We start from the raw sequence: 57,671 nt of genomic DNA, 5'->3' as shown, positions 1-57,671 counted from the left end.
TAATAAAAATTAAAATCGGTTATAAGGAAGAGCTTGTAAATTATAGAGTAGGGAAAAGTTGCATTTTATAAATAACAGCGGAGGGCTATTTCCATAGCCCAAACATTTTTTCAAGTTGTTATGGTATCTTTTTGAAGGGCTTGATCGATAAAAGTTTCATAATTATCAGAAACAATATATTGGGTATTTTCTCCTAGAGCTTTGAAATGTTCGCGACCGCAATGGATTTTTGCTTTTTCCAGATCGCGCAACATGTCTTCAAAAATACTGCCTTTGCTTTCCACAACAAAATACAATTTTTCTTGTCCATCTTGCTCGAATAATACAGCCCAATCGGGGGTATATGATCCAAGAGGTGTATCAATTTTAAACCATTCAGGCAGTTTCGCATAAACTTTAATCTCATCGTTTTTTTCAAACGATTGTGCAAAACTGAACTCAATATCTGAATCATAAATAACATGATCATAAGTTGATTTATCAGTTTTTGTCATATTTTTGTTCAAATAGCCAATGAGTTCTTCACGTTCAAAAAGCTCTTGTGCATAAAAATATTCATCACCAATTTTTTGGTATTTGATACCATCAACTATAAAACGTTGCATTTCACGCTTGATAAGCTTTTTTACCTGGTCAATGAATTTTTGAGGATTATTCTTAAAATCATTCAGTCGTCCGCTCTCAAGTAATATGCTTAGAATGGACCGCCTTTTTAAATTTGTTTCATTTTGAAGATAGCTTAAAATATCTGGAATTTGATAATCGCGCACATCATATATATGCGTGCTTTTCTGATTTTTAGTTACACTGATACCACCTTTGCTCATTTCAGTTTTTGCGCGTGTGTAATTGAACTTTGTTTTGCCGACAATGAGATTATCCCGAAGGCTTTTGGCACACCTTTTAATGAGTTTGTTGGAATTAAATTCTACTCTGTAGACGGTTTTATATTTAATACGATCCCATAATTCTTTGAATTCAGGACGATCAAAAACAGCTTTGTTTAAGCGTACCGTGCGCTTATCTTCGTTGTTTTTAATATTAAGTCCACCTGCAATTTTTTTAAGAATAGCAGCAATTGCCTCTCTTTGCGCTTCAAACTGTTTGGGAAGCGTAATATTATCTTCTTTCAGAGCTTTTTTGAGTTGGTTTGTTATTTTACTGTGTTGATCAATATATTGCTTTTCTAAGAGAGTATTCCAAACGGTTTCAGAGGCTTGTGCACCGAGAAATGCTTGTTCTCCATTTTCTTTCTCAATGACGATATTTGCAAAGCTATGCTTTTCAATAATGCCAAAACGTAGACCTTCTTCTTTTTCTATTTCTTTTTGCAGACCATCGACAAAAGTTTCGTAGGATTCATTTGCCATAACGGTTAGTGTGTTAACCTCAAAACCGTAGACACGCTCTCCATCCTGATTAACAGCAATACGAAGTCCACGCCCAATTTCTTGACGTTTTTTTATGGCAGATTTGGTTTCATTGAGTGTACAAATCTGGAAGACGTTAGGATTATCCCAGCCTTCTTTGAGAGCGGAGTGAGAGAAAATAAACTTTAACTTGGAATCAAAGCTAAGAAGTTTTTCCTTATCCTTCATGATAAGGCTATAAGTGTTTTCATCAGCTTTTGTAAAACCGTTGGTATCTTTAAATCCATTCTTATCACCAGAAAAATAGCCATTATGAACCTGTGTGGGGAGACTATCGATATCCATTTCAGAAAAAAGCGTGTGGTATTTGGGCTTTTTAATTGCTTTTGCATATTCTTCTTCAAAAATAATAGCGTATTTTCCTTTTTGTCCTAGTGCTGTGTAATCCCGATAATTCGCTACTTTATCAATGAAAAAGAGACTAAGAACCTTAATTCCCATTGGGGTGAGTTTTAGCTCTTTATCTAGATGTTCTTCTATCGTTTTGCGGATTTGTAGCCTCTTGTACTCATCCTCATTTACATCACCAATCACATGGTTTAGACGAATGATATCTGGCTTACTGGTGAAGTCGATATATTCATTACCTTCTTCACAATAAATATCATTGACAACGTAACCATCATAAAGAGAGCGTCCCCCTGAAAGCCTAAACAAATCATCTCCTTGTTTTACCCATTTTTCAGTGCGTTTTATCGTGTTTTTTTTCTGAATATCCAATTCAATCTTGGCGCGGTGTCCCTTCTTATTATCAACAGACAGAAGTTTGATATACGCTTTGTTATGCCCATCCTTTACTTCAATAGAGGCGACTTCAATCTGCTTTACAAGCTTTTGTTCATAAGCATCAATAGAATCTAGTTTATACAGCATGTTGTGTTTATCAACATGTGTTGCTGAGTATCTGAATATGCAGAGCGGATTAAGAGATTTGATTGCCTCTCCTGATTTGGCGGTTGTGTCTACACTTTGCGGTTCATCAATAATCACGATTGGTTGAGTGGATTTTATAAAGTCAATTGGTATGCCTTGCATTTTGTCATTCCAGCGATGGATGATATTTGCACTGGTTTCTTTTGAAGGATCTGTAAAACTTTTGCGGAAGGCATCAATATTGATCACCATAATTTGGATATAATCATTGTGTGCAAAACTGCGAACTTGCTCTAATCGATTGGAAGTATAAATAAAGTAGTCAAAAGGGATGTTCTCATATTGCTCTTTAAAATGTACGGTTGTCATTTCGAGAGTTTTAAAGACTCCTTCTTTAATTGCAATGCTGGGAACAACAATAATGAATTTTGAAAAACCATAGTGTTTATTCATTTCAAAAATAGAGCGTAGATATACGTAGGTTTTTCCCGTTCCGGTTTCCATTTCAATGGCAAAGTCAAGGCTTTGTAATTCTTTTGTTTGCTTTAAACCATTAAGGAGCTGAATATTTTGAACGTTTTTTAATATTTCTTCGGACGAAAGACGTAAGCGGTTACCACAACCTATATCGTCTTGCTGTGTTATAAGTGTGCTTCCAATTCATTTTTGGTTAATGAGGGCATGGAAAACAAGGCTTTATCAAGTTCTTGACCTTTAAAAACTCCTACAACAGCTTCCCAAGCGCGACGTTGATGATGTTGATTGGGGTCAAATTTAATTTTCATTGTGGTCTTCTCTACAAGCTTTTAATATCAGTAATGCCATAACGTTTTAGACACATGAGAGCGTTGGTTTTAACATTGTCATCCTTAAAGCTATTATCTTTGAAAACAACACGTGTGGTTTCGGATTGTAGTTTTTCTTTAAGCGAACCAATGCCATTAATGACATTGATGTCAATATCGTCATCTAAGCAGACTATTAAAGTGCCAAGTCCAATGCTATAGATAGTTTTTTCTGCAATGATATGTGTTTTAATGGAAACAGAGAGATCAAGTCCGTATTTGAGAAGAATTTCATAAAGAAGGTCTTCATTGGAACGGTCCCGTTTGAGATGATCAACAGCGTTGAGAAGATCTTTATCAAGTGTATCAAAATCGGCTTCCCAGCGCTTGATATTCGAACTATCAAGCTTGAAAACCTTAAAACCCAAATCCAGACTATCATTGCCCTTGAAATCCAGTTTTTGGCATTGTTCTTCTTTGATTTTTTTCCCAGCGCGGCGAAGGCGCTCTTTGGCTATTTCCGCAATGTTTTTATAGCCAGCTTTAAAAGCTTCCGATTTTGTGTCTGTAAGCTCGGGTAGTTGTACAGAAATGCAACGGCGTTTGCCGCCATCTTCGGCATTCAACTGCATGACCGCATGGGCTGTCGTGCCAGACCCTGAAAAAAAGTCAAGGATGAGGTGATCATTGGTTGCTATGGTTAGAAAATGTTTTATTAATGAAAGCGGTTTAGGAAAATCAAAGTAGCGGGCGTTGAACAAGTTCTCTAACGCCACTCCTGCTTCTTGATTAGTGCCAAATTCGATAGAAAGAAAATCATTGGCTATTTGTCCTTGGCTTTCATGGAGATAAATTTTTCCATAGGGCAGTTCAGTTTTCCCTGTTGCCCAATATATGGCTTGTCTGGAAGAGAGGTTCTGAAAATCTTTTTCATTTATCATCCAAGGCCCTTCTAAAACAGTTCCAGAAGGTGTGGTTATTTTATAAAAATGTCGTCCTCTTGTTTTATCTAACAAAATAGATCGTCTATAGACTCCATGGTTGTCTTTATATCGATATTCTTTTTTTGCTCTCTCTGTTAAGCGCATTTTATTTAATTTTAAGGACTTTAATTCTTTAGAATAAAGGATGATATATTCTTTAACTCGTGCAATATTTCCAATATTGGCTTGGTTGTCGGTTTTTCTCCAAGTAAATTGCGCAATAAAATTTTCTTCACCAAAGATCTCATTACAAAGTTTTTTAAGATTATCTTGTTCATTATCATCAATGGAAATAAAAATAACACCATCGTCACGAAGCAAGTTGCGTGCAAGTTTGAGGCGTGGGTACATCATATTCAGCCAATTGGTATGGTAGCGACCTGCACTGCTGGAATTTGTTCCTATTTTTTTGCCTTCGCCATCCAATTGTCCTGTCATTTCAAGATAATTTTGCACGCCATCTTTAAAGTCATCTTTATAAACAAAGTCATTACCGGTATTATAGGGAGGATCGATATAAATCATTTTGACTTGGCGATGATATGATTTTTGCAAAAGTTTCAAAACTTCAAGATTGTCACCTTCAATGAATAGATTTTGTGTTGTGTCCCAATCCACACTTTCTTGTTTACAAGGGCGGAGTGTTCCTGTACTTGACGTTTGTGCTAGACGACCTGCTGCACGTTTCCCATGCCATGTGAAATTATAATGGTCTTCGTCCTTAACCAAGTAATTTCCTAAAAGCTCTTGTAGTTGGTCAAATTTAATTTTTCCTTCTGAAAATACTTCAGGGAACAGTTGTTTCATCTGTTTAATGTTTTGTTCCACGATATTCATGCTTTTGCCGTCTAGCTTTTTCATATTGCTCACGTACTTTTTATTGCTTTTTAAGGTTGTGCTGGATGCTTTGTGGTTTTTTGCATATTCTTTTATAAAACAATTTGCTTTTATATTTATTAAAAATGCATTCCTATTTTATTTTTTCGTATAATTAGCCAATGAAGTTTTTGCTCTAATGTCGCAATTTGTAAAAGACTATTTTGATATCTCTATAAAAATATTTATAAACAAAATTTTAATGATGCATGATTAAAGAATTTTCTTGTCTTTTGTTTAAAGCATGAGAGTTAACCCATTGTTTATCCATAGATTTTGATTTATTGTTTATTTAATACATTTAATCTAGAATGCAAATTGTGTTCGTATACTCAAACTAAAGTACTGGTATTGAAGTGGTGAGAGTATCGCTTTGTTAAGAATAGATAATTTGGTAGGCTGGTATTTCCGTTATATCAGAGAAGTTTCAACTTATTCTCTTATATTGTGCGTGGATGAAATGTTAATCGCATAATGCTCCCTCTTACATGAGAGGCAAGATTGATATGCTTTCCATATTGAGAAAAGTTGTTGATCGTAGCGGAATATTTTTCTGCGAAATTCGTTTGGCTTAAATGGAAAAAATAGAGCAATAGTCGAATATTCATTATGCTGTAATGTGTATATATAATCAATGGAGTTAATACTTCATTTAAGAAGTTTTTTAAAGAAAAAACATAAAAAAATAGCTTTTTTGCAAAAATTTCTTTTATTTTCAAGCTTGTTTCTCACGATTATAAAAGCTTCACGTGGATTTCGAAAATTCTGGTTGTGTTGAAAAGCATGAAAAATCAAGAAAATTTTGCAAAAAAGCTGCATGTCTGGTGCAGCTTTTTATGTGTTTGCTTTAGAGGTAGAAGTTTTAAAGCATGAAAGTATCCTTACGGCTTCTGTAACCATAATAGCCAAAAACACTGGAAATAATGGCGCCTACCAGACTACCTAAAAAGCCCCACCATCCTATATTGGAGGCTGTTTTTGTGGCTTTAGTTGCAGTGTTTTTGGCGCTCTTAATAGTATCCTCAAGATTGTCCGAGAGTGTTTCTGCCCGTTCTTCAAGCGCTTTTATGGCTTTTTCGGTTTTTTCCTCTGCGCTTTGATAGAGTTGAACGGCACGGTTGGCTGCTGTTTGTGCATCCGCACGGGTCATACCATCGGTCATAAGGGCCTTGATAATATCACTTCGATCAAATTTTGCCGAGAGATCTTCTACACGATCAGACAGGCGCTCACCAAGATTTTTTAAAGTGGTGCGATAGTGAGAAGGATCATTTTTGAAAGCTGTGATTGCAGAACCAATATCGTTGAGTGCTGCTTGATAGGTTTGTTTTAAGCGATTAGGGTTGAGAGCAGGAATGTCGCTTTTATTGAGAAGAGTGCGCAATTCATTCCCAAGTTGGTCAAAATTGATGTCATTGTCACTGTTTTTTTCAAAAAACTTTTTAACACTTTCGCTATTTAATTTTGCAAGTATAGGGGAAATATTGGTTTTGAGGCTGTCTACGGTTTGCTGGACCATGGAGCTGTTTTCTAGAGCCGTTTTAGCTCCTATCTTTGCTGTACTAGAAACCACGTGGATGGCTTGGAGGGTCATCAGTAATGTTATGAGAGCCCAAGTGAGAAGTCCATGAAGCGTCCCTGAGGTTTCAGCAAAACGTCCAGCGACAAAGCCTCCCAAGGCTAGGCTAATCAGTGTAACGATAACAGAACCTACGCCAAAGGAGAGGAAAGAGCCTTCAAATGGGGTTGAAGAGGTGAAATCCATTTGGCTTAAACCTAAAGCTGCTACCAGAAAGGAGAGGCAGATTGAGGTGGCAAGGGCTGTCACCAGTCCTGCAAAGATTGCGGACCATGAAATGGGGGTGTGAAAGAATGGATACTTTTCGTCTAGAGATGTTCCTTCTAGAAAATTCGTATCGAATGGTGTGTCTTCAGGAATGCGAGTTTCCATGTTTTATCTCCTTGAATATGCTGGAGATACAATGTCTTTTTGCCAATTATGTTCCAAATGGTTAAAGAGTCGCTAAAAAGAGATAGGAAAGATCTAAAATTAAGATCGAGATCATCATGATGGGGCATTTTCTTTTAAAACTTTTGTTTAAAGCGCGTTCATAGAGAGTTTTTGTTGATCATAAAAAAGGGTGTGGAAACGACAAGGTACGCTATAGGGCTTTATGAGGTTATTATAATATGGACGCTTTTTTGTTTATATTCTTTCATAAATTTGAATTTTTATCTCATGATTACGTCTTGGTCGATAAACATGTGATAAGCGTTACGAATGGGAATATATTTATGTGTCATAAATAAAAGCACACTTTGTATAGAGAGCTCTTTCTTTGTGTTTTCGCTATTGTATTCTTTTGACAAATGCTTTTCTTTTTGATTGTATCAAAAAGTTTAAAGAGAGACCGTGTTAGGATATAAAATGTTTTGTTCAGCTTTTTTTAAAAATAGTGAAAAATATGGACCGCTTTGTGTTGGTTTTGATCCGAGTCATAAAGTTTTGCAATCATGGAATTTAAGCTGTGATTATAAAGGTCTAAAAGATTTTTGCGATATCCTCTTAACAGCGGTTGTTGGTAAAGTAGGGATGATAAAGCCTCAAGCCGCATTTTTTGAGTTATATGGGGTGGAAGGGCTGCAAGCTCTCAAAGAACTCATTGAAAATGCACAGAAACAAGGTTTGTTGGTTCTCGTTGATACGAAAAGAGGGGATATTGGCTCTACCGCTGAGGCTTACGGTAAAGCTTGGCTTGGTTCAAGCAGTGCATTTAAAGCAGATGCCATAACAGTCAATCCTTTTTTAGGATTTGATGCTCTCATTCCTTTAATAAAGATTGCAGAAGAAACAAAAACAGCTGTTTTTATGGTTGTTCAATCTTCCAATCCAGAGGGGAGGCAAATTCGAAATGCGCGCATTGGTGATCAAACTGTTTCTGTTCATTTGGCACAGCGTATTTTTGAATATAATAGTCAATCTTCAAGTCAATATCACCATGTTGGTCCTATCGGAGCAGTGATTGGAGCAACATTGGGCAATGAAGCAAAAGATACAATCGAACAGTTAGAAAATAACTTATTTCTTGTTCCTGGCATTGGGGCTCAAGGGGGAACGATAACACAATTAACTCAGCAGTTTCCTCAAAGGCTATGGCAGAATATTATTCCTTCCATTTCAAGATCTATTACAGAGGTTGGTCGAAATAGTGTTGATTTAAAAAATGTTATTCATGATTTTGCCGAGCAATCTAAAAATACGCTTTTATCTTAAAGTTTTTTGCTAATTTATCCAAGATAAAAAAGCTCTTATAAAGAAGGGGGGGCTTATAAAATTTTAAGTCAGATACGGATTTCAAGAAGTTATTTTGCTGTCTCTCTAAAATCAAGAGTTGTTTTTGATCTTCTCAAAAAGTGTTCATATATTTCTTATTTTCTGTTGGGATTGGGAGGATTAAATACGGAAAGAAAATGTTTGGAGAGAAATGCAGAAATCTTGAGAATATATGAAAAATTCCTTTAAGGAGGACGAGATAAGGGAAGAAAATGCAAAAAATACCCGAACAGTGCTAAAAGATGAGGCATAAGAGGACTTGGAGAGTGTATTCGTTTGGGGGACGTTTTAGTTTAAGGGCTATAACTCATCTTACAGGATAAACTCTTTTAGAATATTGCTTTATAAGGATATTGCTTTTGTAAAATAAAGGCTTCTAACATGTTATTAAAAGTTTCTAGGTTGGATAAAGTCATTGCAGCGTTGGTTTCTATAAGATAGACACACGTTATCTGTGAATACATATTGTTGTTAGAGAAAAACATGTCATTGAAACAAGAAAAAACCAAAGCACGTTTACCCCGTGGTTTTGTTGATCGTACAAGTGCGCAGTTGTATGCTGCTGAAACCATGATTGCGCAAATTCGTGAAGTTTATGAACTTTACGGTTTCGAAGCACTGGAAACACCGATTTTTGAATATACGGATGTGTTGGGTAAGTTTTTACCCGATGAAGATCGTCCAAATGCGGGAGTTTTTTCGCTACAAGATGATGATGAGCAATGGATGTCTTTGCGCTATGATCTAACGGCTCCTCTTGCTCGTTATTTTTCTGAAAATTTTGAAACGTTACCAAAACCGTATCGCAGTTATCGGTTGGGGTTTGTTTTTCGTAATGAAAAGCCTGGACCAGGGCGATTTCGGCAATTTATGCAGTTTGATGCGGATATTGTTGGAACACCAACTGTTGCCGCTGATGCTGAAATCTGTATGATGGCAGCGGATAGTTTGGAAAAATTAGGCATTCAGCAGCATGATTATGTCATTCGCTTGAATAACCGAAAAATTCTGGAAAGTGTTTTAGAGTTGATTGGTTTAGGGGAAGGGGAGCAGATTGAAAGGCGCTTAACTGTTCTTCGAGCAATGGATAAACTGGATAAATTTGGTCCTGAAGGCGTGCGTTTGCTTCTAGGCAAGGGACGTTTGGATGAAAGTGGTGATTTTACAAAAGGGGCCGAGCTTAAGGATAAAGAGATTGAGTGTATTCTTTCCTTACTGACTGTAAACGCAAAACGGCAGAAGAAACCCTTGATGCTTTCAGACAAGTTGTTGGTCAGAGTGTTCAGGGGCTTGAAGGTGTTCGCGAGCTTGAGGAAATGCACGCAATCTTTGTCGCTAATGGTTATCACAATCGCATTAAAATTGATCCTTCGGTAGTCCGTGGATTGGAATATTATACGGGGCCTGTTTTTGAGGCAGCATTGCTTTTTGATGTTTTCAATGATGATGGGCAAAAAGTTGTTTTTGGCTCTGTTGGTGGTGGTGGGCGCTATGATGGATTGGTTGCACGTTTTCGTGGGGAACGTATTCCGGCAACGGGTTTTTCAATAGGGGTTTCACGTTTGATTGCTGCTTTGCAAAACTTAGGAAAATTGCCCGTAAAAAATACTCTTGGACCCGTTGTGGTGTTGATGATGGATAAAGAACCAGAAGCTGTTGCACGCTATCAAAAAATGGTGATGCAATTGCGAAATGCAGGAATTAGTGCGGAACTCTATTTAGGGGCATCAGGAATTAAAGCGCAGATGAAATATGCAGATCGGCGCAAAGCTCCTTGTGTGGTTATCCAAGGTTCACAAGAACGTGAGAGTGGAAAAATACAGATTAAAGATTTGATTGAAGGCGCGCGTTTGTCTCATGAAATTAAGGATAATCAAACATGGCGTGAAAGCCGCCCCGCGCAAGTGATGATTGATGAAGAGCAATTGGTTCAAACAGTACAGGATATTTTAGCTGCCCAAAAATGATAATGGTAAAAGCTTTGTGAAAGCGATTGTTGGAAAAAACTTGAATATTTCCTCTTCAATTTTCAGAATTTGTATTTTACTTGTTTAGATATTGTTAACATCGCGTTATTTTTTTAAGTTCCTGCGGCATAAAAGCAATTTTTTAAAGATAAAAATGCTTCGTCTTCATTATAAAATGAATGCTTTTGAGAGAACGAGGTAAGCACCTTCGTGAAGTAAAATACTGGACACTGAAGCATTTGAGGTCCTTGACGCAATCCTTTTTAGAAAAATTGATGGCTAATAGTTTATAGAAATATTGATCATTCATACGGATTTAATTTTTGAATTCTTATTTGCTGGTATCATATTTTCTGTTGTTTTATTATCGACAGTCATCAATTTCACATCCGTGAGAGATGAAAGAGATCCCAATAGTTTTATTTGAGAAGTTTTTAGTTTCAAAAACAACAAATAACTTAAATCAGACAATTTTTAAGGGGAAAATATGAGGGGTCATTATAAGAGATTATAATGACATCCATTTGAAATTATTTATTTATTATAACAAATCGATTTTTACGGAGAAATGAAAATGGCTCAATATGATTTTACAGTGTTATATGAAAGAAATCCCTTTATTTTGAAAAAACCTGAAGATATTGGAAAATCATTTAAACTTCCTCCTTCAAACTTCGGATTTGAAAATCTTCCGCAAATTACCTTTTCAGGCGCCTCATCGTGTCGGCGTATGATTTTTGGGCTATCATTTAGTGGTATGAAAGCATTTTTTGTGATGTTGTGGCAAGTAGGAAAAATGTCAGATGAAGATGATGTGGATTTATGGTTTGATCAGGTAACATTGGATCGTGATATTCTTGAGGAATTTTTGACTTGTGATCTTTCAATTCAAGAACCAGAATATCTTAATTTTGAAAGTTTTAAAGAAGGTATCAAAGAATTAGAAACAAATAAAATTGTAGCGAAGGGGACAAAAAAAGATTGTTATTTCATTAATCCAGATATTTTTGGTCTTCCGGAATGTGATGAAGATTTTGGGCTCGATGAAGAGGAAGAGATAGAAGAGGAAGAAATGAAAACACACTTTATGGTAGAATATCCAAATAAACGCTTTCTTTAACCGTTTCTCTCTTAGAAAAAAAAGCGTAGAATAAATGGCTATGAGAACAGCAATGAGTTTGTTTAGGGTATGTGAATTGGAATGTTTACAGGATCTGTTTTGGTTTAATATTCTTCATGAAAGGTTATTTGTGAAGAGCAGTTTTTATGCCATATTTGCTTATTTTTATGAGATATAAGTTAATTTGATCTGTGCGCCTCTTCAAACAAATGTTTGATCTGTATTTTCTTTCTTGATGCTTTTGTGAACCTTGCAGCTATGATGTTTATAACTCTTGTATTTTAGAGCGTTTACGAGACGCATTTTTACTCTTTTTAATTGTTTATTCACATGCCAATCCCACTTGCTAATGAAAATGAGCAAGAAAATAGTTTTAAGGGATTCAATATAAGAAGGGATCAAATGAAACAATCTTATGGTATTCAGCTATTCTTATTCGACATGAAAAATGATAAATTATCTTTATAAACCAAATCATTTTTCAACATAAAGTTTTTCTCAATATAAGAAATTTAGCGTTGATCTTGCATGTTTCATCGATACGTTAATCCTTGATCTTTTTGAGAGATTTTCGCATGAATTTGCGCATTTCGCAAATGCATCCCCATTTTTTGATAGCATGCAACAGTTTTTAGCTTTTTATTCTTTTCGCGCCATAACTGGTTTAGATTTTTTACTGGAAGTTTTTCAAGTTTTTTCAAAGTTGTTAAAACGTGAAATACCTATTAAAAAATTATTGCTGGAATATTTTCTCACCAAAAACGCACAACCAACTTATAGTGTTTGCCTTGACAAATAGATGTCTCAAAAAACACAAACGACACAAATTCCCCAACTCAGGAAATTTGTGTCGTAAAATTTTGTTTAAATGAACGATTTGGGGGCGGAATTAGTTTTTCAAAGCTTTTAAAACATTTTGTGGTGAAGAAACTTCATAAGGATCTGTTGCACAATTATCTGAAAAACCTGCTTCTTCAAACCATTGTTCAACTACACCATCATTAATAATGGCAGCATAGCGCCATGATCGCATGCCGAAACCAACATTGTCTTTTGCAACCAGCATACCCATTTTGCGTGTGAATTCACCAGAGCCATCAGGAATTAATTTCACGTTTTTAATATTTTGTGTTTTTCCCCAAGCATTCATGACAAAAGCATCATTGACGGAAAGGCAATAAATTTCATCAATACCCGCTTGTTTAAATTCATCATAGAGTTTTTCAAAGTCAGGCAGCTGAAAAGTTGAGCACGTAGGAGTAAAAGCTCCAGGAAGAGAGAAAAGAATAACACGCTTTCCTTTAAAGTAAGCATCGCTGTTAACTTCTTGCCACCGATAAGAGTTATTTTCATCCATTTCATCGCGGACACGTGTATGGAATGTTACATTGGGAACAGTTTTTTTCATCATAAGGATGCTCCTATATTTTTTACAAAAATTTCGTTTTAAAACAGCCTTCATCTTTAAAAGCATATCGGAAAGAACGGTTTAAATAAAAGGGATTCTTTAAAAATTTTTACTTCTAACGAGTGTGCAAATATTTCACACTTGCGTCAAGTAGAATTAATGGTCGACTTTGGATACTCTTCACCTTAAAATTAAAGGAAATAATATGAAGGTATTTATATGACCATAAAGACAGTTTTGACCACGGCTTTTGAGGGGCAAAAACCGGGAACGTCTGGTTTGCGAAAAAAAGTGTCTGTTTTTCAACAACCCCATTATGTAGAAAACTTTATACAGTCTCTTTTTGATAATATTGGGCCTCTTGAAGGAAAAGTGTTGATTCTTGGGGGGGATGGACGCGCCTTTAATCGGACTCTCCTTCAGATTGTTTTGAAGATGGCAGCAGCGCATGGCGTTTCTCGTGTTAAAATGGGAAGGGGCGGTATTCTTTCCACACCTGCTGTTTCGCATCTTATTCGTAAAACTCATGCCCATGGTGGACTTATTCTTTCTGCAAGCCATAATCCTGGTGGTCTAGAGGGAGACTGTGGGATCAAATACAATATTGCCAATGGTGGACCTGCGCCTAATTCTTTATGTGAGGCTATTTTGCAACATCGCAACATCTTTCCTTTTATAAAATTTTTGAAGCTCCAGATGTTAATTTAGATCGGCAAGGGATGACCTTTATGGGAGATATGCAGATCGAGATTATTGATCCTGTCGACGATTATGTTTCTTTGATGCAGAAGCTTTTTGATTTTGACTGTATTGCCAAGGCCGTTGCTCGAGGCCTTACTTTACGGTTTGATGCTATGCATGCGGTAACAGGGCCTTATGCTCATGAAATTTTTGAAAAATGCTTAGGATTTTCTGAAGGGACGGTGGTTAATGGGATTCCTTTGCCAGATTTTGGAGGCAGTCATCCAGATCCCAATTTGGTTTATGCCAAGGCTCTTTACGATTTATTGATGTCAGAGCAAGGACCAGATCTTGGAGCAGCCTCTGATGGTGATGGAGATCGTAACCTCATTATTGGTCGTGGGCAATTTGTTTCGCCTTCGGATTCTTTGGCTATTATGGCTGAACATGCACACCTTATTAAAGGATATCAAAAAGGTGTTGTGGGGATAGCGCGTTCTATGCCGACGGGGCGTGCTGCTGATCTGGTTGCGGAAAAACACGGATTAAACTTTTTTGAAACGCCAACGGGATGGAAGTTTTTTGGAAACCTTTTAGATGCGGGGAAAATAACCTTTTGTGGTGAAGAAAGCTTTGGAACTGGCTCTCATCACATCCGCGAAAAAGATGGTTTATGGGCTGTCTTATTTTGGTTAAATCTTTTAGCGGTAACAGGAAAAACGGTTGCACAAATTGTTCAACAGCATTGGCACATCTATGGGCGTTTCTATACGTTACGGCATGATTATGAAGAAGTTGAAGAAGACAAAGCTTTGGCACTTATAGAGCATTTGCGTGCGCACTTACTACAAGAAGGAACTGAAATTGCTGGCTTTTTCGTCAAAAAAGCAGATGATTTTACATATCATGATCCTATTGATCAGAGCGTTAGCACGCGGCAAGGTATCCGTATTTTTTTCGAGAATGGTGCACGGTTGGTGATTCGTTTGTCGGGAACAGGGACGTATGGTGCGACCTTGCGACTTTATTTTGAACAGTATGAAAGTGATCCGCGCAAACACAATTTAAATCCGCAAGAAGTTCTCCAACCTTTGCAACAGGTGGCACTAAAACTATTAAACATACAACAAGCATTGGGGCGAGATCATCCTGATATTATTACCTAAGGTCATTGGAATGTTTTTTTGTAAAACTATGATGATTGATCACATGGGGTATGATTTTAGGGGCGTGATTTTATTTGCCATAAGGGAGATCCTCTATTTTCAAGCTCGCTTTGTTTTTTCTCCTTTACATATCAATCGAATTCCTAAAATTTTGGGCTTCTTAAAACCGAATGCTGTAGGTAATTATAATCAGGCATAATCGGGGAATTTATGTGCAATGGTTTCTAATGGTTTGATAGCAATGTTTGTTTAATAGGGGGATGTTCTTCATGCAAAACAAAATACTATCATTGTTGCACTTTTCATATGTTTGTCTTAAAGAAGCTTTTCTCTCAAGATACTAAAAACGCATCTTATGCGTGTCGTCTTGAAAGGGATAACAGGCAATCCATTGAGCAGAACCATTTTTACGCTTATGAAAGAGTAAGCCAGCACCATCATTCACTTTGCCCGCTTTCAATGTTGGCTCTTATATTTGAGAGTGTTTAGTATTTTGAATCTTTTCTTAATCGTTTACACGGCTTTTTATACTTGCACAAGATATTGATTTGTAATGATAATTTAGCGTTATTCATATTGAATTAGAACCCTGAATATCGTAAGATTCTCTCATTTAAAATTTGTCTATCTTGAATCAATCAAAATCACTTACTTGCACGTCATAAGCGGGAGGAGTGGGGGGGGGGGATAAAAACTGTACAAGAAAGAAGTAAAAATGGCTTTTATGAACCGTCTCAAGTGCCAAGGGATGTCGCAACATTGTAACATGCAAGCAAAAGCCTTTGGTTGATTTAATGTAAAAGGGGGTGAGAGAATCTTACGATATTTGGGGGCTCTCATTCAATATACAAAACCATTAATTATGATTATAAATCAGTCTGTCCTCTAACATTATGGCTGTTACCTTTACTGAAATAAAAGGTCAAGTTGAGGGCATCATTTTCTTGTTTCTCAGTTTTTAGCTCTTTGAGAGCGTTTTATTCAGAGATGTTCCTTTTCTAATTGTTTTTTATCCATTCGTTAATTGCATTGCTGATGTATAAGAAAATGATTTTGGTTGATTTATTAGAGAGAATGAAGTGAGTAAATTTTATGATATGCAGGGGGTATTAGTTGTATTAAGTTGTATAATGATCAATCATTTTTATAAATTCATGTATGGTATGTGATGATAGCATTCATGAACACAGTTGGTCGATGATGGTTGAAACAAAGGGAAATGTTTTTCTAAAATAATGGACAATAAAGACTTCTTGCTTTATGACCAGTCATAATGAATGGTTTTTCTTTTAAAAGGGGAATTTATGACCCAATATCCCAAATGTCCTCGTTGTGATTGTCTTTATACTTATGAAGACGGTGAAAATTTTGTGTGTCCTGAATGCGCGCATGAATGGCCACAAAAAAACGATGATACTGTTCTTTCCGATACTGTTTATGACGCCAATGGTCAGATTTTAACAAACGGAGACACCGTTATGGTGATAAAAGATCTGAAAGTAAAAGGCGCTTCATCTGTTTTAAAAGGTGGTACTAAGGTAAAGAATATTCGTTTGGTGGATGGGGATCATAATATTGATTGCAAAATTCCTGGGATTGGTCAGATGAGTTTAAAGTCGGAGTTTGTGAAAAAAGTTTAAGCATTTATCCTCTTGCAATTGTTTTTGCATTTCGTTGATTTTCTATTTTTACATTCTTCTCTAATTAGGCATATTTTTCTCCAATGGGCTTCTTTTCTTGTTTCATAGATTACACCAATCAGATAAAGGCAATATGTTTTCCTTTGTTGCAATACAAAAGCCTTCTATCGCAGAGAAATAGTGACTCTAGCTTTTCTTTTAATATGCGGTTATGGGTGAAGTTGGATGTTGACTTATATGCAACGGTAAAAGTATACGCTTTATGAGAAGAACAACGCTGTAAAGTAGACAAACTTATTTCTGCTGAATTGAAGAAATATCCTCATTCTTTTATCAGATAATTTCTTAAACAACCATAATAGATCTGGCTTCAATGTATTTATTTTTTACAGGTATTTACACCTTTTGCGTCATATTGATGGAAATGAGATTGAAAATGATAGGGGGGAATTTTTGATTTTAAGAATAGAAAGAGGACGGTATGATCTTGATAAGGCAGTACAGTCATGCATTTTCCCAGCTCTTAGTACTACAACAGCTCTTAATAAAAGTGTGCATAAGAGCTATTAAAATAGTTTTTGTTATTATCCATTTTGTGCTGTGTAAGTGGACGGTTTTGATTGATACAATAAAAACAGAATTGAAATAAGAAGAATGTCAGGATTCTCATTCAAGTTGCAAAATGTGATCTTTGTCGTTTGCCCGTTACAAAAGTATTTTGCGTGATGTTATCGTTGGAAGCACTGAGAATGATGGAGCAAATAGGCACTCTATCTTACAATGTTTTCTTTTTTGGTTTTTTTGTAACGGGTCGTGTTTTCCTGGTTAAAATTACATGACAAGATTATGAAACAAAATAATTTAAGCGCATACCCATGCCGTGTATTTTTGTGTACGTGATTTTGGGGGGGCATTGAAACAACTTATGCTTCTTAAAGGGAGCTTTGAACCTTTTTAAGGCATATGTGGAGGTGAAAGGTGAGTGAAGATATATTATTGGATAGATTTTTTAACAGTACTACATTCTTATGGCTGCATAACTTATGTCTAAAATTTCAGAAATAAAATGACATAAGATTTTTTCACGCCATGTTTAAGCGCTGTTGAAGAGGTGCAATCGGTGTGATTATTTTACCTATTGAGGTCAATATTTATTGTGGCATGGCTTCAACGCCTAAAACTTCAGGGATAAAATGGCGTAAAAGATTTTCAATACCATGTTTGAGGGTTGCTGTTGAAGAGGGACATCCAGCGCAGGAGCCCCGCATATTGAGATAAACAATACCATTTTCAAATCCGCGAAAAGTAATGTCTCCACCATCATTGGCGACTGCTGGGCGGATACGCGTTTCGAGCAGCTCTTTAATGGTTAAGACAATATCAGCATCTTTTTCGTCATAAAATTCTTCGTTAAGGGCATGGGTTTGTGCTTGTGTTGTAGCGTTGGTGGTGATGACTGGCTCATTGGATAGAAAATGTTCCATGATTGTACCTAAAATGACAGGTTTGAGATGTTGCCACTCCCCTTCTTTTTTGCTTACGGTGATAAAATCATAGCCTAAAAAAACACCATTGATATTGGGAATATTAAACAGTTTAGCTGCCAAAGGTGAGTTTTTAGCTGCTTCTTCAGGGGCGCGAAATTCTAATACGCCCTCAGAAAGAACCACGCGTCCTGGCAGGAATTTAAGTGTTGCAGGGTTTGGGGTGGTTTCAGTTTGAATAAACATAGATTCTCCTTTTATAATGAAGGATTAGGAAGATCTTACATTGTAGAATATTCTATTTTTTAGGCAATAGATTGAATATCTTCATCGGCAAGATTGCTAGGAATAACAATGACAGGGATTGAAAAAGCTGTCCCTTTATTCCCGATTAATTGAACAAGGGGCCCTGGTCCTTCTGTATGTCCACTGGCTGCTAAAACAATTAGTGCAATCCTTTTATCTTCGTCGATCAGTTTGGAAATCTCATCAATTTTTTTTCCTTCACGCACCACTATTTCTGTTTCAAGCGCATGGGTGGTGCGGACTTCACTGGCAATGTCTCCTAATATTTTATGAGCACTTTGCGTTGATTCTGTGCGCATAACGTTGTTTACACCCAGAAAATGTTGAAATTCTGCACTATCAACGACACAAAGTAATACCAATGTTCTATTGGTATTTTGAGCATGCTGTGCGGCAAACGCAACGGCACGCCGACACTCTGGTGTTTCATCAATAATGACTAAGTTTTTTTTCTTGGGTTCTTTTTTCGGATTTTTGGGTTTGGAAATCATGCACTTTCTCTATTTTGTACAAACGATTTTTTTGCTCTCTACAGTTTTTAGTTTTATTATTTTTATGTATCGTGCAAAAATCCAATAATTTCACGAATTTTTTTCATATTTTCTTCTGCGAGCATACTAGCACGTTCTGCGCCATCATGCAAAACAGAGTCGATATAATCACTTTCTTGATGGAGTCGACGTAATTCTTCTGTTATAGGGGCAAGTTTATGAACAGCAAGGTCGGCTAGAGCTGTTTTAAAATGCGAAAATTGTTGACCAGAAAATTCTAAAAGAATCTTTTCTTTGCTAACTTTGGCAAAGGCGGCATAAATACCAAGCAGGTTATCCACTTCTGGTCGTTCTTTTAAAGCGGTAAGGGTATCGGGAAGAGGAGCCGAATCCGTTTTGGCTTTGCGTATTTTTTTTGCGATAAGATCAGCATCATCGGTCAAATTAATGCGTGAAAAATCTGAAGGATCTGATTTTGACATTTTTTTTGTCCCATCGCGCAAAGACATAACGCGTGTGGCTGTTGTTCCAATAAGCGCCTCTGGGAGGGGAAAAAAGCCTTGTCTGTTTTCTTCATCCGTTTGCATAGAGATACCAAAATTTAATTCGGCAATACGTTGTGCATAGTCATTGTTAAATTTTTGTGCAATATCGCGTGTGAGTTCAACATGCTGTTTTTGATCTTCGCCCACGGGAACATGCGTTGCACGATAGACTAAAATATCAGCAGCCATCAAAGTGGGATAGGCAAAAAGCCCTAGGGATGCTTTTTCGCGATCTTTTCCTGCTTTATCTTTGAATTGTGTCATGCGTTGGAGCCAGCCGATACGGGCAACACAATTAAAAATCCAAGCAAGTTCAGCATGTTGAAAAACACGTGATTGGTTAAAAATAATGTGTTTTTGAGGATCAATACCGGAGGCCAAAAAAGCTGCTGTCACTGTTCTGGTGGATTCGCGTAAAGTAAGGGGATCTGGGTTGACTGTGAGTGCATGCATATCCACAACACAATAGAGGCAGTGATAAGCGTTTTGAAGTTCAACCCAACGCTGAATGGCTCCAAGATAATTGCCAAGATGTAAATGACCACTCGGTTGTACGCCGGAAAAGACAAGTGGTGTGAAGGTATCCATAGGAGTGCTCTTTCTTCAATTAAGGTTATTCGTTTTATTATTTTTGACAAAGTATAGATATTATGGGCGCTTTTTCAATTTTTTAAGCGTGTGAAAAAAAGAACGGGTGTTAAATAAAAAATAGGCACTAAAATAGATCAAGAATATGCCAAGCATGATCCCAGCTAAGGTGCTGGCGCGCAAGAAAAAGGATGCTTGTGAGGATAAAGGAAAAGACAAAAAACCAAACACATTCAATCCGTAATAGAGGGCTAGTGCGTTCAAAAAGGAAGCGATCACGAGACATAATATTCGCTTTATCAGTTGGAAGTCGTATTTCCAATAACCGCGTTTGATAAGAACACCCCAAAGCAACAAGGTGTTGATCCATCCAGAGGTAATTTCAGCAATAACAATACCTCGTGCAGAAAAAGAAGGAAATAATGTTAAGGCGAGGCTGATATTGATGAAAACGCAAATACCTGTAAAAATCATCGGTGTTTTGGTATCTTCATGGGCAAAGAAATTAGGAATAAAGACCTTAATGAGGACAAACGCTGGGAGTCCTAGTCCATAAAGTTCTAGTAATTGTGCAACATGGTGTGTTGATTGACTGGTAAATTGTCCTCGCTCAAAGAGCAAACTGACAATGGGAGTGGAGAGCAGCAAAAAAGCAATGGATGCTGGGAGTGTTAATAATAGCGTTAATTCAATAGAGCGGTTTTGTAAATGGTGGGTTTCTTCATGCTTTTTGCTCCGCAAAGCGCGTGTTAATTCTGGTAAAAGAACGGTTGCAACGGCAATGGCGATTACGCCTAGAGGTAATTGATAAAGACGATCAGCGTACATCAAAGAAGAGACAGCACCAGATTGACTAGAAGCAATGTTGGTATTAATGAGCAAATTAATTTGTGTGATGCCACCCGTGATGGCTGCTGGGAATGCTAAAGTTAATAGCTTGCGAACATTAGGGCTTAAATGGGGCCGGCGAAAGGAAATTTTCATTCCACTTTGATGCAAAGCAAGGGCAATTAAGGTGAGTTGAAGAAGCCCTGCTGCCAAAACACCCCAAGAAAGATTTAAGCCGATATGCCAAGCGTCAAGTTTATAGATCCAAGCATAGGCAAGCACACCAATCAGAATAATGTTTAAAAAGAGTGGGGCAATGGCGGCAATAAAATAGCGTCGCAGAGCATTGAGCATGCCCCCCATCATGGCAGCGAGTGACATGCAGGTTAAATAGGGAAACATGATCGCAGTAAAGTGAATTGTAGCGTTAAATTTTGTTGCATCTTCGGTAAAACCTGGGGCAATAATGGTTCGTACCAAAAAAGGCATACTCAGTTCCATCGCAATCGTTAATAGTAAGAGCAGCGAAAAGAGAACGCCAAAGACTTCTTCTGCAAATTTGCATGCCGTTTCTTGGCCATCTTCAGTGATTTTTTTTGCAAAAAGAGGAATGAAAGCAGCGTTAAAGGCACCTTCAGCAAAAAAACGACGAAATGTGTTGGGAAAACGAAAAGCAGCATTAAACGCATCAGAAACAGGACCAGTCCCTAGGGCTGCTGCCATAAGCATTTCGCGTACGAAACCAAAAATGCGGCTCATGAGGGTTCCGGAAGCAACTGTTGCAATTTTTTTAATCAATGTCATAAAGATATATCGGGTTTGTTGTAAAAGAGAAGCGATGACAGGAGAAATAAACCGTTTTGAATCGTAAAAATCTGATCTGTATCCCAATTAGAGATACTTTTTGAAAGCGTTTTACGACGGTGTTTGCCTTTCTGTCAACAATGTTGCATGAAGACTTTTTATGCTCCTTGTTTACTGTTGCATTACAATTTTTATTGTTGCCATAAAATAATTAAAATTTCTTTTTCAAACGGAAATATGGGAGCGATATCATAACAGTTTGAAGGGGCATATAGGGATATATAATGATAATTTCTCTTTATGGTATGATGTTGTGAATAGTGCAACCCAATACCATTCTGTTTTACGTTAGGGGCGTGATCCTATTAAAGAACGCAAATAAAATAAAAGCGTAAAGCAAGGTGCAATCTCCATTATTTAGAAAGCATTTCTTTAGATGTTTTTAAAAGTCGTAAGGCTGAGCTAAAAGGTGATGGCAAAGCTTGTGATTGATTTTTACCTTTACGGCTTTATATTCTCCCCAAATTAGGCTGCTTTCCCGTTTTAGAGTTACATAAACAAGAGGATAGGAAGACATAATCTTCCAACAGCATTTTGTCTGTTTTTAGCACTAAAAGCAATGAAAGTGCTTGATTATCTTTTCAAAAGTGAGTGATTCTTTCATTTTTCCTGTTTAGGTTTCTTTTTACAGTTGCTGAGGATACAATCTAAGAAAATAAGATAAATCTGCTCTCTCATGGTTTCCATTCCTGTTGAGGTGCGATTGATTTGCCGATAGAGGGTAAAGGCTATTATTTTTACCAGAGGGGGCAAAAAAGTTAAAGTTTATGAATCCTTTAGATATTCATTGCCATTGCTTTTGTGTGCTCCGTTTTGTGAGGTTGAATATCTTCTTGTCTTTTGAGACTCTGATTGACGTTTTCTGTCATTTTTTGCACTTTAATTGCTTCTTTATCAAGAGTGTTGGAACATTTTTTTTCATTGTTTTTCTTTATAGATTGATACTGGTTTGGTGCTAAGCGCTCATCGAATTTATGGTTATAAAAATACATCGGTTGTATATGCTGTTCTATCTCTTTTATCTGCTTGATTATTTCTATAATCTCTTTTGTTTTAACGATTGATGTGCCAAGACTCTTCGCAAGTTTTTCAGGATTATTTTCCTTTATAGCTTCATGCTCGCTTGAGGATAAGCGCTCATTGATTTTTTTGATATAAGTCCTTATTTCTCCCCTTAATTCAGGAGAGTTTGATAACGTTTCTTGCAGTTGTGCTTTTGACAAGGAAAAGAGATTTTTCATCCAAGCCTCAGGCATTTCTACTGACTGTTCACATCGCCTTTGTTTTACATGATGGGTATGGAGAATGTCTCTTTCTGTTTGTTTAAAAATATTGATATAGCGGTCAATGGCTCTACAGAGAGGCAAAATATTTGCTTCAGCATGGGCGCGTGCATTGTTTTTTATGCCAAATACATTGCTACCAGAAAGCTTAGAAATAGATTGGGGAGAGGCGGCAATTTGATAGGGGAGCTGTTCACCCTTAGTATGATTTTCATGGATCATCTCTATTCTTTCCTGCAAAATATGACGATTGCCATAAATGATTTGGCACAAAGTTTCGATTTCTTTTCTTCTTTCTTGAATGGATGTGTTGTTTTTTATCCTTGAGGCAATTTCATTGTTGGTAAGGGGGGCTATTGTTTCTGCGGGGATAAGCACTTCTTGCGGGTTTTTAGTTTTTGGCGCTGTAAAGGAGAGGGCGTCACCGATTTTTAATGTTTGTATTTGCTCTGGGGTGAGGTTTTTTTTATTTCCCAAAATAAAAATCCCGTTGGCATCAAGCATGAAGCCATTGGGCCCACTGCCTCTATAGGTACCATGATAGGTTTCTCCTTCTTTTGCGACGACAGCGAGATAATAATTTTTTTCATCCAATCCAAGCTCTCTCATAGAGTTGGTGAATTCTTGTAAAATAAGTATTTTTTCTGGATGGGAGATATCCTCAAGCAGATGTTTCATCGCTTCCTTATCGTTATGTTTTAGCGATGCAATGCTGGCAAGACGCATGCGTTTTTCTGTTACAAGAGAAAAGTCGAGTGGGTGGCCAGCAACTTGCCCAAGTTTTTCAAAAAACATGCGTTGCGTACGCCCATTGCCCTCTCTGAAAGGATGCGTATAGTTGAGCTGTATCAACATTTCAGTGACATGTTCAACGAATGTTTCGCGGGTTAAGCCTTTCAAGTTATTCGTTTCAGCAAGTATTTTATCTAGATTTTCTAGTCCCTCTTGTATCTGTTGTGCTGCGGCAAAAGAAATACCAGATTTTTTCATCATTGGCATAGAAGCAACGGTACCGTCTTCAAATGTAAATGGTTTTTCGCGTGTTTGTCCGGCCCATTCAAAAGTATTTTTAAATAGGGTGTGATGAATATATTGGAGATATGTGGAGGTTAGTTTTTGTGGTGGTGTTTCTTGGCGTAGATGAATAATTGCTTTTGTTGTATCATGGGCACATTGCACTTTTAATTTTTCATAGTCTTTTATTCCATATTTATTTTTTAAGGTGATACTATTGGGGTAAAGGAAATTACGGTGTATTGTCCTATTTTCTTCGGTTTCAGGCGATGAGGATAATTTCTCCTGTAAGGTGAGAGGAACGGTGTCCGTTTTTTTTGTACCAGTGTTCCAGTATGCCATTGCTTTTTTGGGGGTGTGGTTTGTTCTTTCTTTATGATCAGAGCGTTTTTCCTTTGTCATTTGGACAGATATTGGATCATTTGTCGCTGTATTGCTGGTCTGTAAAATGGTTTCTTTAAAATTATTTTGTATTTGCCTCATGGAGGAAGCAGATTGAGCAATTGGTTTGGTCATTTGTTCTTGTTCTTGCAAACTTTGGGGTATAACTTCAATGCTATCATGTAAAGCATGAGGGGCAATCCATGGCAAAAAATGGGTTTTTTCTTTTTTCTTTGTTTGAATGGATGCGCTGACTTGGCTCTTTTCAGTTATTTCATCGTTTTTGAGAATGGTTCTTTTTTTTTCTGGAAGCAATGCTTTTTGCTGGTTTTTTTGCGGGTTTTTAGTTTTTGGCGCTGTAAAGGAGAGGGCGTCACCGATTTTTAATGTTTGTATTTGCTCTGAGGTGAGGTTTTTTTTATTTCCCAAAATGAAAATCCCGTTGGCATCAAGCATGAAGCCATTGGGCCCACTGCCTCTATAAGTACCATGATAGGTTTCTCCTTCTTTTGCGACGACAGCGAGATAATAATTTTTTTCATCCAATCCAAGCTCTCTCATAGAGTTGGTGAATTCTTGTAAAATAAGTATTTTTTCTGGATGGGAGATATCCTCAAGCAGATGCTTCATAGGTTCTGGATCGCCATGTTCCATGGCAGCGGCGCGGACAAAGTCTTTACGTTTTTTGCTCACAAGAGAAAAGTCTAGCTTATGTCCTGCTGCTTGAGCGAGTTTTTCAACGAACAGTCTCTTTGTACGCCTATTGCCCTCTCTGAAAGGATGCAAATGGTGCAAATCTATCATTATTCCAGCGGTTTGTTCAACGAATTCTTCGCGAGTTAAGCCTTTCAAGTTATTCGTTTCAGCAAGTATTTTATCTAAATTTTCTAGTTCTTCCTGTATTTTTCTGCCAATCGCAAAAGGTTTTGTAAATTCTTTTCTTTTCAAAATGGGCATAGAAGCAACGGTGCTATCTTCAAATGTAAAAGGCTCTTCGCGGGTTTGTCCGGCCCATTCAAATGTACGGGAAAAGAGGCGATGATGAAGATATTTTAGATAGGAGGAATTAAACTGCTCTGGTGGAGGTTCTTGGCGCAGTTTGCTCATTTCTTTTTTTACATCATTCGAACAGCGTTCTTTTAATATTTCTTTATCTTTAATGTGGTATTTATTTTTAAGTATCTTGCTATTGGGGTAGAAAAAATTCTGCGATGCTTCATTGATTTGCTTAGAAATGGTTGCACTAATTGCAGGGGGTTGATTTTGCAACTCTTCCTGTGTGGAAGAGGCACAATATTCTGTGTTTTCTTTCATGTATATTTCCTTTCAAATGTTAACATTATTTTTTGAAAGCTTTTTTACATTTTTTGCCTTTTATTATTTTAGCGTTTTGTTCAATGAAGAATGTCCATTTGAATGATTGAAAAAATTGATCTTATTCGTATAGAGCCAAGTTAATTATGGAATAAAGTTAAGGTTTGTAACTTTTATAAAGTATTATCGTGAAATTTTATCAATGAATTCTGTAAAATAATGGGGTATCTTATTCAAAGTTTGCTGTATTTTACACACTGTCTTTGATGCAATCTTAGCAAGATAATTGCATCAAAGTTTTGTATGATAAGCCAACAATTAGGAGGTTTATCACGACAAAGCCATTGCTTTTGATGTTTCGGCTTTGCGTGGTCGAACATGCGGTTGGTCTTCTTGTCTAGAAGTTTCTGCAACCTCTTGATGCCGCTTTGCTGTTGAGCGTTCAGGCAGTTTCGGGGGCTGCGATAGGCTTTGCTGCTTTTGCAATCTTTTATCGAGATCAGTAAGCGGTTGATGGCGTTGTTGTTCTGTATGATGGTTTTGCACAATGGTTTCTCTTAACTGTTTTATAGTTTCAGCATAATCCTTAATGGCGGTACAAAGGGTAGGAAGATTTTCTTCAGCAGCTTTGCGTGCTCCACTTTTTATGCCAAGGACTTGCCTACCAGCAAGCGGAGCAAAAGATCTAGAATTGTTTTCAATTTGAAATACAAGCTCTTCTCCTATCTCTGGAATTTTTTGCATATCTTCTAGTCTATATTGCAAAATAAGTGGATCATTATAAACAATTTTGCACCAATATTGAACCTCTCTTTGAACATATTGAACCGATGGATCTTTCTGAACTCTGCGAGCAATTTCCTCATTTGAGAGAGGCTTTATTTTTTTTTCTGAATTGAGTGGATTTTGTGTGTGTCGAGTGATTGCTTCTTCCTTTTGCATTTGTTGATGCTGTCGTTGTTTTGTGTGAGAACTTAGTGAAATATCTTCATTTTTTGTATATTTTGAAGTATACATATAACCGTTAATAGCTTCATACAGATTAGGAAGATTTTCTTCAGCTTGTTTGCGCGCATGGCTTTTTATACCAAGAACTTTTTTACCAGCAAGCTTAGGAATAGATTTAGGTTGTTCTGTAACATCCCATAAGAGCTGTTCTCCCATATCGGGGTTTTCTTTGATTGCTTCTATTCTTTCTTCTAAAATAAGTCGGTTGCCATAAACCTTTTTGCACAAAAAGCGTATTTCTTCTTGATATGCTAAGAGCAATAGCTCTCTTTCCATTGTATTAATAGATGTTTTTTGTGCGTGAGAGGGTTTTGATTGTTCACTTGCTGTTTTTGGGGAAGCTGTTTGGGGAAGGATAACGTCGCTTTGTTTTCTGTTTCCTCTATGGTGCGATTTTCTTGAACGAGGGACTGCATATACTTCACTGTCTTGTGATGATGAACTGCTTTGTTGCCTAACTTTCATATGTGATGATGAACTGCTTTGTTGCCTAACTTTCATATGTGATGGTGTTTTGGGCCTAACACTTGGGTAGTGTTCTTCAGGATTCTGGATTTTTGCGTCGTTTTGCACTCTGTCTCTCGTGCGTGGGGGCGTTTGCGGAGCAGGTGTTGCATAGCGACTTTCTTCCGCTTGAACTGTTTGTTTATTTTGTTCTCTACCTTTTGCGCGTGGAGCTCTTTGTGGAGCTGCTTTTATGTGCGTGGAGGAGCTTTCTTGGGTTTTTGTGCTGTATTGTAGATTTTCTTTTACACGTGGGGGTTTGGGCGGAGTCGGTTTTGTCTGTAGAGGAGGCGTTGCATAGCGACTTTCTTTCGCTTGAACTGTTTGTTTATTTTGTTCTCTATCTTTTGCGCGTGGAGGTCTTTGTGGAGCCGCTTTTATGTGCGTGGAGGAGCTTTCTTGGGTTTTTGTGCTGTATTGTAGATTTTCTTTTACACGTGGGGGTTTGGGCGGAGTCGGTTTTGTCTGTAGAGGAGGCGTTGCATAGCGACTTTCTTCCGCTTGAACTGTTTGTTTATTTTGTTCTCTATCTTTTGCGCGTGGAGGTCTTTGTGGAGCCGCTTTTATGTGCGTGGAGGAGCTTTCTTGGGTTTTTGTGCTGTGTTGTAGATTCTCTTTTACACGTGGGGGTTTGGGCGGAGCCGGTTTTGTCTGTAGAGGAGGCGTTGCATAGCGACTTTCTTCCGCTTGAACTGTTTGTTTATTTTGTTCTCTATCTTTTGCGCGTGGAGGTCTTTGTGGAGCCGCTTTTATGTGCGTGGAGGAGCTTTCTTGGGTTTTTGTGCTGTATTGTAGATTTTCTTTTACACGTGGGGGTTTGGGCGGAGCCGGTTTTGTCTGTAGAGGAGGCGTCTCTTGGGCTTCAGGCTTTTGGATTTTTATGTCGGTTGGTGTTTTGTCTCTTATGCGTAGGGGGGGCGGTGGAGCAATTTTGGGGGAGGATGACAAATTTTCTGGGCGTTTTTGTACAGGTGGTTTTTGCGGTTTTTGAGAAACTTGGGGAGAAGATGTTCTGGTGGGCGATTGTTCTGCCTGTTGTTGAAATTTTTCCATCATTTCAGTGATAAAAGGGGAGGGGTTTCTTTTTTTCATGCATGTTCCTTTCAAACTCTTCCAATATTGTTTTTAAATACTATTTAAAAATATACGTTGGTGTTTATTCTGTTTTATGCTTTTTTACTTGGGCTTCATGAGAGAATATATGAAACTGATTGGTCTCACACGTTTTAACTCTCTTAGTTTAGAATCGTAACCCTGATCATTCTTTAAAGATTGTTTTCCTCTGTTTGGGTTAAGGGACGGGGAAATGAACTTTGTTTCAAGTTTCTCTCTTTCTTGGCTCAAATCACCTCTTTTATGTGCTGCGCCAAGATGTTGGGTTCAACGTGAAAACTTATGTCCGTTTAGCTGGCAAAAGCCATCGCTTTTGACGCGGCAGTTTTGCGAGGACGAAAATCTGTTTCTCTTTGTTGTCCAGAGGGTGTTGTTCCTTCATACGTTATTGTTGAAGCCTCAAGGCGTTGAGCGGACTGTGAGACGCTTTGTCGTTGCTGCAAATTTTGCGCTCTCTCAGATGATGATTCAGCTTCATGGCGTTCTTGTTTTGTCTGTTGAGTTTGTAAAATGCTCTCTCTTACCTGTGTGACAGCTGTTGCATAATTTTCAGCGGCGCTAATTAAGTGAGAAAGACCAGCTTCAGCATGTCTGCGTGCTTGATTTTTAAAGCCACAAAAGCTGCGACCAGCGTATTTGCAAAAAGATTGGGGATTTCCGGCAAGTTGCTGTGTGAGCTGTTCTATTGTTTCAGGGTTTTGGAAAAGCTCTTCCACTTGTGATTGCAAAATGTTTGTGTTGCCAAAAACAACAGTGCACCAATATTGGATTTGGGCATGGTGTCTTTTAACTTTTGAATGTTGGTGAATTTGGGTGGAAATTTCTGCTTCTGAAAGACTTTCTTTTTGCCTTTGAGAATGATCTGGTTTTTTTAGAAGTTCAGCGACAGCCTCTTTCCCCATTAAGCGTTCATAGTTTTTGAGTGCTTGCTCTGGAGATTGCAATAGGCTCTCTCTTGCCTGTCTTACCACTTCTGTATAACACTCAATGGTAACACATAGGGCAGAAAAACTCTCTTCTGCTTGCCTGCGTGTTTGATTTTTAAAGCCCAACATGCTGGTGCCGGAAAGTTTAGCGATGCTTTCAGGATGGGCTGTCATCCGCCATGAAAGTTCTTCTCCTGCTGCGGGATTTCTTTGAATTTCCTGCATTTTTTCTTGCAAAATGTCGGGGTTGCCATAGGCATTTGCAGATAAACGTTGAATTTCTTCTTGATAGGTTCGAACCAATGAATGGTGTGGAAGCAATTGAATGACTTCTTCTTCGGAGAGAATTCTTGTTGCCCTTTGTAGAGAAACTTGTGAAGTAACTGTTGTGTGTGTCGTTTCAGGTTGTTGCTGCCTTTTGGTAGAGTTGCCTCTTGTGAGAGGCGTTGTTGCATTTGTTGATGCATGCACAGTTTCTTCTTTTAAAAGAGATTGTCTTTCCTCATCTTTTTCCGGTATGGATGACAGTCTTTTGCTTTTTGAAAGCGTTTCTTTAGGGAGGGAGTCTCCACCTGATACTTCTGCTGCTGCTTTTTCATAGAGCTCTATAAGTTCTTGTATTGAAGGAGATGGAAAAGGATGAGGGTGATCTTTTTTCATGCATGTTTCCTTTCAAGAATTGTTTTAGAAAACTTCTTTGGTACACACTCTCGCCCTTTATGCTTTTTATAAGAAGATATCAAAATTGAGTGGTTTCCAAAGATCTACGCTATTTACGACCATCGTAATGGGGCTTTGTGTCTTTTATGCAGTTTTTTTGTGAAATTTTATCAATAAGTTATACTAAATTACAGGATACATTTTTAGGACTATTTTTTGTAACATTCTAAAACAATTCTTGGCGCAATCACGATAAAACGATTTGCGCCAAGAAACTCTATAAGAAAAGATTATATGAAAAACAAAAGTTTATCTGTTTTTATGTTTATACCTCTTTACATAGCATAAGCCATTCCTTTTTCTGCGTGTCTTTGTCGTTGTGGGTTGTGTTCCGGACTATTTTGCTCTTGTCCTCTTGCGTGATGACGATGATGATGGGTTCTTTCAGTTTGCTGAGAATTTTCTTGGAGGCGTCTTTGTTCCGCGTGAGGGGTTTGCAAAAGCCTCTCCCTTGTCTCTGTTACAGCCTTTGTATAACCATCAATAGCCTCAACGAGCGATCTAAAGCCGTCTTCAGCCTCTTTGCGTGCTTGACTTTTTATGCCAAGTGCCTGGCGGCCAGCAAGTTTATGAATAGACTCAGGATTTTCTGCAAGTTGATCTGAAAGCTCTTTTCCTGCACGGGGATTTGTAAGTATGCCTTGCAAGTGTTGCTGGAAAACCTTGTCATTGCCATAAACGATCTGCCCCCAATGCATTACCTCTCCTGCATATGCTTGGACATGTGGATTTTTTAAAAGCATGGCACTCATTTGATCAGGAGTGAGGGAGGGTCTTCCTTTTTGTTGTGGAGCAACCTCTGTATAGTCTGTTTCAGGACCTTCTCTCCTTTGATGATGGTGTCTACCTCTTGAGGGAGAAGTGTTGCTCACGGATGCGTATGTAACTTCAGCTTCGCGTTTTGGAGGAGCAACCTCTGTATAGTCTGTTTCAGGACCTTCTCTCCTTTGATGATGGTGTCTCGCTCTTGAGGGAGAAGTGTTGCTCACGGATGCGTATGTAACTTCAGTTTCGCGTTTTGGAGGAGCAACCTCTGTATAGTCTGTTTCAGGATCTTCTCTCCTTTGATGATGGTGTCTCGCTCTTGAAGGAGTAGTGTTGCTCACGGATTCGTATGTAACTTCGTCTTCTGGGGATGGTGCGCGCTGGTCTCCTCTGGTTGGTTTATTAACTGTTGCATAGAGGGCTTCTGGATTTGCAGAAGGGTGTGGATGATGTTTTTTCATGCATATTTCCTTTCAATATTTTTAGAAAACCTCTTTGGTGCATTCCCCACTTTTAGTTTTGATAACTTTTGTACAAAGGAAGATATCCAACCGAATGACCTCCAAAGATCTACGCTATTCAGGAGTAGTGTAACGGACATTTGTGTCTTTTATACAGTTTTTTTATGAAATTTTATCAATAAGTTACAATAAATTACAGGATCCATTTTTAAGACTATTTTTGTAACATTTTAAAACAATTCTTGGCGCAACCACTATGAAATGATTTGCGCCAAGAAACTCACTGAAAAAAAGATTATATGAAAAACAAAAATTTATCTGTTTTTATGTTTATGCCTCTTTACATGGCATAAGCCATTCCTTTTTCTCCATGTCTTTGTCGTTGTGGGCTGTGCTCTGGACTATCGTGTTCTCTTCCTCTTGCGTGATGACGACGGTGATGGTGATGTCTGTGTTCTGGGTCTCTTTCTGGACTATCGTGTTTTTGACTTCTTTCTCTTTCCTGCTCCCGTGTAAACTTTTTATGGAGCTTTTGTGTATTATGTATATGTCTCTCAAGAGCTGAGCAAAGGTGGGTAAACTCATCTTCAGCTTCTCTGCGTGCTGGACTTTTTATGCCAAGTGCTTGCCTACCAGCAAGTTTAGCAGGGCTTTCAGGATTTTTTGCAAGGTCCTGTAAGATTTGTTCTGCATTTTGGGGATCGTCAAGAATCTTAGCCAGTTGTTCATTCAAAGCATGTTGGTTATTATAAACTGTTTTGCACCGCACTTGGATTTCGCTTACACCATATTGAAAGCCTATGTTTTGTAAAAGCTTTGTCGTAACCACATCTTTTGCAGTTCTGGGAGGTGTTGTTGTTCCTCTGCCAACGCCTTGATAGATGGGATTTTCTTGTTGTTGGGAATCTTGTCCGCCTTCAGCACCCATGCCAACCGTTGCATAGATAGATTCTAGCGGCCTTTGGGGGGAGCGTCCACCATTTTCACCAAAATCGAGCTCTGCATAGACATGTTCTGGTTCAGAGGAAGAATGCCTACCCTGTGCACCTCCACCAACTGTGTCGTAAAGGGACGCTTGCCAACCTCCCGCCTCCAGATCTGTTACTGCATAGGGATTTACGAGTTTGTCGGTGCGTCGCCCATCACTTGGTCTCCCACCAAGTCTGTCATAGGGATTTCCTAGTGGCCTTTGGGGTGCATAGATGGTTTCTGATGGGTGAGAGGGCGTACCATACTCTCTTACTCTGCTTTTCGGTATGTCGTAGGTGGGATCTCTTAGTTGTAGGGGATCATGCGCATCATTTCCTTCTGTGGTAAAATCAGCGAAAGAGCTCTTTTTTTCTAAGATGGGTTTGCTTTTGTGAGCTGCTTCTATTTCTTCTGGGCTTGGTGTGTGCAGACCTCCTCTTTTGGGCGGTTTATTAACCTTTGCATAGAGGTCTTCTGTACTAGAAGCTCCTAGATTTTGTTGTTCAAATTTTTGTCTTAGTTTCTCTACATTGCTAGAAGTGGTTGGGTGACTTTTTTTCATGGCTGTTTCCTTTCAATATTTTTAGAAAACCTCTTTGGCTTTGGCGCATTCCCCACTTTTTGATAACTGTAAGACACAAGGCAGATATCAAAGGAAATGACCTCCAAAGATTTCGCGCTATTCATACTTATATATGGTGGACATTTATGGCTTTTATACAGTTTTTTTAAAATTTTATCAATAAGTTATAGTAAATTACAATATTCATTTTTAGGACTATTTTTTGTAACATTCCAAAACAATTGGTGGGTGCAATGGAGATGAAATAATTGGTGCTAAGAGTCAGTTGAAAGACAAAAATTTGCGCGTTTTAGCCGGTAAGAGCAAGCGATGAGGAACGACTAACTTTTAGGGTGCGCATCTGACACTGTACTTCTTTGGTCTGCTTTACTGTGTGTGCAATTTCTTTTGCTTTGCTTTCTGATACACCAAGTAGGCAGGCTAGTCTTGTATGATCTTTTTCTTGTATGGCTTTACGATCTTCTGAGGATAGACGATTATGTAGCTGGCGCGAAAAACTATGGAGTTCTTGTCGTAGTTCTGGAGAATGCAATAAAGCTTCTCTTTGTTGTTCTTCTGGTAAGGCAAAAAGGGTTTGTAAATTTTTTCCAGGTTTTTCGACAGTGTAGCTCAGGCGTTTTTGTTCTCTTTGATGGTGCTCTAAAATTTCATTTTTTGTTTGTTGTGTTATTGTGCTATAATTTTTAAGGGTTTGACTAAGTTGTGGAGCAGCCTGTTCTGCTTGCCTACGACTTGGACTTTTCAGCTCAAATATTTTTCTTCCTGCAAGTTTAGAAATTGAGTGAGGGTTGTGTAAAACTTCATCAGCAAACTGATTTCCTAAACTTGGATCTGCCGTTAAGATATCCATTTTTGTATTTAAGGCGTGGGCTTTACCATAAACGAGTTTTGATAAATTTTCGATTTCTTTTCGGCATGCTTCAACATAAGGAGCATTTGAAATTCTTGAGAACAACTCGTCATGGGTGAGAGGTGCTAATGTTTCTTGGGGGATTAGTGTTTCTTTGAAGCTTTGAACATTGTTTTTTTGAAAACAGAGGCGGGCTCCATTCTGTAATGTTTTAACCTGTTCTGGAGGGAGATCATCTTTGTGGCCGACAACGAAAGCCCTATCTACTTCCATGACAAAACCTTCTGCGGAAAAACCTCTAAAGGTGCCCTCATAGGCTATATCTTTTTTTGCTGCAACAACAATACGATTGTTAATTTCATCAAGTCCAGCATCTCTCATTTGGGTGATGAATTCTTTTAAAACAAGGGATTTTTGTGGATGTGTGATATCTTCAAAAAGATCTTTCATCGGTTGAGGATTACCATATTGCATCGCTTCAATACAAGCTGCTGTCATGCGTTTTTGTGTGATGAAAGAAAAATCAATCTGATGGCCAGCTGCTTGTCCAAGTTTTTCCATAAACATTCGATTTACGCGCCCATTCCCTTTTCTGAAAGGATGTGCGTGCTCGAGCGCTATAAAAACGTCAGCAGCATTTTCAGCAAATTCTTGGCGCGATAAACCTTTTAAATTGTTCTTTTCGCTCAGTGTTTTTTCGAGTTGTTTAAGCTCTTTTTTTATTTGTGGACCAATGGCAAAAGGAACTTCATAACCTTTAGGACGCATCGCCGGCATACGCGCTGTGGTGCCATCTTCAAATGTAAAGGATGTATCGCGGGTTTGCCCAGCCCATTCAAAAGTTTTGTGGAAGAGGCTCCAGTGGATTAATTTTAGATAAGTGAAATCAAAGTTTTGTGGAGGGGGCTCATAGCGAAAATTTACGGCTTCTCTGGCGGCATTATGAGCACAGCGTTCATACAATTTTTGGGGGGATTTTATGCCATATTTATTTTTTAGTGTTGAAGTTCCTTTATATAGATAATTTTGCTCTAACATATAATCTCTCCTAGGTAGGGTGGTGCTCGATAAGTGTCTTAAACGCTACATGTGAAAAATTCCCCTTCGCGTATTCTTTTGAGATTTTGCGTGTTATGAGAGGCAGCGCTTTTCCCTCAAGTGTATGGATGGTTGCATCAACCGTTTTGTGATACTTTTCAAAGGTTTTTGGTGTGAGAAATGCCAAATAATCTGTTGTGATTGTTTTCATGCATATTTTCTTTGTTTATTATCTTGTTGTCGGTAAGATACTAGTCCTTTAGGGCGCTGATATGAATCCCATGAGTGGTCAGAAAATGAATTTTCTATAAATTGACTCTGGGTAAAACCTTCATCCTTTGAGGTGTAAGGAAAGGCCGAAAAGAAAAATGTTACTTAAAATTTTTGGTGTTTTACCTTTAATAAAGTTGCTTGCAAGAGCGCTTTGATGAAGATCGTAGATATGTTGGGTGGGATTGCTCTGGGTTTGCGGATGGTGTTGGTACTTTTCATACACAGTACTCAGATTGGTAAATCTATAAGCAAAAGTAGTCATCAAGAATTTTTCTCCATTATGTTTTTCTTATTGATCAATATGAACATCTTGTTTGTGTACTTTTATAACAAAATGTTTTTTATTTTGTATTGTTGCTCTTATTATATTGTGCTGCTTTAAGATTCATAAGAGAGGAAACCCTTTCTTTGCTTGGGGAAAAAAGCCTTTTTTCAGCGCTTTATCTTTAAAATAGAACATTTGATGATATCGTAAAGGGGGGAAAGCTTGTATAAGAATGATTTATTCATTTTGATGTATATATGAAATATTTTTTTGGGAAAAAATCGATGTTCTTGAGTGTAGGTGTTTTGAGAGTTCTTGTCTCAAAGATCAATCTTTTGTTTTTCTTGAGTCTTGATATTGATGATTAGTGTTGTGAAATATTTTGGGTTGCTTGTAGGGATAAATTATACACAAAAAGTTTTGTAGGAATGTATTTGCAGATTTTCCCAAATGGAGATGTTGGTTTAGATATAGGTGATTTGAGGGGGGGGTTTTTATAAAGACGATGGGCGCTGGTAAAATGATACACAAAATATAAAAAGGAAAAAACACGGATTTTTTACCATGTTTTCCTTATGTGTGTGAAGAAGAGGGCAAAAACTTTTTGTTAATAGGCTTTTAAAAAACAGGGATGTATCTTGTTTTTGCTGTTGTTCTTTTCATAGTCAAGATCTCACAATAGGAGGTTAGTTTTTCTTTTGTGGGGCAAAGCGGTTTTTTGCAGCTGCGGCTAACATTTCTTTTCTTCTGAAATAGATGGCGCGACCACATCGCAAAGGGGGGTGTCCTTGCATAAGAATAATTTGTTCATCTTGACGCATTTCTTGAATAACCTCATGGGGTAAAATCAGGGCTCTTTGTTGGTAATTGACGTTGTATGAACTCTTTCCAAAAGATAAGCCTTTTGGTTTGCTTGTTCCAGTTACTTCAACGGTCATTTGGCCACAGCGTTCTGAAATGTCTTTGGCTGTTTGGAAGTCTTTAATGGCAGCATAGCTGACAAAAGAGCAGCTTTCAAACCATGAACGTGCTCCAGCTTCTCCAAAGTGATTGACCAACTGACCAGAGGATTGATAAAAAAGCATTAAGGATGTACCGTATTTACGTCCACGATCGCGCGCTTCTTCTAAAATATTCATATAGCCTAGGAGATCAACTTCATCTAAGACAAATAAAACACGCTTTTTATAGTTACCGTCTGCTGTAACCATGGCATTGAGAAAGGCGCCAATAATCACACGCCCTATCGCTGGATAACTGTTTAAAATGCTTGCGGGGAGATTGAGAAAAACATCTGTATTGCCATTTGCAATATCTGAGGAAAAAAAATCATCTCCGCAGACAAGATCTGCGTAATTGGACAAAGAAAGCCATTGAGTGTCTTTTGAGGCAGTTGTATAGACCCCTGAAAAAGTTTGCTCTGCCATTTCTGTAAAAATACCAACCATTTCACGAATAAAAGGAGAAGGTGTCGTTTCTTGAATCATGCGTAATTGATTAACAACAGCTGTTTCTGATTGAGAGAGAATTCCACGCAATGTTTTTAAATTGCGCTCGTCATCTTCATATTCATCAGAAAATATAACATGAGCAAGAAGAGCTGTTAAAAGATTATGGGCTTGTGTCGAGAAATATTCCGCTGAAGAATTGTCTGATTTTTTATCTGTAAGAAGCAACTTGGAAAAGCTTACAATATTTGCTTCGCGTTGTGTGCGTGGTACGCTGTCGTCTAAAAGCCAATCGATGACATTAAAATTTTTTGTTAAAAATGAATTGGGATCGAGAACAATGACATTTCTATTCCCCATCTTTTGACGCGCAAATTTGACCATTGGGGCAACTTCTGTTGAAGGATCAAGACAAATAATAGACCCTGGATAGGTTAAACACGTGGGCACTACTGTACTTGTGGTTTTATAGCCACCAGAACCAGCAAAAAAGATCATATGAGTTGAACCAAAATCAAGATTAAAGGTTAGCAAAGGAGCTGTCCCACCCTTTCCCCATGTTGTTTTATTGCCAGGTGCAAAGGGAATTTTACACACATTATCTTGATCAACACGGTATCTTTCACCTATAACAATTTGCCCATTGGCAGGAAAAATTTTCGCTGCCTCTCTTAAATTCATCCATGCGGATTCACCAAAAACACCTTTTTTTGCACGCTTGACCTTATTTTTAGGTGGATAGGTTGTTATGAGTTGAATGATGGAAAAAAAAACACCAATGATAATGCCAAAGACAACCATGGGATCCATGAATTGAAGTGCATAGCTCCACGTTATTCCTTGTTGGCCAACATAGGGACCTAAACGTTTTATTTCTCCGCTAATATAGTAAAGAACAGTGGCTCCAAAAAAGACAATGGAGACAAAAGTAATTCTTTTACGTAAGTGCAGTTTTTGCGATAGACTATAAAACAATGAAACAGCAGCTGTTAGTGTTAGGACTAGTAAAGGTTCTGAACGAAGAGTCCAATAAATTTGATTGCTCTTTAGTCCATTTGTTATAAACAACAAAAAATGAGGAACAAGGAATATCGTTAAAGCACCTAAAGCGATTGGTGTTAAAATGAGTACCATTTGTGTTTTGGTATATTTCATTGTATTTTACTTTCAATTCTATCAGAAGATGCTGCGAAAAGCTCTTTTTCAGGTGTATGATTATTAAATTCTCTCTTTTTTGAAAAAGCGCAGATAACGCTAAACAGTTCTCATTTATGAGCCCTTCTTATAAAGTAGGAAGCTTTTATCCATTTTTAGCAAGCCATAGCAAATGCTTTGGAACGATGCATTGTGCATACTTGTGCTTGCTGGTGTAGTTCTTTGGCTTGCTTAACGGTTTGTGTAATTTGTTTGGCTTTATTTTCTGATACACCAATGCTTTGAGCCAATGTTTCATACTCATTATTTTTGATAGCTTTATGTTCAGTTAGTGAGAGACGGGTATTGATGCTTTTTACAAAGTCGGTAAGCTCTTTTTGAAGTAAAGGATTTTTTGCTAAAACTTCTTGCTGTAATTCTTTTGGCAAGGTGAAGAGCTCTTGTAAGCTTTTATTTGGTATTTTTACTATTTTTGCACGGCGACTTTGTTCTGTTGCATGTTCTTGAGTAATTTCCTTCTCAGCATGTTTTACAGCATGGGTGAAATTTGCAACGGCAGCACAGAGCATCTCAAGATGATTTTGAGCGTTTGCACGTGCCTGATTTTGTAGTCCACATAAACTGAAACCTGCAAGATTAGAAACAGAGTACGGTGCTCTTTCAATCTGGTTGACGAGCTGTTGGCCTAAGCTTGGATTTTTGATGATTTCTACCATCTGTTTGTCTAATGTTTTTGCATTACCATAAACAATTTTTGCCAATTTCTGGACCTGTTGTCGGCTTATATGGACGCAAGAATCTTCTGCAACCATTACGGCTTTTTCATTTTTTGTCAAAGGAGCTAATCTTTCTTCTGGAATGAGAATGTTGTTGGCTTTAGGGGCTGTAAAGGTAAATTTGTTACCGGGTTTTAATGCTTTTCGTTGTTCTGGTGTAAGATCTGCTTTACTGGCGATGATGTAAGTCCCTTCTACATCGAGCGTAAAGCTGTCAAAATGAGAGCCTCTATAAATCCCTGTGTAGGTTTCAGCTTCTTTTGCAACCATAACAAGACGTTCATTCACATCGTATCCGCTCTTTTTCATGTTGTGCATGAATTCTTGTAAAAGATATATTTTTTCTGGATGAGAGATATCTTCAAAAAGATCTTTCATTAATTGTGTATTGCCATAGTGTGTTGCTTGGGTATAGGCCGTCATCATACGTTCTTGTGTTGCGAGTGAAAAATCAAGTTGATGTCCTGCATTTTGGGCGAGATTTTCAAAAAAGAATTGTATTGTGTGTTCATTTCCATCTATGAATGGGTGTAGCTGTTTGAGAGAGACAAAGAGTGGGACGGCTTCAGAAATGAAATCTTCGCGCGTTAAACCTCTCAAATTATCTTTTTCTGCAAGTTTTTTATTTAATGTTTTCAAACCTTTTTCAATCTCATTATCGTTTGCAAAAGCACCGTTCCATTCTGCTCTTTGCATTAATGGCATGAAAGCAACGCTTTCGTCTGAAAATGTGAAGGGGGTAGAGCGGGTTTTCCCAGCCCACTCAAATGTTTCCTTAAATAATAGGTAATGGATATAGCTTAAATAAAAGCAATCAAAATTCTCTGGAACAGATTCTCTTCGCAGCTTTTCTAATCCTTTTTCTATATCATGCGAACATTTTTCCCGAAAGAGTTCTAAATTTGTTTCTCCATATTTATTTTTGAGTATTTTGGTACCAGGATAGAGATAATTATGGGGAGAAACTGTCTGTATATTTTTTGTTTTTTCTTTTGCTTTTGGCATGGTGGCTTCCTTATAATTTTACGTTGTCCATCAGAGTGTTAAATTCCTCGAGTGAAATATTCCCCCTTGCATATTCTTCTAAAATTTTTAGCGTTTTTGAATGTAGCGATATTCCCTCTATTGTATGGGTACTGATGGCTGCTTCAACTGCTTCACGGCGTTGTTTTAATTCTTCCACTGTCATCGATAAAAGATTTTCTCTGTTTTCTGTTGCTTTGGTTTTCATGCATTTTTCTTTTTATTCGTGATCGTTTCTTTAAAAGAGCCTTTAGCAGCCGATGTAATCTTCTTTTAGTCTCCTCCAAAGATGTTTCGTTGTTTGAAGGGATCATAATAAATTTCTGTGACCTTAAATTTTCCTTCAACCCGTTTGCATTGGATGATGATATCAATCATTGAAATTAACAGTCCTCGAATATCATCACGCTCTAAATCACTTCCCCCGTCACTTTCTTTGACCAAAAGGGTCATTTGCTCAAAGGCAGCAAGGGCTGTTGAGGCATGAACCGTTGTAATGGAGCCTGGATGACCTGAATTGACATTGCGGATATAATAAAAGGCTGTACCATCTCGAAGTTCTTGCAAAAGAATACGATCAGGACGCATCCGTAAAGATGATTCAAGCAATTCTTTGGGTCCAACAGAAGCTAAACCTTGTCCATCTTTTGAATAGATCATTGAGACATGGTTAGGGTGCGGTATCACCAATTCTTGTGTGTCTTCAATGGTAATAATACGCTCTTCTTGAGGAATTTTGGCAATTAATGCTTTTGATAATGTTGTTTTACCCGAACCAGTTTTTCCTGCAATTAAAATATTTTTCTGGTATTTTACAGCTTGATTTAAAAAGGAGACAAAGTCTTTATTACAGTAGGCATTAGCTAAGTTATGCTCGATGATTTTGAGTTCGTTAAAACGAGTATGATAATCATTTAATGGTGTGAAAGATACCTGCTCACAGAGCGAAAACAGATCTTTATTTGCTAGCTCTTCGAGAGAAAAACTCTGCGATGATGGTTTACGGATTGTCATACTAATCGTGTCTTTTTCGACCGCCGGCGGAATGACAACTTGAATGCGTTCATTGCCTGGGAGAGTCGCCGATAATATTGGGTTCTTTTCTGATATATTTTGCTTGGAATAGGACGCGACAACTTTCGCAATCCCCATAAGCTCATTAAAAGAGAGAGCCGGTGCTTCTATTGTTTTCCATCCATCAATACCTTCCGTCATGACTTGATAGGGACGATTGATAACAATTTCAAAAAGACTTTCATCTTTCAAAAAAGCACTGATGGGTTCAAGTTTTGTGAGAACAATCGCGATGGTTTCATCGTTCATGGTATGTAAGTTTGAGTTCATTCTAAAGGTATCGCAGAATTTTTGTAAAAGTTTCTTGAAACAGCTCGATTGATAATCTGTTTTTTGTTTTCGATGACTTTCAATTTATAAACGCTGGAAAAATCTAAATCGCGAGCAACAAGGATATTCACTAGTTCTCCTTGGTTTTTGGATAATGTTGGAGGAATATTGGCGTAATTTTCGACGACAATATTTGCAATGTTTTGTCCTGAAGAGATTGTTTCGGTTTCTTCTTTTTCTTGTTTTTTTGCTAAACGTTTATTGGCATAGTTTGTCGCATCTTTTATCAGGGAGACAAGAAGCGCAGATCCAATCCTCTCGAGCCAATGATTATCAATATCTCCATCTATACCAGAACGTCCTAAACTGTCTGTTGCAGGTGAAGCTAAGGATATAATGATACCATCGGGGGTTTTTGCTCTATTCCACAGCACAAAGAGACGTGTTTGGCCTTTTTTCAATCCGGCGCGATATTCACCAACAATTTGGGTGCCTTTATCAAGAAGCACAACACGGCCATTGTCTGATAAGATATCTCTGGAGATGATACAACTGACAAAACCTTGTTGATCGCTGTTGATGGCTGTTTCTAAAATACAAGGGATAGAAGTTCCCATCGCAATGATGTAGTTTCGATTGCCAAGGATTGAAGCACGAATACCTTCAAGTACTGTGGGTTTGAGAAGATGATTAAAACGTTGTGTCATTTCATCAGGTTTACTTTCAAATTGGTGAGACAAAGCGCCATTATTTGTTTGTGAATCTATTTTGCTGCCTTGTTGTGTATTTGCATAAGCTAATACAGGAGCACGTTGTGCTGCTTCTAGCAGTGAGTTATCAGAATTTGATTGATTAATGTTTGGTGTTGGTAGCTCGACTTTTGGCAACAGAGCGTTATTTCGTTGAGGTTGTTCAAAGAGAGGAGGGGTAGGTTTTGCAGGGCGAAAAAGCTCTGTTTGTTTGATAACTTTTCCTTCTTTTGAAGATTCAATTGGTTGTTTCTTGTCTGTAACAAGTGTTGAATAGGCTAAATAAAGACAGACACTGAAAAGAATAATAAGAGCAATAGCTTTCCCTACATTGTTCTGTTGACTTTTTCCTTGAGCTTTTTTTATTGTATCGCGATCATTAATGCTTTTTTCATCCACGGTGTTATTCATGGTTGCTTCCTGTGTTCACTTTACGTTGTACAGATGGTGATGTCGTACCTGTTTCAGGGTTAATTCCTTCTGGTACGAACCTTTTATTAAAGATGCACAATACTTCATTCCCACGCCGTAGCGTGAATTGTGCAGCTGTTGCATGAACAATAACCTTGTTGCCTTTAATAGATTTGGGAATAAGCGCTTCTTGCCCATCAGGCGATACAATGTAAATAGCAGGGATTTCAATGTTGCCTAAAAAGGTAAAGGTTGTTGTTTTCCCATTATCATAGACAGAAGCAGGTTCAATGAGGGATGAGCCTTGGGCTTCATAAGCCCAATTGCGTGGTCCAAAATCTTCATGGATATTTAAAATATCATTGACAAAGTTTTCTTCACTTTGTTTTGCTTTTTCTGCTTCGATTAATTTCTTACGCAAGACTTCATCTTCTGGATAACGAAACTTTACCAAGAAATACGTCTCATTGCCGGCTGAAACATCGCCTTCACGGACTTGCAGCTCGAATTGATAAGATCGTTGTGTTCCATCTTGGCGGCTTGTGACAATTTGTAAATTGGTTACAGGTTGGACTTCACGCGGTTTGAGAAAAACAAAGTGACCAGCCGGTGCAACTTGCCAAGCAACGGAATTTCCAATTCCTACATAGGTCACGTTTTCATCATCGGCAAATTCCAGCTGAACTGAAGAGCGAATGGAGCCAATGATTTGTACGACATTGTAAGGGTCATAATTGACAAATCTGATGCGATTATCTTTACGTGCACTGACAGGCGCTGTTTCCGCAAATGAAAGGACTGTGTGAAAGCTGAGAGTGATCGTAAAAATTAAAGAGATTGTTTGTAAAAGTCTGATCATTTTATCACCTCTGGATCAGATCTATATTCCGATACTTGAAAACCAAGTGGGTTGATGAGACGGTCAGATGTTGAAATGTGTGCGTTTACGTAGGAAAAATTTAAGATTGAAATCCAATGGGAAATATTTTCTTTTTCATTAAAGTCTCTGACCGTTTTATAGTAACGAACTTGGATAAGATCTTTGCTTATAAAAGAGATTGATTTGATTGTGACTGTAGCAATCATGTTATGATAAATATTTTGCGGACTTTCTGGATTATTGCCCGCGTACCATTTTGCAAAACGGTTTTGTTCTTTTGGAGAAGATAAAAGAGAAACTAAGCGGAAATTATTTTCTGCTTCTGATGCTTGAAAACCTTCACGGGCACGAACATATTGGCTGGCAAAATAACGCGTTATCGCTTCATCATAGTCGTTAGGGGATTCTTTTAGGGCGCTTACAGTATCAATAATGCCTGTTGAGTTATCAACGCGGATAACAAAAGGCTCTACCGTTTTCAAAGGCGTCAAAGCTGCGACAGCTAAAGCCAGCGCAATCGTCATCAATCCAAAAAGCACTGTTAAAGCCATGGAAATTTTCATTCGCACGCGCATGCCATGCATGCGATCAATGTCAAATGAGCGCGCTTCTTTTATATATTCTTCAAGGGCATCACTTTTCACGTGTAACCTCCACAGTTTTATCAGATCGTGCTTCATGAATAACCGGTTTTAATAAAGCTGTATTGAGTGCCAAATTGGCTGGCGCTTTTTCATTTTCCAAAGTATTGAGAATGATGGGAATAGTAACAGGCTTTACAATCTTTTCTGGGCGGGCAATATTTTTATTATCCCAATTCCACTTATCTTTATTTAAAGCACGTGTATGTTTGCCATTACAGCGTGGTGGTTTTTTGGGGCCACTCAAAGAGGCACAACCAGTAAGAGCGATTGTTAGGACCATAACAAAAGTTATTTTTCGTTTCATTTTTTGAACTCACAAATATCTTGGAATACAATGCATGAGAGCCTTTATTCGGGACACTTTTACAAGTCTATGTGATGTAAGATTGTGATTTATTTTGTGGTAAGACCTAAGATGTTAGGTCTTACCTGGAACAGGATCATGGCGCGCGCGCCAAAGGGCGCACGCAAGGCAAAACAAAAATGCTTATTCTTTTAAAGAGGTGCTTTATCTTAAAACCGACCACGACCACCTCCAGCTCCTCCTGCTTTTGCTGCCGCGCCTTTAGCAGCGTTACCGGCAGCACCTGAGATTTGTAAAGCGGCGTTTTTTACTGTATTACCACTCGCTCTTGCTCCATTGGCAAGCATTGTGAAAACCTGTCCTCCTGAAGAGACACCAGCGTTAAAGTATGGTCCGCCAGAGGCCAGCGCTGTTGCAATACCGGGAAGTGCACGGAAGATAATAACCCCTATGATAGAAATGACGATGACAGGGGGAAAAAGAACATAGATTGATTCATATGAAGCTTTGAGAACCTGTAGGATAACTTCACATATAATTGTTCCAAGCATGATCACGAGAACCTGTAAAATGGTAAAATTGATCAAAGTTGTAATCCATGCATCGGTATATTTTCGCGTTGCATTAAACAAATATAAACTAATGAATAGAGGCCCAAGGCCTATAATCATTACGAGTGCAACTTGTGCAAACATTTGCACAATAAAACCACCTATACAAAAAAGAATAACGGCTAAAAGCATGATAGAACCAAGAAGCCCCACAACGATCTTTTCAAAAAACCAAGCATTGTATAAAACTTCTTGATAGCGAGCACTTGCCTTGACCAAAATATAGTCAAAAACATTGGAGCTTGCAGGATTGCTGTTAAGCGCATTTCCAATAGCGTTGGATAAGTCATTGAAGAAAATATCCTTGACATAAGTATTAAATGTATCCGCATTCGTTGCCATTGTTGTCACAACAACGATTTTAACAACGTTATTGAGAAGACTATGCATGGAAAGCGCAACGCGACCCGTCATAACATTATAGCCATAAAGAAAGATAAAAATAATTGCGGCGAGATTTAAGGGTGCCGAAATAGCAGAAGATAACCCACTCACCGTTGTGTCCACCACATTATCGAGGGGTTTTAAAATATACCCAGAAACGCTTGCAAATGGAGAAAAACTAAAGTCTGACATTTGTATCCGTACTTTCAAGTTTTTCTTTTAATGCTTTTTCTTTTTCTTTTAATTGTGTCGCAATATTTTTATGCTTTTGTTGTTCCTTTTCTTCACGCATTTCTTCTTTTGTCTTCGTATCTCTTGCTTGAATCATATCAAGAGCCTGAAGTTTTAAAACATTCGCGTGAAGATCGGCTTGAAGAAGAGAAAGTTTTACTTGAAGCTCTTGTCGAAGGGCTTGCAATTCTTCGGGTTTTGTATCTGGTTTTGATTTAATCTGTTCAAGTTGATTCTTTATTTCTTTAATTTTGTTTGCAGTATCAGCTGCAGTCTTATAAATGCTTTCAGCTGTTTCTGATTTTGCAGCATCTAATTTTTGTGTGTTCTCGAGTGCTTGCTTATAATATTCATCCGCATCGGGTGTCGTTTCTGATATTGCATGAGAAATAAAAGAAAAAGATAACAGTGTAACTAAGCCATATTTTTTCATTGATTTTTTCTCCTTTGATAAAATATGGGCAGCCATTTGTCAGGGGCAGCTCCATATTCGTTGATAATTTCATTCATGAGTTCAATGTTTTTTGTTGTACCGCTTAAAACGGCGATCTCATCATTCATTCCACGTAAGTTAAGTTCTGCAACGACGGAACTTTGTCCTTGTTTGACGAGAAAACGACGGGATTCTCTGCTTAATTCTGACTGTATCAGCTCAAATTCACGCTCAGTGAGTTTGAAAGCTTCAACATAATCATTGTAATTTGCTTTTTGATTTGGAAAAAATATTTGGGTGGGGCATTGCTCAATAATTGTATGCGCGATTGTTGAGTTCAAAGCATCTTTAGGGCTTTGTGTTGCAAAAAGCATCATGCCATTTTGTTTACGGATTGTTTTTAGCCGATCTTGCGCAAAAGCTTTGAATGAATCATCTTCCAAAGCTTTCCAGAATTCATCAACGACAATAATAATGCGCCGCCCATCAATCAAATCAAGAATGCGGTGAAAAAGATACATCATTAAGGGACGCCGAATTTCTTCATTGTCTAAGAAATCGGTCATGTCATATCCAATAAACTGCGCATTTAAATCGAGATCATCTTGATCATTATCAAAAACCCATCCTAAATCATTGCCTCTAATCCAGCGTTGCAGTCGTATGGCAATCCCTTCTTTTGATGTGTTGTCAAAAAACAGTTGAAGGGCACCAAGAGAGCGTTGTGTTGGGGGTAAGTTTTCTAAAGAATCGATGGCTTTGGCGATATCTTGTCGCTCTTCTTCTGTTACAATTTGCCCTTCAGCGGTCACCAGCTTTAAGATCCAATTACGAAGAAAGATTTTATTTTTTTCGGTGTATTCCATGCCCTTTAAGGGAGCAATACCTGTGGGTTTTCCATTTTTTAAAGGTTTATATTTCCCTCCTCCAGCTCGTACAAAAATCTCCGCTCCTTGATCTTTATCAAAAAAAACCATTGTTGGATTGTGTTTTTGTAATTGTGCAAGAAGAAAATTAATAATCACTGTTTTACCAGATCCCGATGGACCACAAACAAACGTGTTTCCAAGATCGCCATAATGAAAATTAAAATAGTAAGGTGAACCAGCTTGTGTTTTTAGTAATGCGACAGCAGCTCCCCAAACATTATCGTTCAGTTTGCCAACGGGGAAAGAATGGAAGGGTGATAAAGCGGCAAAGTTTCTGCTAGTAATGGCGCCTGAACGGGCACGATAGCTAAAGTTTCCAGGAAGCTGTGCCCACCATGCAGCCTCCAATCCTAAATCTTCTCTGGCAATTACGGCTCCCCCATTGGTTAAATGGACTCGTGCTTTTGATAAGTTCTCAGTCAATATCTTGGGGTGATCAGCAAAAACAGCTAAAGAAATGTGATGTTCACCCAAAACAAAACGGTTTGATTCTAAATCATCTAGCGCTTCATCCAGTGCATCAATTTGTGAGCTAGCACGGTCGGCTGCATTGATCATTTGATTTTGCTTGCGGCTCATAATCGCACTGGCAGCCGCCTTACTTTTAAAGACAAAGGATTGTGTTAAAATGAATTCAAATGGTACCGTAAGCAAACCATCAGTCATACCAGGGCGTGTTTTAGAAGGGTATTCTTTCCATCCAAATATGCCCACAAAACGTTCATTGCTTTCATGGCGAATTTCGATAATTTCTTTCCCAAAAATAACACGATCCGAGTAAATCGTTGAAGCAATAGTTCCAAATGTGAGAGGAACACGCTCACGTCTTCCCCCCACTAGCTGGTGGAGAAATTCACTTTGTTCAGAAAATAAAATTCCTTCATGTTCATAGATTGATAGCAGACGGACTCCATATTCTTCCAAACCTTGCATAAGATTTTGACTTAACTCTTCGAGTTTACGAATAGCTTCTTCATCGGGTTCAGATTGTGTTTTCTTCGCTTTGCCCAAGCGCTGAAAAAATGAAACTAGTTGTTCTGTTTTATCTACTGCCGGATTCCAAAGTAGTGAAATAAACAGATCATTTCTATACAGTTCTTGTGAAACCATTTTCTTTTTATATTTTTCATCTAATGTTGTTGCAAAAGATGAAAGAAAATGACCTTCTGGGTAAATCGTTTCACGGCGGCGGATGATGTGAGAATATAAAGCAACCCGTTCATCTGCGATATTTTTTAAAAGGGTATTTAATTGGTTGTGTAAAGAATTTAATTGATCAATATCCACAGTGTCAAAATTTACACCCTCAACAGCCATCACAACCATTAAACAGCGCGAGTTTAAAGCAACGACATGTTGGTTGATATAGCGTATATAGGGAATATATTCTTCAGGCAAAGTTTCCCGTTTCATTATTGACATCTGTTTCACCGGTTTGGCTCCTTCAGCTTAGTTCTTTATAAGTGCGGATAAGGCGCAAGGGGGAGGTAGAACCCCCTCCCCATCGGTTGAGATTTTTTTGTTTTCCACGGGTATTAAGCCAAGCAAATAATACGCGAAATTGGTTGTGATCATGCTTTGTCACTTCACGCAAAATAAAGTGCATCCCAATACCAAGACCCATCATGGTAAAACCACTCGTCAAAATAAAAAGAACGGATGTCGCCATGACATTGAGCGCCATCGCTTCCATTGTGACACCAGCAAACATAGCTGGGCGCGTACAGGCAAGGAAAAGAGTATCTTCGTTCATTTATGTTGTTCCCGCTAATTTAGTGACGAGAGTGGGAGCACCAAAAACAATAGCAATACCAAGAACACAGTAAGCTGCTTTGCGTAAGTCAATAAAGCCGTACATCCAGCCAATACCCACAGCAGCAACACATATAATTGCAATAAGCTTTGCCGTTGGACCTGTCATCATTGTGACAATGTTGCCTAAAACACCATCAAGATTCCCGAAACCACCCCCACTAGTAGCAGAAGCAGCATAAGAAGGATCTGATACAAGCAATACTGTAAAAAGCAGCATAGTCATGATAACGATAAAAATGATGTTCTGGGATCTATTATCTGTCATTTTACCTCTCTTTAACAAATAATATTTGTTCATATGTCGACATTCTATTGCCTCTAAAAACTGAAGAACGTTGTCGTTTGATGACAGTTAAACTCTTCTCGTTTGCTTGTTTTAAAAGCATTGATAGTGGATCTATTCACTCTCAAACTCTTTTTCTTAAAGAGACAGAAGTCTTTTCAAATTCCGATTGTGTTATATGAAAATGGCAATTTTAAGTTGTATGCATTGGTAAAAACAACAATATTAAAACAATGTAAGAAGGAATATTATTCTTTACAAAATGTAGTTAATATGCAACACAGATATTTAGATTTTTTCTTTAAAAACAAAGGGATTGCTGATAAATAATGTGAAAGGATAGAGAAACAATGAATTTTTTGAGCGAGCGTATTAAGAAATGCTATTTAAATTGATTGTTATTATCTACATTATGGGTTCCATAGTGTGGGGATTAAGCCAGTATAAAGATAAAATAGATTTCAGCATTCTTAAAACATTTGAGATGCAAGATATCCAAGATATTTTCAATTTTTATCGAGAAGAAGAAAAGTTGGTTAAATCTATCACCAAACAGCAATTAGAAAAAAATGAATCAGCTCTCGATTTGCAGAAAAGTGTTTCATTAAACAATGTTGCAAATAATGCTGTTGTTTTTCATGGTAAGGCCTCTGTTACAAGTGGGGTTACATTTAAATTACTGACGCCTGCTGCACAATCTTGGCGCTCACATATCACTCGTGATATTCATCTTTATGGTGTAGATACATGTGCTCCACGCCAAAAAGCACGATTAAAAGATCAAGAATGGCCCTGTGGCGCGGTTACAACGGCTTGGCTTGTCACCAAAACACTTGGGCAGGATTTATCCTGTAAACAGGCTTTGATGCACAATGGTGTTTATTATGCGCAATGTTTTGTTCAAGGGGTTGATTTAGCTGAGGCAGGTCTTATAGAAGGTATGTTGGTACTCTCAAGAGAGGGGAAAAATCCTATTCCAGTCCAGTACCATCATGCGGAAGAAAAAGCACGCAACAACAAGATTGGTCTTTGGTCAAGTGATTTCAGCGAACCTTTAAAATGGCGGCGAGATAATGGGTCTTACAACCCCTTTGCAAATCCGTGATTGGCTTTAATGAACATATTTACTTAAATTTTTTATAGAGAAAACTTTATCAATAAAATTGTACCAGACCATGGGGCAAATTTGAATAAACCGTGAAATTATTTTCGTTTTTGAAATAAATGGATGATACTTTCCTTTTCAAGAGGGGCTCTCGAAATCGCTTCTCTGTCTTTACTTATGTGTTTTATAAAAGCAGGAAAATTTCATTGTTGGTGGCAAAGCGTTTTTGAATATTTGTGTTTGAAGGAGAAAGTGAGACGATAAAAAAAGCTCAAGAAACGGATTTCTAGAGTGGAGTTGATAAAAGTGAAAAATGAACAAACCCCAAAATGGGATAACGTTTGATATAACTGATAGAATATTTTACAATGCCTTAAAAGAATTCATAGCGAAAGTTTTTTCATCAGAATTTTGTCTTCAGGATTGGATCACGGTTTTTTACTTCTTTAAAAGTGATCAATCTATTGCATTTCTTGCAAAGTTTTCATAATTATCTGCTGCTAAATTCAGACTTCCAAATAATGAATTTCAAATAGACTCTACACGAAGAAATCTTCGTAAAAATGATTTGCATTGTTGATTATTTTCTATATATCACAAAACGTTTTTATTTAAGCATTCGATGGGGGAAAAAAATAATCAACATACACATAGATAAAAAGGGCTCATACTTTTTTGTAATGGCTTTGTGGTCCGTTGATAGTGATACTAAGCATTATAATGCCTCATAGGCTTTCTATAAGGCTAGCGGCGATTTCTATCGCAGTGTCGCTATTTGAAATCAATTGGATAAAAACATTAGTACATCTTCTGATTTTGTCATTTTTACTCAGCCTGGGCTCTTTCCTTCTCATTGTATCTTATGACAAACTCATACGATGGCTGTTGTGAGCTCTTTTTGCGTTATTTTACTTAGAGTGCCCACTTTGAAAGCAAGCAAGCGATAATAAGGCTATATTGTTATAGGGTATGAAAATTTAAAACCCATTTGGGGAATGATGTTAATAGATAAGGTATTTAAAGAAGGGTAAAATGAAAAAATATTTTATTATACATAGCTCTATTATTCGTCGTGGGGTGTGAAAAAATCTATAGTGTGGAAGATTTTAAGAAAGATGCAAAATTAAGGGAAGAATGGGGAAAGAAGTGTTTTCTTTCAGGACAAGCTGTTAAGGAATCTAAAAATTGTCAAAATGTCTTACAAGCAGATACTGAAATGTTTTTCTCGCCAAAGCTATTCTACAGATCGTGGTCACGCGTTTTAACAGTCATGCATCTCAACAGTAAAGTATGATATAAAAATGCTAAAATAAAGAAGTTATGGTTCAACGAATAGTTGCTTCTTTAATTTTTATAGCGGAGATTTTTGTCATTTTTCATCTTTCAGATGAGCTTCCAAAATCATATTTGCAATCCTATTGTTTGTTTCATCTTTGTTAGATTGAGGATTATTTTCACGAGAAAACTGGATAGCATTGCTTATAGAAACATTTCTCAAGGTATCCAAGCCTATTTTGTGACGCTGTTCGTGAATGGTATAATCATAAATCTATTGAGCACCACCATCTTTACGCTTATGAAGAAGCAAGCAGGCACTATCACACACTTTGTCAGCTCGTGGGTGTTGCTACAGCCCTCTCCCAGTGTTGAGGCAGCCCTTGGACTTGAGACGGTTCATTAGAAGCATTTTTAATCTTTTCTTAATAGTTTTTTATTCACAAGGGCCCTTTCTGCTTGTAACGTGCAAGCGAATGGTTTTGATTGATACAACATGAGAGAGATCTGAAATGAAAGAATCTTACGATATTCTTGATTCTCATTTAACATGAAAAATAATGAACACTCTTTATAAATCAATATCTTGTCTTGTGATGGAGTTGGTGTAGCATTAAGATTTTAGAGGAAAAAACATGCCTTTAGAATTTATAACAGTTACCAAGTCTTTATAGCAGGTATATTAAATACCCATCGTTTTAAATAAATGGAGTGTCTACAGCGAAGAAGGGGCTGACTTTTTTTAAAATCCGCATGAATGCTTATTCTGTTGTTCTGTAAAAACATCATCGCTTGGGGGGGATATAAGACATAAAAACTGTATGTATGGGGTGTGTTGATGAGAGAGTGTGGTGAATTATTCAGGGGAGGGGTTGCTTGTAACGTGCAAGCAAGTGGTTTTGATTGATTCAACATGAGAGAGATCTGAAAGGAAAGAATCTCACGATATTCTGGATTCTCATTTAACATGAAAAATAATGAACACTCTTTATAAATCAATATCTTGTCTTGTGATGGAGTTGGTGTAGCATTAAGATTTTAGAGGAAAAAACATGCCTTTAGAATTTATAACAGTTACCAAGTCTTTATAGCAGGTATATTAAATACCCATCGTTTTAAATAAATGGAGTGTCTACAGCGAAGAAGGGGCTGACTTTTTTTAAAATCCGCATGAATGCTTATTCTGTTGTTCTGTAAAAACATCATCGCTTGGGGGGGATATAAGACATAAAAACTGTATGTATGGGGTGTGTTGATGAGAGAGTGTGGTGAATTATTCAGGGGAGAGGTTGCTTGTCTAATTTTGTGAAAGGAACCATATGAAATGAGACGCCGATAAGGAGCTGTTTTTGAGAAGTGGGATTGTTTATCAACCAGTTTGAGGAGGAATTTGCATCCTTTGATGTGTGGAAAGGAAGCAAAGAACAGAGCGGGCGGTACCCTATGCCAATGTTTTTAAAACGTTTTAATTTTGATCAGCAATTAATTTTAAAATTGCTTTTTGTTTGACAGATGTAAGAATTCTAAAACTTTTTAAAAGCAAATATTCCTCTTTGCTCGAGGCGATTTCATCATGATGATACGGGGTGTGTTTTTTTGTGATGATATCAGCGTAAAAAAAGGCAATAGGGACATCCAATATATCGGAAATTTCCTTTAAACGTCCTGCGCTCACACGGTTTAAGCCTTTTTCATACTTTTGGATTTGTTGGAAAGTGACACCTAAATGATGCCCTAATGTTTTTTGAGACATTTTGAGCATTTTTCGCCTAAAGCGAATTTTTTTGCCTACAAAAAGATCAATATTAAGATTTGGAGTTTGCATTTTCCCCTCCGGTTGCGAGCGCCCTCGCATTGGTATTCCGGGAGCTTGAAAACACTGAACCCTAGTCAGCATTTTGCTTTTAGTGCTGAGAGCACCTGGACATAGCAAAATCTCCCGGAATTCCGGGATACCCACATAGTGGGTTTATTTTTACGCTAGGGTTTCGGGTTTTCAAGGCCCTATTGGTCGTTGCGTATACGACCAAAACATTTTCTAATTAGTAAAGTAATTTTAGAAGATTGGCAATAAAAATAGTTTTTCTTAAGACGGATAGATTTTTTTAATAGGAGGTTGTTTGCCTTTTAACTTTTTAGACTCGCTTACTAAACTCATGTTTTTAGATTTGCTTTTTACAAAGGTAAACCTTGGTTTTTAAGCTCAAGGCATCGCCTATGGTGCTGTTCTTAACCAAATAGCCAAAGTGTTTTTTTTGATGCGTCTGAGATATCATGATGATAGGAGAAAGCTTTTATGAGTAAAGATCCCTCATGCAAAATAAAATAAAAACAGAATAGATTTGGTTGTTGTATATCCACATGTTTGTTTTAAGAAGATATTTCTCAATGTTAGCGCCCATTTCACGAATGGCGTTTCGTAAAGTGTATAACTTAAAAGCCTCTATGAATGGGATAAAAACTATATTTCTATCTTTACTGAAAAAAAAGATGTACGACGGCACATACTCTTTGTCAGTTCAAAATATTACGACAGTTTTTACTTTTAAAAGGGAGCATAAGAGCTATTTTTCTCTCTTTACGTGCTTTTATCTATACGCTCATCCTGCTTATAATGTGCAAGAGAATAGTTTTGATTGATTCAATATAAACAGATTTGAAATGAGAAAAGATGTTTTGGTTTCTCATTATGTGTGAATAATAAATGATTATTTTAAATCAATAATTTTATACTTAAGGAAGCGTTTTTTAAAGAGTTTTTTGTTCGTTGCTAAGAATGTGCGTGTTTTAGATAAAAAACTGTATCAACGCAGTTGTTGTTAGAATTAAAGTTTTTATGAGAAAGATGAACATTGTGGAATGATAAGCTTCTAATATAAAGCGTTTTAGAATTTTGCACAACTTAACGATAACTTATTTATTTTATCATTTCTTAAGATTGCTATAAGCGATGCAAAGTTGGGATATGGTTTGAGAAAGCAGATGACACAAGTATTATCTTTCGGTAAGTAGTTTTGAAGTAAAAGACAGCTTTAAATGATAAATAAAGATAGGTGCACCATGAATGAACTTACCCATATTGAGACTATTATAGCGCATTATGATGCTGTTTTTTGTGATGTGTGGGGTGTTGTGCATAACGGTATACATGCATTTGAACCAGCGTTGAAAGCATTGTATAAAATTCGACAAATGGGAAAAAGTGTTATTTTATTGACCAATTCTCCTCGGCTACGGGAAGATGTTGCCGCTCAATTACAAAGCATGAATGTTCATTGTGACTATTATGATGCCATTATCACTTCAGGGGATGTAACGCGCGATCTCATTCGGACTGCTCCGCGTAAAGTTTTTTTTATCGGTTCACAACGTGATTTGGTGCTGTTTGAAGGGTTAGAGTGTGAATTTGTTGAAGAATGGGAGGCTTCTGTTGTCGTCTGTAGCGGTTTTCTTGAAGATTTTGACGAAGAACCCTCTGCTTATGAGGAGATGTTTCATCGCATGCGGGCGCGGAATTTACCTTTTATTTGTGCTAATCCTGATGTGATTGTCCATTATGGAAATAAAGAATTTTTGTGTGCTGGTGCATTGGCGCGTCTTTATCAACAATTAGGGGGGGAGGTACGCATTGCTGGAAAACCTCACGCGCCTATTTATGAGTGTGCCTTTGAAAAACTTCAAAAAATTCGTGGAATTGTGGAAAAAAGTCAAGTTTTAGCTATTGGTGATGGTCTTTTGACAGATATTAAGGGGGCGACACATTTTGGTCTCGATGCCCTTTATATTATGGGCGGGATTCATCATTATGATTATACGCAAAATGGTGTGGTGGATAAGCAAGCTTTGCATTCTTTTCTTGAACGTCATGGTTATAAACCACAAGCAATTATGTGGGCACTTCAGTAATGGCTAATTTTTTGCGTCTTCAGGGAACTCATATGTTTCCATCGGCTTGGCGGGGAGCCGTGTTGGCACTTGGAAATTTTGATGGTGTTCATTGCGGACATCAGGTAGTGTTGCAAAAAGCGCTTGATTTCGCACGGATAAAAAAGAAACCAGCAGTTGTTTTAACCTTTGAACCACATCCAAGAAGTTTTTTTCAACGTTCAGCTCCTGTCTATCGTTTGACAGAGGCAGCTGAAAAAGCTGAAATTTTTAAAGTCCTTGGCTTTAATGGCGTGATTGAACAGCCCTTTGATGAACACTTTGCCACTCTTTCAGCGGATGAATTTATCAAATCGATTTTAAAACAGGCTTTTGATGTTTCAGTTGTGGTGATAGGGGAAAATTTTCAATTTGGTCATCAGAAAAGTGGAAATTCACATTTTCTTTGCCAAAGGGGAAAGAAATATGGATTTGAGGTTGCACAAGTTCCTTGCGTTTCTCGTCTTCAAGATTCACATCAGTTGATTATTTCCTCTAGTTTTATTCGGCAGCTTCTCTCACAAGGGAAAGTAGAAAAAGCAGCCCATTCGTTAGGCTATCACTATCGGGTATGCTCCAATATTATTCAAGGCGATAAACTTGGACGTCTTTTGGGATTTCCTACTGCTAATCAAATGTTGCCTCCCCAAGTTCGTTTGGCTCATGGTGTTTATGCGGTACGGTTGCGTCGTGCGAATGGTGTTTTGTATGATGGGGTTGCAAGCTTTGGTTGTCGTCCAACGGTTGTTAAAGATGGTGCGCCACTTTTGGAAACCTATTTGTTTGACTTTAACGACGACCTTTATGGGGAAAGCTGTACTGTTTCTTTTTTACAGTTTTTGCGAGGACAAGAAAAATTTGATGGGCTTGAACCTTTGATTGCGCAAATGCACCGTGATGAAAAAAAAGCAAAAGAAATTTTAAAGACAGCACAACCATTATCAAAGTTGGATAGGCTGCTTACTTTTAAAAATATGCTCTAAGTTTATCTGAAAAAGAGAGAAGAGCCGTAAAAATAGCACTTAAAGTGATGATCATCACAAAGATATATTCCAAAACATCATGGAATATATGTTTTTTCCGTTGTTGAGAGGGAGAATCGAGTATCTGAGTATCTGATTTTAGCATTATCTTTTTCAAGGTTCATTTTATGGCTTTTGTTGTTATTCAAAAGTTTACTGCTTGTTTCTTTCTGATCCGTTAAAACCCATCATAAAAGATGCAGTAAAGAATAAGTACCCAGCCTATTTGGCAATAATAGACGTGAAGAGGGAGAAAGGCTGTTTTTAAAATTTCTTGCGATTTTAAGCTTATAGTTTGATAAAATTGAATCGATGACTTTTTTATTTTAAAAATTTATGGTTTCTTTTTTCTAATTTGTTTTATTATGCCGTATCGTCTTTTATGATGGGATTGGATTTATCTAAAACCTTATGCATGTGATATTTGGTATCATATGATGAATATTTTAAAAGAGTTTCTTGAAGATAGCGATGGTCAGCAGCTGTTTTGTGCTAACCAATCACGTAAACGAGAATGAAGCCGATGGAAAATGCTTTAAATCTCGTTTTTCTCATATGTGGTGACAGGGAATTTACATTAAGAAGACCGTGAGTGGTGCCAGATAAAAAGGAATGATTGCGAGAGAGCAGTCATACACTTGTTTTAGAATTTCTTTTGCTTTTGATGATCAAGGTACAATTTTGTTGTTGTATCACGTAAATCTTTCAGATTCTCAAACAAAGAACTATCCATATATCTCCTTTGTTTTTCACAAGTATAACACCTATAGTGCAAAGGGAAGGCAGTCTTGTAAAGATATGAAAACTCAAAGCCAATTATGTCTTGTTGTTTTTTGATAGAAGTGTTGGATAAAAGTTGGAACATCTTTCCAATCCATTTTCGGTCTATTCCTAACTTTATGGCATTGTTTTTTCATAAAACTTTTGCTTTGGCGATTCTCAACGCAGCAGTATGTTTGAGATAAAGATTAAGATGCTTTAATGCTCTCTCTGCTGTTACAGCTTTTGTATGCCAGATGGGGAGAACCCTATTGCTTACATTCATTTGGATGATCTCTGAAATCAATCTATAGCCTTATTGGGAAAAAATATGAAGTTATAAAGGGGGAAATCAGTCCAGATGACTGTCTTTTTTAAATTCGGGTTTGCCACTTTCAAAAGTGTCCAGAGCAATATCTCTTAAATCATGAAAATAACAATTTCAGGCTTTTGTTGTTCTTTGAATAGGATAATTACGCCCTACGGGTAAAATAAAATGCTGGAATATACTTGTTTTGCTAATTTACGCGCTTGTTTTAAAGAAATATCTCTCAACGTTTTCCATCCCCATTGTCATGATGCACTCATGAATGGTATCATGCAAGCTTCGTTGAGCGCTATCATCTTTATGCCTAATAAAAGAGCAATCCGGTATCATCTGTTAGATTGACAAGCTTTCAGTGTTGTACAGTCTTGGCTATTTGAGAACGTTTATGAGAGGGATTTTTTCTTAACTCGTTTTACTTCACACGAAATCTCCCTGCTTGTGACATGCAAGAAACACGCTTTTGATTGATTCACTATAAATAGACTTAAAATGAGAGAATCTTACGATATTAGGGTTTCTCACTCAACTTGTAAAATAATTAATTGTTATAAATCAATATTTGCAATTAACCATAGATTGTAGCTTACAGCTTTTTTATAAAATATCTGCATGCCTTTTATACGGAATAAGGGGTTTTCTTAGTGTTTTTTCTGTCGTTTTAGATGTCTGTGGCGTACGAATGAGCTTGTACTGGTAAAGGGAGAGACAAAGAAGGTGAAGCAGTGATAAAAGGTGAGGTGAAAATAATTTTCCTTGATCATCATATGAATTTTCATGCATTTTAATGGCTTCTGGTGTACATGTTTGTTGTACATTTAACAGCAAAGCTTGCTTGTAGAGTTTTATGAAGTGGGAAGCCTGAATGGAAAGCCCAAGACAAAAATTATTGACAAATTATTTTTTACAGATCGATGTGTATTTAAGAGTCTTCATCTTTTAAAGCGAGGAGGAAGCGTATCAAATCTATGTTTAAAGACGTGCTAAACGATAAAGATGCAGCGA

38 protein-coding genes and 4 pseudogenes (1 of these 42 cut by a window edge) are annotated in these 57,671 nt (G+C 37.6%); 10 read left to right on the top strand and 32 right to left on the bottom strand.

Annotated features, from left to right (window positions below):
* Positions 1–110: 110 nt before the first annotated feature.
* From QHG57_RS08555 to QHG57_RS08540, 4 genes are all read right to left on the bottom strand, one after another.
* Positions 111–2,807 (bottom strand): type III restriction-modification system endonuclease, encoded by a 2,697-nt coding sequence (locus QHG57_RS08555; protein WP_330169100.1) that lies wholly within the window; start codon positions 2,805–2,807, stop codon positions 111–113.
* A 137-nt stretch (positions 2,808–2,944) separates the two neighbouring features.
* Positions 2,945–3,088 (bottom strand): hypothetical protein, encoded by a 144-nt coding sequence (locus QHG57_RS08550; protein ID WP_330169099.1) that lies wholly within the window; start codon positions 3,086–3,088, stop codon positions 2,945–2,947.
* 11 nt (positions 3,089–3,099) lie between these two features.
* On the bottom strand, positions 3,100–4,932 hold the full coding sequence (locus QHG57_RS08545) for a site-specific DNA-methyltransferase (protein ID WP_330167944.1): 1,833 nt from the start codon (positions 4,930–4,932) through the stop codon (positions 3,100–3,102).
* 877 nt (positions 4,933–5,809) lie between these two features.
* Positions 5,810–6,898 carry a DUF3792 domain-containing protein gene (locus tag QHG57_RS08540; protein WP_330169098.1) on the bottom strand — a complete coding sequence of 363 codons (1,089 nt, stop codon included), beginning with the start codon at positions 6,896–6,898 and terminating at the stop codon, positions 5,810–5,812.
* A 477-nt stretch (positions 6,899–7,375) separates the two neighbouring features.
* Between QHG57_RS08540 and pyrF the strand changes: the two genes are divergently transcribed.
* The 3 genes and pseudogenes from pyrF to QHG57_RS08525 all read left to right on the top strand — a co-directional run bounded on the left by pyrF (position 7,376) and on the right by QHG57_RS08525 (position 11,368).
* Entirely contained in the window at positions 7,376–8,221 is an 846-nt protein-coding gene (pyrF, locus tag QHG57_RS08535) for an orotidine-5'-phosphate decarboxylase (protein WP_330168842.1), read from the top strand.
* Positions 8,222–8,764: 543 nt separating this feature from the next.
* A pseudogene (hisS, locus tag QHG57_RS08530) lies at positions 8,765–10,248 on the top strand (histidine--tRNA ligase).
* A 574-nt stretch (positions 10,249–10,822) separates the two neighbouring features.
* Positions 10,823–11,368, top strand: a complete 546-nt coding sequence (locus QHG57_RS08525; protein WP_330167941.1) for a replication protein — start codon at positions 10,823–10,825, stop codon at positions 11,366–11,368.
* A gap of 889 nt (positions 11,369–12,257) precedes the next feature.
* Here the strand turns inward: QHG57_RS08525 and QHG57_RS08520 are convergent.
* On the bottom strand, positions 12,258–12,779 hold the full coding sequence (locus QHG57_RS08520) for a peroxiredoxin (protein ID WP_330167940.1): 522 nt from the start codon (positions 12,777–12,779) through the stop codon (positions 12,258–12,260).
* A gap of 216 nt (positions 12,780–12,995) precedes the next feature.
* Here QHG57_RS08520 and QHG57_RS08515 point away from each other — a divergent pair.
* Both QHG57_RS08515 and QHG57_RS08505 read left to right on the top strand, forming a co-directional pair.
* A pseudogene (locus QHG57_RS08515) lies at positions 12,996–14,623 on the top strand (alpha-D-glucose phosphate-specific phosphoglucomutase).
* Positions 14,624–15,927: 1,304 nt separating this feature from the next.
* Positions 15,928–16,263 (top strand): zinc ribbon domain-containing protein YjdM, encoded by a 336-nt coding sequence (locus QHG57_RS08505; protein ID WP_015856728.1) that lies wholly within the window; start codon positions 15,928–15,930, stop codon positions 16,261–16,263.
* 1,151 nt (positions 16,264–17,414) lie between these two features.
* On the opposite strand, the gene QHG57_RS08500 is transcribed toward QHG57_RS08505, so the two are convergent.
* From QHG57_RS08500 to murJ, 4 genes are all read right to left on the bottom strand, one after another.
* Positions 17,415–17,993 (bottom strand): NifU family protein, encoded by a 579-nt coding sequence (locus tag QHG57_RS08500; protein WP_330167938.1) that lies wholly within the window; start codon positions 17,991–17,993, stop codon positions 17,415–17,417.
* A 59-nt stretch (positions 17,994–18,052) separates the two neighbouring features.
* On the bottom strand, positions 18,053–18,544 hold the full coding sequence (locus QHG57_RS08495; RefSeq protein WP_330167937.1) for a universal stress protein: 492 nt from the start codon (positions 18,542–18,544) through the stop codon (positions 18,053–18,055).
* A gap of 62 nt (positions 18,545–18,606) precedes the next feature.
* A complete protein-coding gene (gene trpS / locus QHG57_RS08490; protein WP_330169097.1) occupies positions 18,607–19,677 on the bottom strand; it encodes a tryptophan--tRNA ligase in 1,071 nt (356 codons plus the stop codon).
* Between the two features lie 60 nt (positions 19,678–19,737).
* The gene (gene murJ, locus QHG57_RS08485) at positions 19,738–21,309 is read right to left on the bottom strand and encodes a murein biosynthesis integral membrane protein MurJ (RefSeq protein ID WP_330168841.1); all 1,572 of its coding nucleotides are present in this window, start codon (positions 21,307–21,309) and stop codon (positions 19,738–19,740) included.
* Between the two features lie 364 nt (positions 21,310–21,673).
* Between murJ and QHG57_RS09800 the strand changes: the two are divergent.
* Positions 21,674–21,885: pseudogene (locus QHG57_RS09800) on the top strand (integrase); the annotation flags it as partial.
* Between the two features lie 260 nt (positions 21,886–22,145).
* On the opposite strand, the gene QHG57_RS08480 reads toward QHG57_RS09800, so the two are convergent.
* The 20 genes from QHG57_RS08480 to QHG57_RS08385 all read right to left on the bottom strand — a co-directional run bounded on the left by QHG57_RS08480 (position 22,146) and on the right by QHG57_RS08385 (position 48,238).
* Positions 22,146–25,361, bottom strand: a complete 3,216-nt coding sequence (locus QHG57_RS08480) for a BID domain-containing T4SS effector (protein WP_330167935.1) — start codon at positions 25,359–25,361, stop codon at positions 22,146–22,148.
* Between the two features lie 330 nt (positions 25,362–25,691).
* Positions 25,692–27,965: a BID domain-containing T4SS effector gene (locus QHG57_RS08475; protein WP_330169096.1), complete on the bottom strand. Its 2,274-nt coding sequence runs from the start codon at positions 27,963–27,965 to the stop codon at positions 25,692–25,694.
* Between the two features lie 311 nt (positions 27,966–28,276).
* Positions 28,277–29,572, bottom strand: coding sequence for a BID domain-containing T4SS effector (locus QHG57_RS08470; protein ID WP_330169095.1), 1,296 nt, complete (start codon positions 29,570–29,572; stop codon positions 28,277–28,279).
* A 335-nt stretch (positions 29,573–29,907) separates the two neighbouring features.
* On the bottom strand, positions 29,908–30,858 hold the full coding sequence (locus QHG57_RS08465; RefSeq protein WP_330169094.1) for a BID domain-containing T4SS effector: 951 nt from the start codon (positions 30,856–30,858) through the stop codon (positions 29,908–29,910).
* 340 nt (positions 30,859–31,198) lie between these two features.
* Complete coding sequence (locus QHG57_RS08460) at positions 31,199–32,389, bottom strand: BID domain-containing T4SS effector (protein WP_330169093.1); 1,191 nt, start codon at positions 32,387–32,389, stop codon at positions 31,199–31,201.
* 310 nt (positions 32,390–32,699) lie between these two features.
* The gene (locus QHG57_RS08455) at positions 32,700–34,298 is read right to left on the bottom strand and encodes a BID domain-containing T4SS effector (protein ID WP_330169092.1); all 1,599 of its coding nucleotides are present in this window, start codon (positions 34,296–34,298) and stop codon (positions 32,700–32,702) included.
* A gap of 10 nt (positions 34,299–34,308) precedes the next feature.
* Positions 34,309–34,509: a hypothetical protein gene (locus QHG57_RS08450; RefSeq protein WP_330167929.1), complete on the bottom strand. Its 201-nt coding sequence runs from the start codon at positions 34,507–34,509 to the stop codon at positions 34,309–34,311.
* Between the two features lie 1,013 nt (positions 34,510–35,522).
* Positions 35,523–37,439, bottom strand: a complete 1,917-nt coding sequence (gene traG, locus QHG57_RS08445) for a Ti-type conjugative transfer system protein TraG (protein ID WP_330167928.1) — start codon at positions 37,437–37,439, stop codon at positions 35,523–35,525.
* Positions 37,440–37,594: 155 nt separating this feature from the next.
* Positions 37,595–39,220 carry a BID domain-containing T4SS effector gene (locus QHG57_RS08440; protein ID WP_330169091.1) on the bottom strand — a complete coding sequence of 542 codons (1,626 nt, stop codon included), beginning with the start codon at positions 39,218–39,220 and terminating at the stop codon, positions 37,595–37,597.
* Between the two features lie 10 nt (positions 39,221–39,230).
* Positions 39,231–39,446, bottom strand: coding sequence for an antitoxin VbhA family protein (locus QHG57_RS08435; RefSeq protein WP_330167926.1), 216 nt, complete (start codon positions 39,444–39,446; stop codon positions 39,231–39,233).
* A gap of 65 nt (positions 39,447–39,511) precedes the next feature.
* Positions 39,512–40,582 carry a P-type DNA transfer ATPase VirB11 gene (gene virB11, locus QHG57_RS08430; RefSeq protein ID WP_330167925.1) on the bottom strand — a complete coding sequence of 357 codons (1,071 nt, stop codon included), beginning with the start codon at positions 40,580–40,582 and terminating at the stop codon, positions 39,512–39,514.
* Positions 40,579–41,742, bottom strand: a complete 1,164-nt coding sequence (virB10, locus tag QHG57_RS08425; RefSeq protein ID WP_330167924.1) for a type IV secretion system protein VirB10 — start codon at positions 41,740–41,742, stop codon at positions 40,579–40,581. The genes virB11 and virB10 overlap by 4 nt, the downstream gene beginning before the upstream one ends.
* The gene (virB9, locus tag QHG57_RS08420; RefSeq protein WP_330167923.1) at positions 41,735–42,601 is read right to left on the bottom strand and encodes a P-type conjugative transfer protein VirB9; all 867 of its coding nucleotides are present in this window, start codon (positions 42,599–42,601) and stop codon (positions 41,735–41,737) included. Before virB9 ends, virB10 begins: the two co-directional genes overlap by 8 nt.
* Positions 42,598–43,302: a VirB8 family type IV secretion system protein gene (locus QHG57_RS08415; protein ID WP_330167922.1), complete on the bottom strand. Its 705-nt coding sequence runs from the start codon at positions 43,300–43,302 to the stop codon at positions 42,598–42,600. The genes virB9 and QHG57_RS08415 overlap by 4 nt, the downstream gene beginning before the upstream one ends.
* Positions 43,256–43,570, bottom strand: a complete 315-nt coding sequence (locus QHG57_RS08410) for a type IV secretion system protein VirB7 (protein ID WP_330167921.1) — start codon at positions 43,568–43,570, stop codon at positions 43,256–43,258. The genes QHG57_RS08415 and QHG57_RS08410 overlap by 47 nt, the downstream gene beginning before the upstream one ends.
* A gap of 209 nt (positions 43,571–43,779) precedes the next feature.
* Positions 43,780–44,757 carry a TrbL/VirB6 family protein gene (locus QHG57_RS08405; protein WP_330168840.1) on the bottom strand — a complete coding sequence of 326 codons (978 nt, stop codon included), beginning with the start codon at positions 44,755–44,757 and terminating at the stop codon, positions 43,780–43,782.
* Complete coding sequence (locus QHG57_RS08400; protein ID WP_330169090.1) at positions 44,744–45,229, bottom strand: type IV secretion system protein VirB5; 486 nt, start codon at positions 45,227–45,229, stop codon at positions 44,744–44,746. Before QHG57_RS08400 ends, QHG57_RS08405 begins: the two co-directional genes overlap by 14 nt.
* Positions 45,226–47,580, bottom strand: coding sequence for a VirB4 family type IV secretion/conjugal transfer ATPase (locus QHG57_RS08395; protein WP_330168839.1), 2,355 nt, complete (start codon positions 47,578–47,580; stop codon positions 45,226–45,228). Before QHG57_RS08395 ends, QHG57_RS08400 begins: the two co-directional genes overlap by 4 nt.
* 22 nt (positions 47,581–47,602) lie before the next feature.
* On the bottom strand, positions 47,603–47,911 hold the full coding sequence (locus tag QHG57_RS08390; RefSeq protein ID WP_330167919.1) for a VirB3 family type IV secretion system protein: 309 nt from the start codon (positions 47,909–47,911) through the stop codon (positions 47,603–47,605).
* Positions 47,912–48,238, bottom strand: coding sequence for a TrbC/VirB2 family protein (locus tag QHG57_RS08385; RefSeq protein ID WP_330167918.1), 327 nt, complete (start codon positions 48,236–48,238; stop codon positions 47,912–47,914).
* Between the two features lie 397 nt (positions 48,239–48,635).
* Here QHG57_RS08385 and QHG57_RS08380 point away from each other — a divergent pair, with 397 nt between their 5' ends.
* A complete protein-coding gene (locus QHG57_RS08380; RefSeq protein WP_330169089.1) occupies positions 48,636–49,361 on the top strand; it encodes a hypothetical protein in 726 nt (241 codons plus the stop codon).
* 1,072 nt (positions 49,362–50,433) lie between these two features.
* Positions 50,434–50,655 carry an EexN family lipoprotein gene (locus QHG57_RS08375; RefSeq protein WP_330167916.1) on the top strand — a complete coding sequence of 74 codons (222 nt, stop codon included), beginning with the start codon at positions 50,434–50,436 and terminating at the stop codon, positions 50,653–50,655.
* Between the two features lie 1,446 nt (positions 50,656–52,101).
* On the opposite strand, the gene QHG57_RS08370 is transcribed toward QHG57_RS08375, so the two are convergent.
* Positions 52,102–52,461: a helix-turn-helix domain-containing protein gene (locus QHG57_RS08370; protein ID WP_330167915.1), complete on the bottom strand. Its 360-nt coding sequence runs from the start codon at positions 52,459–52,461 to the stop codon at positions 52,102–52,104.
* A 1,235-nt stretch (positions 52,462–53,696) separates the two neighbouring features.
* Between QHG57_RS08370 and QHG57_RS08365 the strand changes: the two genes are divergently transcribed.
* A complete protein-coding gene (locus QHG57_RS08365) occupies positions 53,697–54,542 on the top strand; it encodes a TIGR01459 family HAD-type hydrolase (protein WP_330167914.1) in 846 nt (281 codons plus the stop codon).
* Positions 54,542–55,543, top strand: coding sequence for a bifunctional riboflavin kinase/FAD synthetase (locus QHG57_RS08360; RefSeq protein ID WP_330167913.1), 1,002 nt, complete (start codon positions 54,542–54,544; stop codon positions 55,541–55,543). The genes QHG57_RS08365 and QHG57_RS08360 overlap by 1 nt, the downstream gene beginning before the upstream one ends.
* 1,720 nt (positions 55,544–57,263) lie before the next feature.
* Here QHG57_RS08360 and QHG57_RS08355 read toward each other — a convergent pair.
* Both QHG57_RS08355 and QHG57_RS08350 read right to left on the bottom strand, forming a co-directional pair.
* A pseudogene (locus tag QHG57_RS08355) lies at positions 57,264–57,479 on the bottom strand (D-alanyl-D-alanine carboxypeptidase); the annotation flags it as partial.
* A gap of 159 nt (positions 57,480–57,638) precedes the next feature.
* Positions 57,639–57,671 carry the final stretch of a protein tyrosine phosphatase family protein gene (locus tag QHG57_RS08350; RefSeq protein ID WP_330167912.1) on the bottom strand. It continues 297 nt past the right edge of the window, so 33 of the gene's 330 nt are visible here — the last part of the coding sequence; its start codon lies off the right edge, out of view — the gene reads right to left on this strand; it ends in the stop codon at positions 57,639–57,641.

Origin of the sequence: Bartonella grahamii subsp. shimonis (assembly GCF_036327415.1) — a bacterium.
Lineage (GTDB): Bacteria > Pseudomonadota > Alphaproteobacteria > Rhizobiales > Rhizobiaceae > Bartonella > Bartonella shimonis.
The sequence above is the reverse complement of the archived record's forward strand: the minus strand, read 5'-3'. Positions and strand labels throughout refer to the sequence as shown.

Bases quoted from the DNA above. Each gene is read 5' to 3' on its own strand.
- QHG57_RS08365 (WP_330167914.1), top strand. From the start codon at position 53,697: ATGAATGAACTTACCCATATTGAGACTATTATAGCGCATTATGATGCT.
- QHG57_RS08455 (WP_330169092.1), bottom strand. From the start codon at position 34,298: ATGTTAGAGCAAAATTATCTATATAAAGGAACTTCAACACTAAAAAAT.
- virB11 (WP_330167925.1), bottom strand. From the start codon at position 40,582: ATGAACTCAAACTTACATACCATGAACGATGAAACCATCGCGATTGTT.
- QHG57_RS08525 (WP_330167941.1), top strand. From the start codon at position 10,823: ATGGCTCAATATGATTTTACAGTGTTATATGAAAGAAATCCCTTTATT.
- QHG57_RS08500 (WP_330167938.1), bottom strand. From the start codon at position 17,993: ATGTTTATTCAAACTGAAACCACCCCAAACCCTGCAACACTTAAATTC.
- QHG57_RS08505 (WP_015856728.1), top strand. From the start codon at position 15,928: ATGACCCAATATCCCAAATGTCCTCGTTGTGATTGTCTTTATACTTAT.
- QHG57_RS08450 (WP_330167929.1), bottom strand. From the start codon at position 34,509: ATGAAAACAATCACAACAGATTATTTGGCATTTCTCACACCAAAAACC.
- QHG57_RS08475 (WP_330169096.1), bottom strand. From the start codon at position 27,965: ATGAAAAAAAGAAACCCCTCCCCTTTTATCACTGAAATGATGGAAAAA.
- QHG57_RS08540 (WP_330169098.1), bottom strand. From the start codon at position 6,898: ATGGAAACTCGCATTCCTGAAGACACACCATTCGATACGAATTTTCTA.
- QHG57_RS08555 (WP_330169100.1), bottom strand. From the start codon at position 2,807: ATGGAAACCGGAACGGGAAAAACCTACGTATATCTACGCTCTATTTTT.
- QHG57_RS08470 (WP_330169095.1), bottom strand. From the start codon at position 29,572: ATGAAAAAAGATCACCCTCATCCTTTTCCATCTCCTTCAATACAAGAA.
- QHG57_RS08390 (WP_330167919.1), bottom strand. From the start codon at position 47,911: ATGAACGAAGATACTCTTTTCCTTGCCTGTACGCGCCCAGCTATGTTT.
- QHG57_RS08370 (WP_330167915.1), bottom strand. From the start codon at position 52,461: ATGCAAACTCCAAATCTTAATATTGATCTTTTTGTAGGCAAAAAAATT.
- QHG57_RS08440 (WP_330169091.1), bottom strand. From the start codon at position 39,220: ATGCCAAAAGCAAAAGAAAAAACAAAAAATATACAGACAGTTTCTCCC.
- virB9 (WP_330167923.1), bottom strand. From the start codon at position 42,601: ATGATCAGACTTTTACAAACAATCTCTTTAATTTTTACGATCACTCTC.
- QHG57_RS08460 (WP_330169093.1), bottom strand. From the start codon at position 32,389: ATGAAAAAAAGTCACCCAACCACTTCTAGCAATGTAGAGAAACTAAGA.
- QHG57_RS08465 (WP_330169094.1), bottom strand. From the start codon at position 30,858: ATGAAAAAACATCATCCACACCCTTCTGCAAATCCAGAAGCCCTCTAT.
- QHG57_RS08495 (WP_330167937.1), bottom strand. From the start codon at position 18,544: ATGATTTCCAAACCCAAAAATCCGAAAAAAGAACCCAAGAAAAAAAAC.
- pyrF (WP_330168842.1), top strand. From the start codon at position 7,376: ATGTTTTGTTCAGCTTTTTTTAAAAATAGTGAAAAATATGGACCGCTT.
- murJ (WP_330168841.1), bottom strand. From the start codon at position 21,309: ATGACATTGATTAAAAAAATTGCAACAGTTGCTTCCGGAACCCTCATG.
- QHG57_RS08550 (WP_330169099.1), bottom strand. From the start codon at position 3,088: ATGAAAATTAAATTTGACCCCAATCAACATCATCAACGTCGCGCTTGG.
- QHG57_RS08435 (WP_330167926.1), bottom strand. From the start codon at position 39,446: ATGAAAACCAAAGCAACAGAAAACAGAGAAAATCTTTTATCGATGACA.
- QHG57_RS08410 (WP_330167921.1), bottom strand. From the start codon at position 43,570: ATGAAACGAAAAATAACTTTTGTTATGGTCCTAACAATCGCTCTTACT.
- QHG57_RS08545 (WP_330167944.1), bottom strand. From the start codon at position 4,932: ATGAAAAAGCTAGACGGCAAAAGCATGAATATCGTGGAACAAAACATT.
- QHG57_RS08400 (WP_330169090.1), bottom strand. From the start codon at position 45,229: ATGAAAAAATATGGCTTAGTTACACTGTTATCTTTTTCTTTTATTTCT.
- trpS (WP_330169097.1), bottom strand. From the start codon at position 19,677: ATGGATACCTTCACACCACTTGTCTTTTCCGGCGTACAACCGAGTGGT.
- QHG57_RS08480 (WP_330167935.1), bottom strand. From the start codon at position 25,361: ATGAAAGAAAACACAGAATATTGTGCCTCTTCCACACAGGAAGAGTTG.
- QHG57_RS08385 (WP_330167918.1), bottom strand. From the start codon at position 48,238: ATGACAGATAATAGATCCCAGAACATCATTTTTATCGTTATCATGACT.
- QHG57_RS08405 (WP_330168840.1), bottom strand. From the start codon at position 44,757: ATGTCAGACTTTAGTTTTTCTCCATTTGCAAGCGTTTCTGGGTATATT.
- QHG57_RS08360 (WP_330167913.1), top strand. From the start codon at position 54,542: ATGGCTAATTTTTTGCGTCTTCAGGGAACTCATATGTTTCCATCGGCT.
- QHG57_RS08395 (WP_330168839.1), bottom strand. From the start codon at position 47,580: ATGTCAATAATGAAACGGGAAACTTTGCCTGAAGAATATATTCCCTAT.
- QHG57_RS08520 (WP_330167940.1), bottom strand. From the start codon at position 12,779: ATGATGAAAAAAACTGTTCCCAATGTAACATTCCATACACGTGTCCGC.
- virB10 (WP_330167924.1), bottom strand. From the start codon at position 41,742: ATGAATAACACCGTGGATGAAAAAAGCATTAATGATCGCGATACAATA.
- QHG57_RS08415 (WP_330167922.1), bottom strand. From the start codon at position 43,302: ATGAAGCACGATCTGATAAAACTGTGGAGGTTACACGTGAAAAGTGAT.
- QHG57_RS08380 (WP_330169089.1), top strand. From the start codon at position 48,636: ATGCTATTTAAATTGATTGTTATTATCTACATTATGGGTTCCATAGTG.
- traG (WP_330167928.1), bottom strand. From the start codon at position 37,439: ATGAAATATACCAAAACACAAATGGTACTCATTTTAACACCAATCGCT.